This is a genomic window from Rhizobium grahamii CCGE 502 (genome assembly GCF_000298315.2).
GTDB classification, from domain to species: domain Bacteria; phylum Pseudomonadota; class Alphaproteobacteria; order Rhizobiales; family Rhizobiaceae; genus Rhizobium; species Rhizobium grahamii.
Window position 1 is genome coordinate 276,226 of sequence record NZ_AEYE02000011.1, and the last position, 54,784, is coordinate 331,009.

Consider the following 54,784-nt stretch of genomic DNA (forward strand, 5'->3'; position numbering starts at 1 on the left):
GCTTCAGCGCATCAACGAGACGCCCCGCAACCGGGCTGCTTCCAACGATTCCAACAATACCGCACATAATAGTCCCCAAAGGCCTTCCGTTTGGAGGCCACTCGTAACGATTCTGTCTTTTTTCTCAATGGCCTCGGCGGTCACTTTCGATTTCCGCACGTTACGCGCAAACCTACGGCTTGGCCTTTTTTGCAGCCTTGATTGCCAATGCCCGTTCGCGCAGCACGGTAGCCCTGCCCGGTTTCAGTTCCTGACGCGCCCGGCCTAAAGCGAGCGCATCGGCCGGAACATCCGCGGTGATCACGCTGCCGGAGGCCACGTAGGCGTTGTCGCCGATACTGACCGGCGCCACGAGAGAGGAGTTCGATCCGATGAACGTATTTGCCCCGATCAGCGTCTCGTACTTGTTGACGCCGTCATAGTTGCAGGTGATCGTGCCGGCACCGATGTTCGCCGCGGCTCCGATCTTCGCGTCGCCGATATAGGTCAGGTGATTGACCTTGGCCCCCTCGCCGATCTTCCCGTTCTTCACCTCGCAGAAATTGCCGACCTTCGAGCCAGCAGCAAGATCGGCTCCCGGCCGAAGCCTAGCAAACGGACCGACGGTTGCGCCGGCGCTGACATGCGCGCCTTCGATGTGCGAGAAAGCGTGAATGACTGCACCGCCGTCGATTGTCGTGCCAGGCCCGAACACGACGTTCGGCTCGATCAGCGCGTCCTGCCCGATTACGGTGTCGTACGAAAGGGACACGGTTTCCGGTGCGATCATCGTCACGCCCGAAATCATCATCTCGTGGCGCCGGCGCTCTTGCCAGAATCGTTCGATCACCGCGAGTTCAGCGCGATTGTTGCAGCCCATCATTTCGACTTCAGGCGCGTCGACAGCGGTGACGCGACCGCCAATAGAACGGGCGATCTCTACCAGGTCGGTCAAGTAGTATTCACCCTTGGCATTGCCGTTGCCGATACGAGACAAGAGATCAAGCGCCTTGCGACCGTTGATCGCCATCAAGCCGCTGTTGCACCATTTCACAGCACGCTCCGCGTCTGTGGCATCCCGCTCCTCGCGGATGGCGATCAGTTCGCCGTCCTTGACGAGCAGTCGGCCATAGCCAGTCGGCTTGTCGGTGTGAAAGCCGATCACGACCACATCGCTACCTTCGGCCAGGAGCTGGCGTGCGGCTGTGAGCGGTCCTTCTGTCTGCAATGGCACGTCGCCGCATGTTACGATGATGTCGTCGTATCCGCGCGCGATCGCCTCGCGCGCTGCCAGCACCGCATGGCCTGTGCCGAGCCGCTCCCTCTGGAGGAACGCCTCAATCTTAACGCTTCCGACCTGGGCGGCACTCGCCACTTCGTCGGCATCGCGGCCCACGACGAGCGCGACCGATGAAATATCACTCTTGGCCACGGCATCCACGACATGAGCGATCATCGGGCGGTTTGCGATGGGATGCAGCACCTTCGATTTCGACGACTTCATTCGCGTGCTGTCACCTGCAGCGAGAATGACGGCGAGGCAAGTGCGTTCCATGATCTGCTCCGAGAATCCGGTGTGTGCGGTCTTTGTTGCGTCTTAACAGCAAGACATCGGCGGGACAAAGATGAAAATCGATCAGGCCGTTACCTTGCTCATGGCCGCGTAGGCCTCGCGCACGTGATCGCGGCCGTCGATGATGACGACCTCCATGGCCCGTCGGGCCGCATCGACATTGCCTGCAACAATTGCATCGACGATCCGCATGTGCGTGTCGGCAATATCCGAGAAACCGTTCTGTGAGGGGGGCGTACTGATGCGGAACATCCCCACCAATGCGGCTTCGATCAGACTTCCCAGCGTTCGCATGAAGGGATTATGAGAGGCTTCGGCTATCGCCAGGTGAAAGTGAAGATCCGCCAGAGCCAGACTTTCGCTGGTATGACCCAAGGCCGCCATCTCGGTAGCGAGCGTCCGCAGGTTTTCGACATCTTGCTTGCTTGCCCTTTCGGCGACGAGACCGGCAGCAAACGGCTCGAAAGCTAGCCGGATATCGTAAAGCTGGAGCAGGAATTCCTCCGTCACGCCGCTGTCGAAATGCCAGGCTATGATCTCGCTATCGAACATGTTCCAGAGGTTTTTCTCTGTGACGCGCGTTCCGACACGGGCCTTGGCGACGATCATGCCTTTTGCGGCGAGCGTCTTCATCGTTTCCCGAAGGACGGTGCGTGAGACCTTGAAGCGCTGAGCAAGTTCGGCGTCTCCCGGCAGAATACTTCCAACGGGAAAGTTTCCCGCAACAATCGCCCTACCGAGCTCATCCACGACTTGGGCATGGCTCGTCCGCGATTTCCGTGCTGTCTTTCCGGTCTCAAGCAATCTGCTACGCAACGAATACCTCCCCGCTCAGGCATACCTCTTATTCATACTGGAAAGGAAGAGAATAACCTTCTGCATTAGAATGAATGCAAAAAGCAACAGGCCGATCAAGATCTTCGTCCACCAACTCGAGAGCGTCCCGTCGAAGGTGATGTAGGTCTGAATGAGGCCCTGGATCAGGATGCCGATGAAGGTACCTGCCACAAATCCCGCCCCCCCGGTCAACAGCGTCCCCCCAATGACCACTGCTGCGATCGCATCGAGCTCGACGCCGACTGCTGCCAGAGAATAACCGGCCGACGTATAGAGCGAAAAAACGATTCCCGATAGACCGGCAAGAAAGCCGGATAATGCATAGATCTGGATTGTCGTGCGGCCCACCGGAACGCCCATCAAAGGCGCCGTCTGAGCGCCGCCGCCTAGGGCGTACACATTGGTCCCGAACCGCGTACGGTGGGCGAGGAATATGCCGGATGCAAAAACCAGAAGCATGATGCCGCCGATTAGCGTCAGTCGCCCGCCGCCCGGCAGCTTGTAATAGATGCTGGTCAAGGTGCCGTAATAATCGTGATTGATCGGAATGCTGTCGATCGAAAGTACAAAAGCCATGCCGCGCGCAAGGAACATACCCGCGAGGGTCACGATGAAAGCTGGCATTTCCAGGTAGTGGATGATAGCGCCCATTGCCGCGCCGAAGATCGTCGTGATGATCAGGACCAGCGCAAACGCAACGAGCGGATGGATTGGCGTGTCCTGCAGAACGACGGCCAAGAACACGCCAGTGAAAGCGATGACAGAGCCGATCGACAGGTCAATGCCGCCCGAGATGATGACAAACGTCATACCGACCGCTGCGATGCCGAGAAAGGCATTATCGGTCAATAGGTTGCCGATGACGCGGGTGGACAAGATGTTTGGATACTGCAGTGTGCAGACAGCATAGGACAGGACGAAAATTACGACGGTCGCAAGCAACGGCAGATATTTTGAGTTCATTGGATCTGGCCTTCCCTGACGCCGCTCGATCGCCGGCTTAAGATGATCGCGGCCGATTGGACCGCCGGCGACTGAATGACGAGGATCACGATCACGATCACCGCCTTGATGATCAGGTTGAACTCCGGCGGAAACCCGGAGAGCAAAATACCGGTGTTTACAGCCTGAATGATCATCGCCCCGATCAATGACCCCACAATACTGAAGCGTCCGCCAAGCAGCGAGTTGCCCCCGACGACGACGGCCAGGATCGCGTCGAGCTCCAGCCAAAGACCCGCGTTGTTGGCATCCGCACCCTTGATGTCAGCGGCGATGATGATCCCGGCGATCGACGCACAAAGGCTGCTCAACATATAGACGGCCATTAGCAGTACAGGCGTCCGCACGCCGGAAAGCGTGCTCGCACGTCGATTGATGCCGGTGGCTTCGATCAGCATGCCAAGCGCCGTGCGCCTTACCAGCAGGATCACCAGGGCGCTCATGATCAGCCATATGATGACAGGCATCGGAAGGAAGGCGAACGAACCGCTGCCAAGAGCGATCAGCCCTTCATCGTTGAAGGTCATGATGACCCCCTCGGTGATGAGTTGCGCGATCCCACGCCCCGCCACCATCAGTACGAGTGTCGCGATGATCGGTTGAATATTGAGCACGGCAACCAGAAATCCGTTCCAGACGCCGCAAAGTAGCCCGACCCCTATCGTCACCAGCAGCGTCATTGCAAGCGATTGACCGGCTACGATGGATGACGCAGCAACCGCCCCGCAGATCGCGATCACCGCGCCGACCGAAAGGTCGATCCCCTTGGTCGCGATCACAAGCGTCATGCCGATTGCGAGCAACGCAACCGGTGCTCCACGGTTCAGCACATCTATCAAGCTGCCGTATAGGCGGTCATTCTGAACTACCACATTAAAAAATTGCGGAAACATAATGAAATTTAAAAGAAGAATGAGCGCGAGCGCAATGAGCTGCGGCGCCAAGCGGATCAGCAATGCATTGAGCGACGACTTCATGCGTACTCCGTCTTCATTTGGGCCGCGGCGATGGCGTCGACGATGCGCGCGGTGCTGATATCGTCGCCCGTCAGCTCTGCGACATGCTCGCGATCGCGAAGTACCAAAATACGTGAGCTATAGGCGATAAGCTCTTCTAGTTCCGATGAAATAACGATCAGAGACATGCCTTTCGCGCAAAGGTCCTCAATCAGGCGGATGATCTCGGCGTGGGCGCCGACGTCGATACCACGGGTTGGCTCGTCGAGGATCAGAAAGTCGGGGTTGGTGGCCAGCCAGCGGGCAAGGATTGCCTTCTGTTGGTTGCCGCCGGACAGGAGACGGATCGGCTTTTCCCTGTCCGTCGTGCGGATGTCGAGCGCCTTGATATAGCGATCGGCCAGTGCGTTTTGATCGGCGCGCGAAATCGGTCGCGCCCAGCCCCTGCGGGCCTGTAGCGCCAAGGCGATATTCTCGCGAATGGAAAGGTCACCGATAATCCCATCCGTCTTGCGATCTTCCGGACAGAAGCCGAAGCCGTGGCGGATTGCCGCCCGCGGATTCGAGAGCGTCACTTCCTTGCCGTCGACTTTTGCCGTTCCGTTGTCTGCCTGCTCGATCCCGAAGAGTAGCTCGGCAGTCTCTGTACGCCCTGAACCGAGCAGCCCCGCAACGCCCACCACCTCGCCAACACGAACCTCGAGATCGAACGGTTTGATTTTGCCGCGTTTGCCGTAGCCTTCGAACCTGTATTTGACCGGGCCAGCCGCGACGGTATGTGCGCGAGCAGTTGCCTCGGCATTTGCCAATTCGTGCCCGAGCATCATTGAGATGAGGCTCTGGCGAGACAGTTCGGACGTTTCGCGCGTGCCAACTAGCCTGCCATTGCGAAGCACCGTGATACGATCACTGACTTCGTAGACCTGCTCCAGAAAATGGGTAATAAAGACAATGCCAAGGGCGCGCTCTTTCAAGTTTCTCATGATGCGAAAGAGCATCGCGACTTCTTGCGTATCGAGGCTTGCCGTGGGCTCATCGAGGATGAGAACTTTGCCGGACAAATCAACAGCCCGGGCGATTGCGACGACCTGCTGGACAGCGACCGAAAACCGATCGAGCTGCGCGGTGACGTCAACTTCTATACCGTATTGGCCAAGCAGCGCCCGTGCTTGCTGGTTCATTGCCCTTACGTCGATCATACCAAACCGTTTTGGTTGGCGGCCGAGATAGAGGTTCTCGGCGACGCTCAGGTTGGGCAGAAGGTTGACCTCTTGATACACCGTGCCAATGCCAAGCCTTTGCGCGGCCAACGTATCGGACGGATTAATTTCCGTGCCGTCGAGAGCAAGGCGCCCTTGGTCGCGGTGATAGGCTCCGGTGATGCATTTGATCAGTGTCGATTTTCCAGCGCCGTTTTCGCCCAAAAGCGCATGCACTTCGCCCTTGCGCAGCGAGAAATCGACGTTGTCGAGCGCTACGGCGCCGGGGAAGAACTTCGATATCCCGGTCGCGGTCAGAACGTTCTCGAAATCGTGAATCATGAAGGCGGCTTTTCCTGATATGGACCGACATGCCACGCTATCAACGGACATGCAGTCCCGACCGGCATCTGGCACGGCCGCACCGGCCCATGATGGGCCGGTGCGGTTCTAGCCTTAAGGATTAGTAGCCAAGGTTCTTCTTGGACTCATAGACCTTCATCGGATCGTCGGATGGCGTATAGAGCTTCGATTCCGTCTGAATCCATTTTGCCGGCGCCTTCTTGTCCTTCAGGTAGGCATCGAGCACGTCGAATGCGGGACCTGCCATGTTCGGCGTCAGTTCCACAGTGGCGTTTGCTTCGCCGGCTGCCATGGCCTTGAAGATATCAGGCACGGCGTCGATCGAGACGACGAGAATATCCTTGCCCGGCTTCAGGCCTGCTTCCTTGATCGCCTGGATGCCGCCAACGGCCATGTCGTCGTTGTGGGCGTAGAGGGCGCAGATATCCTTGCCGCCGTTTTCAGCCTTCAGGAAGCTTTCCATGACTTCCTTGCCCTTGGTGCGGGTGAAGTCGCCGGTCTGGCTGCGCACGATCTTGAAGTTGGCCTTACCAGCAATGGCTTCCTCGAAACCCTTCTTGCGGGCGATGGCCGGTGAGGAACCCGTCGTGCCCTGAAGCTCGACGATGTTGCAGGGCTTGTCGCCAACGGTCTTTGCCAGCCAGTCGCCGGCAACCTTGCCTTCGTGAACCTGGTCCGAGGTAACGGCGGTCAGGTACAGGTCCTCCGGCGCCTTGATCGTACGATCAAGCAGGATAACCGGGATTTCCGACTCCTTTGCTTCCTTCAGTACGGCGTCCCAACCGGTTTCGACAACCGGAGCGAGGAAGATGGCATTGACACCCTGAGCGATGAACGAGCGGATCGCCTTGATCTGATTTTCCTGCTTCTGTTGCGCGTCAGCAAACTTCAGGTCCACGCCGCGCTTCTTGGCTTCTTCCTTGGTGACCGTCGTCTCGGCGGCACGCCAACCGGATTCAGAGCCGATCTGCGAAAAGCCCACGACCAGCTCTGCGGCTGATGCCGAGCCGAACATGCAGGCAGCCAGAATCGTGGCACTCAAGAGTGCAGTCTTCAATTTCATGATTTCCTCCCAAAGCCGCCTCCACGCGGCACAGCTGGAAAAAATCATATAGTATTACTTTTGTAAATGCACTTTCTGGTTTGCAGCGCAGAAAAAAAGGCGCTCGAAGTGAGCGCCCTTTCGCAAGTGCTAATTGTTAGCCGAAAATCACTTCGGCAACTTGTCGTCCACGCCTTCGACGTAGAAGTTCATGCCGAGCAGCGTGCCATCGTCGGCCTTTTCGCCGGCCTTCAGCCAGGGCGTGCCGTCCTGCTTGTTGATCGGACCGGTGAAGGGATGCAGTTCGCCGGACTTGATCTTGGCTTCGGTTTCCTGGGCCATCTTCTTCACGTCGTCGGGCATGTTGGTGTAGTCGGCCATCTTGAGGATGCCGTCCTTCAAGCCGTCCCAGCTCTGCTCGGACTTCCAGGTGCCGTCAAGAAGGGCGTGAACGCGCTTGGAGTAGTAGTTACCCCAGGTGTCGACAATTGCCGTCAGCTGAGCCTTCGGACCGGCTGCGATCATGTCGGAGGCCTGGCCGAATGCGTGTATGCCGCGCTCCTCGGCAACCTGCATCGGCGCGGTGGTGTCCGTATGCTGCGTCAGGACGTCAACGCCCTGGTCGACCATGGCTTTTGCTGCATCGGCTTCCTTGCCGGGATCAAACCAGGTGTTCACCCAGATGACCTTGAGCTTGAAGTCGGGATCGATCGAGCGTGCACCCTGCTCGAAGGCGTTGATGCCCATCACGACTTCCGGGATCGGGAAGGACGCGATGTAGGCAGCACCGTGGTTCTTCGAGGTCTTCGCCGCGATCTGGCCGAGGATGTAGCGGCCTTCATAGAAGCGCGAGTTGTAGGTCGCAAGATTCGGACCGGACTTGTAGCCCGTGCCGTGTTCGAACTTCACGTTCGGGAATTTCGCAGCAACCTTCACGGTGGCATCCATGAAGCCGAAGGACGTCGTGAAGATCAGCTTGCAGCCCGAACGCGCCAAACGCTCGATAGCACGCTCGGCATCGGGGCCTTCCGGCACGTTTTCGAGGTATGGCGTATCGATCTTGTCGCCGAATTCCTTCTGGATCTGCTGACGGCCAAGATCGTGCGCCTGCGAGTAGCCGCCGTCAGTGTGCGATCCGACGTAGACGAAGCAGACCTTCGTTTTGTCGGCAGCCTGCGCGGTAGAGCCGACGCTCAGGACCGCGGCAGCCGATGCGGCAAATGCAAGTGCTAGTTTTTTCATAATAACCCCTGTTGGTTTGGAATTTCCGGAAGCGCTTTTCATTCTTTTGTTTAGCGCTCCGGGACGAATGCTTTTCCCAGCGACGCGGGCGTGTTGATCAACGTCGTGCGCCGATTATGAGAAATGATGACAAGAACCACAATAGTTGCAGCATAGGGGAGCATCGACAGGAACTGGGCCGGAATTCCAACCCCGAAAGCCTGCGCGTGAAGCTGCAGGATCGTCACTGCGCCGAACAGATAGCCGCCGGCAAAAACCCGCCACGGCCGCCAAGAGGCGAAGACGACAAGCGCGAGCGTGATCCAGCCGCGGCCGGAAGACATGTTCTCCACCCATTGCGGCGTATAGACGAGAGAAAGCTGTGCTCCCGCAAGGCCTGCGCAGGCACCGCCGAACATGACAGCAAGGTAGCGCGTACGGATGACGCCGATGCCGAGGGCGTGCGCCGAGCCGTGACTGTCGCCGATTGCTCGCAGTTTCAAGCCGGCGCGGCTGCGGAACAGGAACCAGCTCACGCCGAACAGCAGAGCGAGCGACAGGTAAAACGTCAGGTCCTGACGGAAGAGCACCGAGCCGATCAGCGGGATGTCGGAAAGATAAGGGACGACGATCGGCGCGAGGCGAACGCCGGGCACGCTGACATAGCCCTCCCCAAGCATGCCCGAGACCCCAAGCCCGAGGATCGTCAACGCCAGGCCGGTCGCTACCTGGTTGGCGACCAGCGTGAGGGTGAGAAAGCCGAAAAGCAGCGAAAACAGAGCGCCGGCGACAATCCCGCCCAACAGTCCGATATAGGGAGAACCTGACATTTGCGCTGTTGCGAAGGCCGCAACAGCGCCCATGATCATCATGCCTTCGACACCCAGGTTCAAAACACCGGATCGTTCGGTAACGAGTTCGCCTAGGGCGGCAATGACCAGCGGCGTGGACGCAGTGATGACGGTCAGCAAAATTGCTTCGAAGATGCTCATGCCACACCTCCCCGGACCCGCGACCAGAGGATACGGATCTTGTAATAGATGAGGGTGTCACACGAGAGCACGAAGAACAGTATCAGGCCCTGGAAGACGCGGGTCACCTTGTCGGATACGCCGAGCGACAGCTGTGCAGCCTCGCCGCCGAGATAGGTCAGGGCCAGCACCAGGCCCGACGCGATGATGCCGAGCGGGTTGAGACGTCCGAGAAACGCGACAATGATCGCCGTGAAGCCGTAGCCGGGAGAAATCGCCGGCTGCAGATGCCCGATCGATCCCGATACTTCCGAGATACCGGCAAGCCCGGCAAGCGCGCCCGAAAACAGAAAGCTGAACCAGATCATCTTCCTGGAGGAAAAGCCGGCGAAACGCCCTGCCCGCTCAGACTGCCCGAGCACGACGATCTCGAAGCCCCTCAGCGTATATTTCAGCATGAACCAGACAAGAAACGCGGCGACAATCGCGAACACGAAGGCCCAATGCGCGCGGCCGGATTCCTCCCATATTGCTGGCAGCGTGGCTTCCGGGGGAAACGGCACGCTTTCCGGAAAGTTGAAGCCCTGCGGATTGCGCCAGGCACCGCGGATCAGCCAATCGAGGAAAAGCTGAGCGATATAGACGAGCATCAGGCTCGTCAGGATTTCGTTGGTATTGAAATGTGCCTTCAGCAGCGCTGGAATGGCCGCAAACAAAGCGCCGCCGATGGCTCCCATGACGAGCATGAGAGGCAACACAAATAGCGAATGCCATTCCGTGAACAGGATCGGCAGAATGGAGCCGGTGATCGCGCCGATCGTGAACTGTCCTTCGGCGCCGATATTCCAGTTGTTGGAGCGATAACAGACGGCCAGTCCGACGCCGATCATGATCAGCGGTGCCGCCTTCACGGCAAGTTCGTGTAGTGACCAGACCTCAAGCAAGGGTTCGAGGAAAAAGGCGTCGAGCGCTTCGACCGGGTCCTTGCCGAGGATGGCAAACATGATTGCACCGGCGATCAATGTCAGCAGCAAAGCCAACACCGGCGACACGAAGCCGTAAAGCTTCGACGCTTGCGGTCGCTTTTCCAGCTCAATGCGCATCTTGCGCCTCCGAGGTGGCCTTGCTCTCGTGCAGGCCGCCCATCAAAAGGCCAATCTTTTCCCGAGACAGTTCTCCTGCCGGGAACGGTTGCGAAAGCCGCCCTTCAGAAATCACGGCAATCTCCGTTGCGACTTCGAATATTTCGTCAAGGTCCTGGCTGATGACGACGACGGCGGAGCCATTCCGCGCCAGATCCACAAGCGCCTGACGAATGCGGCTGGCCGCCCCTGCATCGACGCCCCAGGTCGGCTGGTTGACGACGAGAACAGCAGGTTGGCGATCCAGTTCGCGGCCGACGATGAACTTCTGCAGATTGCCGCCGGAGAGCGAACCCGCAGCCGGATCCTCGCCGCTTTTGCGGACGTCCATCGCCTCGGCGATCCGCTTGGTCGCGGTCTTTACGGCGCCCCGGCGGATGACCTTGAGAAAGCCGCCACCGAGGAAGGCCCTACGGTCGGATTGGCTGCGCGCCAGCACCAGATTGTCGGAGAGTTTCATGGCCGAGACGGCAGCATGGCCATGACGCTCTTCCGGCACAAAACCGGCGCCGAGCAAACGACGCGCAGTGATGCCCTGGGTGCCCATGGCCTTCTTCCGGATCGTGATCGCCTCCGGCGAACTGACCGGATACTCGCCGGAGAGCGCATCGAAGAGTTCTCCCTGGCCGTTGCCGGCAACGCCTGCGATCGCCAGAATCTCGCCGGAGCGGACCGTCAAGGAGACGTCCTTAAGCGGCATGGCGAAGGGTGTGCGCGCGGCAACCGAAAGATTTGCGACCGCAAGCTGCACCTCGCCTTTGTTGCCGCGATCCGGATGCGTGACCGTTGCAACGTCGCTGCCGACCATCATCCGGGCGAGAGAAGCCGGCGTCTCCCGGCGCGGATCGCAGGCGCCTGTGACCCTGCCGCTGCGCAGCACCGTCGCGCGGTCGCAGATGCGCTGCACTTCTTCAAGCCGATGGCTGATGTAGAGCACCGATTTGCCCTCCGCCTTCAGCTTGAAGAGTGTTTCGAAAAGCTTGTCGGCCTCCTGCGGCGTCAGCACGGACGTCGGCTCATCAAGGATAATCAGCTTGGGGTTCTGCAGCAGCGCGCGCACGATCTCGATGCGCTGGCGTTCACCGACGGAGAGGTCCGCCACATGGGCGTGCGGGTCGAGCGGCAGCCCGTAGGCGCGCGAAAGCGCCCTTGCCTCCTCCGCAATCCTGCCGATCGGAATGCTGTCTTCGAGCGAAAGCGCGATATTCTCGGCGACAGTCAGCGCCTCGAAAAGCGAAAAGTGCTGAAAAACCATGCCGATGCCGAGCCTGCGGGCGTCGCCCGGCGAGCCGATCGAAACCGGTTGGCCCTCCCACACGATGCGGCCTTCGCTTGGTTCCAGCACCCCAAACAGCATCTTGACCAGCGTCGATTTACCGGCGCCGTTTTCGCCAAGGAGAGCATGGATTTCGCCGGGGGCGATATCTAGATCGATATGGTTGCAGGCGGCAAAGCTGCCGAAGAATTTCGTCAGTTGCTGGACCGACAGTAACGCACCGGAGCCCGGCACATCAGATAATGACACGTTCCCCTCATTTCCCTCTGCCGACCCTGCCCGTTCGGGTCATTATGGGATCAGCAGCGTAGTTCCGGTAGTTCTTCTGGATTCCAGATCCATGTGGGCCCGCCCGACCTCACGCAATGGATAGGTTTGGTTGATATTGATACGCACTTTGTTGCTCAAAACAACATCAAATAACGCGTTTGCACAATTGGTTAGCTCCTCGCGCGTCGCGATGTAAGTGAAAAGCGTCGGCCTCGTTGCAAAGAGCGATCCTTTCTGGGCGAGCATGGCGAGTGTGAAGTTCTCGATCGGCCCCGAAGACTGGCCAAAAGAGACAAACATGCCGAGCCGTCTCAGACAGTCGAGCGACTGGGGAAATGTGTCGCGGCCGATTGAGTCATAGACCACGTGAACGCCCGCGCCACCGGTGATTTCGCGCACACGCCCAGCAAAGTTATCGGTATTGTAATTGATGGCGTGATCGTATCCGTGCTGGAGAGCCAACTGCACCTTGCTGTCCGACCCAGCGGTGCCGATCACCGTTGCGCCGAGCGCCCTTGCCCATTGTCCGGCTATTAGGCCAACACCGCCGGCCGCCGCATGAAACAGGATCGTGGTACCGGGGGCGACCCTGTAGGTTCGGTTGAGAAGATACTCGGCGGTCATGCCCTTCAGCATCATCGAAGCTGCCGTATCGAGCGGAATTCCATCCGGAACTTTGACGAGGTGCTTCGTTTCGATGTTTCGTTCGACGCTGTAGGCGCCGTCAGATCCTGCATAGGCGACGCGATCGCCGACCTTAAACTCCTCCACACCAGGGCCGATAGCTGTAACGGTGCCTGCCGCTTCCTTGCCTGTCACGAACGGCATATGCGGCGCCTTATAAAGCCCGGTGCGGAAATAGACGTCGATGAAGTTCAAGCCAATGGCCGCGTGCTTGATCTGGACTTGCCCCGCACCGGGAGGCGGCAGGTCGATATCGATATATTCGAGAACTTCAGGTCCGCCGGTCTTGCTGAAAGAAACCGCCTGCGTTCTTGCCATTGCCTTCTCCTAATCGCGCCTTCCAAGCGCCGGGAAGAACTGCAACACGGCGCCAATGCAGTAGAGGTAGATACCGCTGAGAATAAAGAGGACAAGCGCCCATTGTGGGATCACGAAATGCATCAGCAGCGCATACATTCCGAGCCCCGACCACAAGAAGAAGACGCCGAGGTTGAGCGGCCGGAGCCGCTGGACGCGGACGGGGTGGAGGAAATTGATCGGCAGGAAGGTGAGGATGACGGAGACGAGGACGACCGTTAGCGCCGTGATCGCACTGGCATCGATGACGAACAATGTGAAGACGATCATGTTCCAGACCACCGGAAAGCCCGAGAAGAAGTACTCGTCGGTCTTCATGCCGGTATCGGCGTAGTAGATTGCGCTGGATACCACGATCATCCCTGCAGCCACGAAGGACCACGGCTCGCCGATCATGCCGCTCTGGTAAAGCGCAAACGCAGGCAGCAGGACGTAGGTCACATAGTCGATGATATTGTCGAGCGTATCGCCCGACCAGTTCGGCAGCACTTCCTTGACACTGACCTTGCGGGCGATCGGTCCATCGATGCCATCAACGAGAAGTGCCAGCCCCAGCCACCAGAACATGTCGATGAACCGATGCTCGGCAGCAGCAACGACGCCGAGAAAGGCAAGAAAGGACCCGGACGCCGTCAGAATATGGACGGAGAATGCGCGCATTTCCGCGTAAGGTACGCGCTTGTAATTGAAAATCTTCATGTTTCCCCGAGCAGCCTATGGCGTCCGCGCCCGGCAGACGCGGTTTTTGCCTAATATGCATCCTTTGTCCCGCTTCGCCAGCGCAAAAGCAACGAAGCCCCTTAAGGCCCTGGAATCATGACAGCGACACGCATATTTCGTACAAGTCGCTCGAGAAAGAATGGAATACCTTTAATCGGGACACTATTTGTAATATCTCGCTGGCATCGAAAACATTGTGCGACCAATACGGGATCCGATACCGAAATGAACGCCCCTGCAAAGACCGAAGACTTCGCCTCACCGATTCCGGCTGGAGTCTATGCCGAAACCGTGCTCAGCGTGACCCATTACACGGATCGCCTGTTCCGGTTTACGATGACGCGTCCGCAGGGCTTCCGCTTCCGGTCGGGCGAGTTCGCAATGATCGGATTGATGGTCGACGGCAAGCCGATCTTCCGTGCCTATTCGATCGCAAGCCCCGCCTGGGCAGAAGAGCTTGAATTCTTCTCGATCAAGGTTCCGGACGGCCCTCTGACCTCACACCTCCAGGCGATCAAGCCGGGCGACCAGGTTCTGATGCGCAAGAAGCCGACAGGCACGCTGGTGCTTGACGCGCTGACGCCCGGCCGTCGCCTCTATATGTTTTCGACCGGGACCGGCATTGCGCCTTTCGCCAGCCTGATCCGCGATCCGGAAACCTACGAGAAGTACGAGGAAGTCATCCTCACCCACACGACCCGCGACGTGGCGGAGCTGAAATATGGCTTCGACCTGGTCGACGAGATCAAGAATGACGAACTCCTTCAGGAAGTCGTCGGCGACAAGCTGCGCCATTATGCGACCGTCACCCGCGAAGACTTCGAGTACCGCGGCCGTATCACCGACCTGATTTCCTCAGGCAAGCTCTTTACCGACCTCGGTGTCCCGCCGCTCGATCCGGTAATCGATCGCGGCATGATCTGCGGCTCCTCCGCGATGCTGAAGGATACGAAGGAATTGCTGGAAGGTGCCGGCCTCAACGAAGGCGCAAACAGCAAGCCGGCGGAGTTTGTGATCGAACGCGCATTCGTCGGGTAAATTTGCAGTGACGGACTTATTTGCGGCCCCGGCAACGGGGCCGTTTTCAATTGTGGTTGCTGAGATATTCGATCAGTGCGCTCATCGCGTGGCCGGCGTCCTTCGACCTGCCCTGCTCAATGGCTCGCATGACTGCAACATGCAGTGCGATAGATTGATCCATCCGGCTGGGGCTCGTGGACGCAGACCAGAGCCGACGCGAATGGGTTTGAACCGGTCCAAGCGCCGACGTGATAAAAGCGTTGGGGCAAGCCTCTTCCAGAATTTCGTCAAACGCCTTGTCCGCGGCGAAAAATGCTGCCACATCGCCGGTTGTGGCGCACATTTGCATTGCCTGCGCGCATTCCATCAGTTCTCGACGCTGCTCTGATGTGGCGGATTCGGCAGCCAGCGCCGCTGCGATCGGCTCAAGCTCGCGGCGAACCTGCATGACATTGTCATGGTCGGTCGGCTTGATCTCCGCCACCTGCAGCCCGACACGCGGCTTCACCACGATCAACGCTTGCCAAGCAAGCTTCTGAATCGCCTCGCGCACCGGCGTACGCCCGTGGCCGGCCAAGTCGATCAGGTGTTTCTCAGTGACCAACGCACCCGGCCGCAAAGCCAAGGTTACGATCGCATGCTCCAGGCTAAGGTAGGCAAGGTGGCTGAGTGAATTCTGCATTCGCGTATCCATGGCTTCAAAAAATGCGCGTCGCGAGGGCGACCTAAAACCGATGATATATCAGCGTGCTCTCGAGCGGCAAGTTGGCGCCGACCTGGATGGCGGTGCGGAAGTCGTGCGATGTTTCCTCAATCCTGCCCTACGGTTCTCTCGTGGAATAGATGTCGGAAACTCTCTCCACCGGAATCAGCGCCGCGTGGCTGGCTATTCGTGTCGCAGAGCCTCGATTGGATTGAGTTGTGCTGCTCGCCGTGCCGGGAAGTATCCGAACACCATTCCGATTGCGGCGGAGAACGCGAAAGCAACCCCAATCATCGTGGGGCTGACAACGAAGGGAACCTTCAGGACTGTTACGGCCCCGTAGCCGAGCCCAACCCCCAGCAGGATCCCGGCGACGCCGCCAAAGACAGACAATGCCACCGCTTCGACCAGGAACTGCAGCAGCACCTGCTTTTCCAGCGCACCAATCGCCAGGCGTATGCCGATTTCCCGAGTACGCTCGGTCACCGACACCAGCATGATGTTCATGATTCCGATTCCGCCAACGAGCAGGCTGATCGCGGCGACCGCACCGAGCAAGCTGGTCAGCAGCGTCGTGGTGCCGGTCATCGCGTCGGCAATCTGCGTCATGTCATTAACACTGAAGTCATCCTCGCGGCTAGGGATAATCTTTCGCCGCTCGCGAAGCAGGTTTTCGGTTTCATCCTGAATTTTCGTTGTCGAGACACCGTCACGCGCGGAAATTACGATCATCTGGACATTGGCATTTGCCTTGCCGCCGACCCGGCGCTGATAGACTTTGACAGGCATTATAACAACGTCATCCTGGTCGTTGCCCATGCCGGATTGGCCGCGTTTGGCAAGGACGCCGATGACACTGCAGGACACCTTGCCGACGCGAATCTGCTGCCCGTTGGGATTGGCAGCGCCAAAGAGCTGGGAGCGTACGGTCTCACCGAGAATGCAGCGCGGGCGCCCACGCTCCTCTGCGGCGTCGAAGGTGCGGCCAATCGCCATGTCCCAATCCTGGGCTATGAAGTAGTCATTGGTGGTGCCCATGACCGTCGTCGAATGGCTCTGCCCGCCGTAAATGACTGTCGCGGTCGTCTGATTGAGCGGCGCCGCGGCACGAAGACCATTGACCTGGTCGCGGATGGCGTCGACATCCTTCACGGTAAAACGACGTGCCTCCGAACTTGCGCGGCCAGGGCCGAACTGACCCGGACGCGCAAACAGCATGTTGGTGCCCAGCCGCGAAAGCTCGGCCGAGACCTGAGCGGTGGTGCCGTTGCCGATCGTCACCAACGCGATGACTGCCGCCACGCCGATGACGACACCGAGCACGGTGAGAAACGAACGGAGCATATTGCGACTGATTGCGCGGAGCGCGAGTTTCAGCGTTTCAAAGAACATGATCCGCCCTCCCGCGATGCTCGGCCTCAGTCTCCAGCTTGCCGTCAATGAAGCGCAGCAACCGCTGGGCATAGGCGGCGATGTCGGGTTCGTGCGTAACCATGACGATCGTGATGCCCTGCTCCCGGTTCAACCGCGTCATCAAGTCCATGATCTCAACGCTGGTCTTGGTGTCGAGATTGCCGGTCGGCTCGTCCGCAAGAAGCAGCGAGGGTTCTGCTACAATCGCCCGGGCGATGGCCACACGTTGCTGCTGGCCGCCGGAAAGTTCCTGCGTCTTGTGATGCTCGCGCCCGGAGAGCCCCACAAGCCCGAGCGCCTCCTTCGCCTTGCGGTGGCGCTCACTCGCCTGCGTGCCGCGATAGATCAGCGGCAGTTCGACATTCTCCAAAGCTGAAGTGCGCGGCAGCAGGTTGAACCCTTGGAATACGAAGCCGAGCATATGACGGCGCAACAACGTCAGTTGGCTGCGGTCGAAGCCCTGTGTCGATACGCCCTGGAAAATGTAGTCGCCGGCGCTCGGGACATCGAGGCAGCCAAGGATGTTCATGGCCGTCGATTTGCCCGAGCCCGAGGGGCCCATGATGGCGACGAACTCGTGTTCGCGGATCGACAGATCCACCCGGTCAAGGGCGCGAATGGCCGCCTCTCCGTGACCGTAGATCTTCGAGACCTGCTTGAATTCGATGAGTGGCGGGCTCGTCATGCTGAGCCTCACCTATTTCGCTTGCGCGGTGGCGTCGGTGATCACGGCATCATTTTCTTTGATGTCACCGGATACAATCTGGGTGAGTTGTCCGTCGGACGAACCCACTTGGATGACCGCGGCTGCCGGCTTGCCCGATTTCAGCACCCAAACGCGCCGCTTTGCTCCGGTCAGCGCTTCTCCGCCCTGGTTGCCGGTCCGCGGTCCCATGCGCGGCGGTCTGAGCAAGCTGAAGATACCTCTGCCACGGGGTGACTCTGCCGCCGGGGGCGCATAGCGAAGCGCCGAGTTGGGAATCATAAGAGTATCCTTGACTGCCTCAACGGTGACGTCGGCCGTGGCTGTCATGCCCGGCCGCAGCAACAGATCGGCATTATCGACCGACAGAATCGCCTTGTAGGTCACGACATTGTTTGTCGTCTCGGATGCAAATCGGATCTGTTTGATTTCCGCCGGAAAAGTCCGGTTGGGATAAGCGTCGACCGTGAACGTCGCCTTCTGGCCGACGGCAATCTGACCGACATCGGCCTCGTCGACATCGACCTGCAACTCCATCTTCCTCAGATCGCCGGCGATCACGAAAAGCACGGGCGCCGACAGCGATGCGGCGACTGTCGCGCCCGGATCGACGGATCGTGTCAGAACCACACCATTGATGGGCGAGATGATCTTCGCTTTGGCTAGGTTGACCTCGGCCAGGCGCAAATCCGCCTCCGCGGAGGCTACCGTGGCGACATTGATGTCCTTGGCAGCGACCGCAGAATCGAACTTGTAGCGTGCATCCTCGAGGCTTTGTTGTGTCGAAACATTGCTTTGGACGAGGTTGCGAAAGCGCTGAAATGAGCTTTGGGCCGACTCCAGATCAGCCGTAGCCTTCACAACGTTGGCCTTAGCAGAATCGAGTTTTGCCCGCGAACTCTTCACATCGGCCTCAAGCTTGTTCGTATCGAGCGCGGCTAGAACTTCGCCGGCCTTGACCTCGCTGTTGTAGTCGACGTTCACGTCACGAACCGTCCCGGAGAGCTCACTTGATATATCTACCTGCTCGGTCGGCTGCACGGATCCTGTTGCTGTCACCAGCACGGTCAGGTCACCACGTTTAACGGGCTGAGTTGTGTAGTTGTATTGGTTGCCCTCCTGTCGCGAATAGAAATAGCCCGCGCCGCCGGCGGCCAGAATCAGCAGAAGCAATAGCGATAGTCGACCACGCCAACGGCCCTTCGACTGTTTGCGTGAGGCCGCAAGAACGGTCGCCAGCTCGGCGCTCGCCTTTTTCGGCTTGGTTTCATGCATATCCTTGACGTCGTTCATTCCGGCCTCGATCAACATGCTGCCAATGCAGCTGTCAGCAAGATAACTATGTCGAAGCTGAACGGCAGATTAGCATCGGCCCGGATTGGCACGAAACGGTGTTGGAATGAAATGAAATCTTGGTAATGAGAGTTCAGTTTTCCGTTGGAACCTTGGCATCGAAGGCGTCCGTTTCGTATTGCCAAGCGGCCGCCACTGGATGCAGCCAGGTTTCACGTCGCTTGATCCAAAGCTCCTGAACCGGCCGGAGGCCATTCGGAGCATCGTCCAGCGATCCAATCCGGATTTCTGCAAACTCATCAGTCAAGCAGAAGAGACGTCCACCACATCGGGGACAGAAGCTGCGACCGGCGTAAGTGGACACCTCACCCGATTGATCGAATGAGGATCTCGGCCACATCGCAAAGGCTACAAAGATCGATCCACTGGACTTGCGGCAATCGGCGCAATGACACAGTCCCACGCGGATGGGCTCGCCTCTGACCGTGTAGCGCACTGCACCGCAGAGGCAGCCTCCATTCCGGGTACCCGTCGACGAAGCCATCAGTGAGCCGGCAATCGGCGCTTGGCGGCCATCAGTAGGTCGAGTTCTGTCGCAGATGGCCCGAACTTTTCAAAGAGCCGCTTTGCCTCGGTTTCCTCCAGGCGATATTTCCTTGCGAACTCACCAAGACTATAGGGTCGGCCACGCAACACTTTTCGGGTTGTCGGTGCTGGTGTAGTCATGCTCGTCATGCACATTCTCCTTGGTTGCACAAGGGGCTAGCTAGAGCATCGCGTGATTTTGTGAAGGTGTTGATCAGTCCTCGGAAGGGTTTGATTCGATTAAATTTTTTTTGGGAACCTTCTGACCATTTGTGCATTTATAAGGCGAGATTGTGAGCCGCGCCAAGCGGACACGGCGATGCGAAAGAATGCCCGGATTTTTCCGCTTTCCCCGGGTGGCCAACGAAACGGCACTCGAGCTTTCGCCCGCCCGGTTCATGATCTCGTTTCCCCCAACTTTTATAAAGCGCCCTCGGGCGCTTTTCTTTTTTGGACCGGCTGCCCGGTCGGCCTTTCAGGCTAGGGCGCAAGAAATGTGCCTAATGCACAGGGAACGATGATTTTTTGGTTGACCACAATGGGGCACCTGCATATGTTCCGCGCACTTCCAGCCGGGCGAACCGCCGGGCACCTGGGAGAGCGTAGCTCAGCCGGTAGAGCAACTGACTTTTAATCAGTAGGTCTCGGGTTCGAACCCCGACGCTCTCACCATGAAAATCAAAGACTTGGTGGAGAAACGTGCCGCGCTGGTGAGTTGAGTCATTTCGCTTGTCGACTCCAGCGCCTAATAGCTGCACGGACGATTGTCGCTCGGTCTAAATCCACCTGCGCAGGCTGGGTTTAGCGAGTAATCGCGTTGATAGGACGTCGAAGGTCCGATTGACGAGGTATAGTCGGGGTTGGTGGTGCAAGCCGAAACGATCGTGGAAAGACTGATCAGCGTTCCGGTCGCTACGAATGCGAGAAATCGGCTCATCTGAACTTCTCCCTAGGTGAGTGCTCACCCCGCGCAATCTCAGCGCCATTCGCTGAAAAAGCGGCTTCAGGTCCAGTAGTCTTCTCTGCGGGCAGAGACCAGTTTCCCGGTGGCCACCTGTCCGCAGATCATTTCGTGTCCTCTGCCCCCAGTCTGACACGTATCAATGTGACGTCGTCTTCCGGCTTGCCAACAGCAGAATGTAGTCGTCTGCCGCATCCGCTATTGCCATCGCTACCTCCGCGGGCGCCCATCCCTTTTGCTGCGCGTCGCGGATGATCTGATGGAGGGCGGGTTCAACATCAGCGCGGCAATCGAGCAGACGTTGATCATGCGTAGTGTCATTGCGAACCGACTGAAGATTGATCATAGCGGAACCCCTCTCATATGAAGGAAGTTACCATGACATAGATTGCAGGTTGAGCAAGCAAATGCTTAAGGAAAGAAGCGATTTCGTTGAGAATGCGCTTTTTTGATTACACAACCGGCGTCGGCAAAACGTTTCACGGCATAATCAGCCGTTAAATCCATCACCAGAGTACCGCCAATTTCCGCCGGCCCTACGCTACAACGGGCCTAAAACCTCACTGCATGGAACAAAACCAATAGATATTGGTATTGTTTGTACCCCGCTGATATGGCGAAACGTATAAGAATTGGTATGCATCGCGGTACGGTGGATTGTGCGCAACTGGAGTTGGACAATGCATGTCGTGCAGAATGGCGATTTAGGACAATCTCGGCTTGGTCTTACCGGAACACTAAGCACTTCTCCAAACGCACTCGACATAGCGTCGAGTATTTTTAATGACACGTCCAGTAGTTGTGCTTTGTAATGGGGCCAGGTGGACCGTGCTTGGTCGAGTACTGCCGGTGGGGGCGAAATGTAAAATAGACTTCCTCTAGACCACCTGAGCCCTTTGCGCCGCACCTATTTTCGGGAGAATAGATTTGCGTTGCGCAACGAAGCGGATGGCTTATCTTTTTTGTTGTGGGGGAATTGAGTCTCGGTGGCGTGCATTGACGTTTTACTCTGCCAATTGCGTTGCGAAACAGTCTCGTGTTGCTAATCACATATTTCTGCCTCTCCTATAGAGGACGCCTCAATTTCCACCTTGGGCGCTGACTTCGTTGTTTCTCTGAAAGGAAATCATATGGAAGACGCAGGTGTGGGTTGGGTAGCGGCCATCATCATCGGTGGCATTGCCGGATGGCTCGCGGAAAAATTCATGAACAGCAACATGGGGCTGTTGATGAACATCATTTTGGGCATTGTCGGCGCAATCGTCGCAAATGCCATCCTCGCAGGACTGGGCATCACGCTCGCCGGCTGGCTAGGCTATCTGATTGCGGGATTTGTCGGCGCCTGCCTGCTGATTGCCGTGGGGCGGGTTATTCGTCGTTAGATACCCATGCAAAATTAAAAGCCGGGCGTCCGCACGCCCGGCCCTCGCCTTGTCAACTGCCAATCGACCTTTATCGACGGCTCATCAATCCGAAAAGATAGGCGACGCCGGCTGTCACTGCGAGCGCGAAGATAGGCTCCTCCCTTACCTTGTCGCGCAGCCGTTCCGTCATGACCGAGGCTTCGTCGGCTACGGCGGTCTTGGCGCCCTGGCCGAGTGCAACAACGCTCTCGGATAGACGTGCAAGGTCTTCGCGCAATGCTGTGACCTGTGCGGAAAGATCGTCTGCCGCGATTTCCGCCTTCACGCGCGCGGTTGCGGACTGGGCGGAGGCGGTTTTCATATCGGCCATGGTCTGCTCCTCTTTTTCCGGATGCTCTTCAACGAATTAGCCCTCAGAAAGGTTCCGATATCGGGCGTCTTTTGCCGCGCCAAGCGCTTCGACGTGGTTGCAGATATAGCGCAGATGTTTTCGTGCGATAACCCTTCATTTCCTGCTGGCTTTGTTCTAAGGAACGTCCAATGCTTTGCCCGCGAACGGGCGAATATAATGCGAGGTTTGCGTTTCGATGTTCGATCTTCTGAGAAGAGCTGCTCATACCTGGGTTGCCAAGCTCCTCATGCTGCTGCTGGTTGCCTCTTTTGGTATCTGGGGCGTGTCGCGCTCGTTGATAACGGGCGGCAGCAGCACGACGGTTGTCAGCGTCGGAGACCAGCACGTCGACGTCAACGAATTTCGCTTGGCCTACCAGCGACAGGTCGCAAATCTCAGCCAGCAGTTCGGCATGCGCCTGACGCCCGACCAGGCCCGCGCTTTTGGCGTTGAACAGCAGGTGCTGGCGCAGCTCGTCGCCGGCGCATCACTCGACCAGTTGGCGGACGAGATGAACCTTGGCCTGTCCCAGGATCGGCTTGCACAGTTGATCGGCGATGACCCAGCCTTTAAGGCGGTCAACGGCCAGTTCGACCGCACCCTCTTTACATCGCGGCTGCGCAATGCCGGCATCCGCGAGGATGATTATATCAAGGAACGCAGCAAGGTTGCCGTCCGCAGCCAGATCGTGGACGCTGTCTCGAACGGCTTCACAGCGCCGAAGACGCTGGTCGACGCCCTCAAGCTTCATGGACAGGAAAGCCGCGGTATCGATTACCTGTTGCTGACCAATGCCAACATCGAGCCGATCAAGGCGCCTGCCGAGGATGTGCTTGCCAAGTGGTTCGAGGGCACCAAGACACGCTACCGTGCTCCGGAATACCGCAAGGTGGCTTTCCTCAAGCTTCAGCCGGAGGACATAGCCGACGCCGCCTCCGTTACCGATGACCAGATCCGCGAGGATTTCGAAAAGCGCAAGGATAGTTTCCGCACGCCTGAAACCCGCACGATCGAGCAATTGACGTTCCAGAACAGGGATCTCGCCAACGCCGCCGAAGCCGCGCTGAAGACCGGCACGACATTCGATCAGCTGGTAACCGATCAGGGCAAGACCGCTACCGACGTGTTCCTAGGCGAATTCTCCAAGGACAAGGTTCCGGATCAGGCCATTGCAGAGGCTGCCTTCGCAGTCTCGAAAGACGGCGGCACGACGCCGGTCGTCGATGGCACGTTCGGTCCGGTCGTCCTCCGCGTGAGCAACATCAAGCCCGAAAGCGTCAAGAGCCTTGATGAGGTCAAGGACGAGATCCGCAAGCAGCTCGCCGTCTCCAACGCATCGCAGGAACTCATCAACGTACACGATCAGATCGAGGACCTGCGCGGCTCCGGCTCGACCCTGGAGCAGATTGCAGAACAGCTCAAGTTGAAGGCCGTTGTCGTCGACGCCGTCGACGCTACGGGTCTCGGCAAGGACGGCAATGAGGTCAAGGACATTCCGGCCAAGCAGCAGGTTCTCGGCGCGGCCTTTAAGACCGACGCCGGTGCCGATGCTCCTTCCCTTTCGATTGGTACTGACGGCTATCTTTGGTTCGAAGTCCGCGATGTCATGCCGGAACGCGACCGCCCACTGAGCGAAGTGCATGATAAAGCGGTCGCCGATTGGACTGCGGAACAGCAGAAGCTTGAACTAGCCAAAAAGGCCGAAGACCTAAAGCAGCAGGCCAAGAAGGGAACATCGCTGGCGGACATTGCGGCGCCGCTTGGCATTACCGTCGAAAGCAAGAGCGGCATTACTCGCGGGACCGACGATCCCGTCCTCGGTCGCGCCGGCGCCAACGCTGCCTTCTCCGGGCCGATGGATACGGTCGCCATTGCCGTCGGCGGCGATCCGACGACGCAGATCCTTCTCAAGGTCACGGAAGTGAACACGGAACCCACGGGTGACGTGCTCAACAATCAGGACCAGCAGATCACGGCAATGGCAAATGCTGCCGGCGACGACATTCTCGATCAGATGGTCAACCTGCTGCAGACGCAGTATGGCGCATCGATCAATCAGCCTCTCGCCGATCAGGCGGCAGTCCGCTAAGGGGGAATACACGCGCATGACCGATCTGAAGCCGCTTCTGGCGAAGGCTGCGAGCCGTGAGCCGCTGACACGCGACGAGGCCCGCGAGGCCTTCGACATTCTGATGTCCGGTCAGGCGACCCCTTCGCAGATCGGCGGCTTCCTGATGGCATTGCGCGTTCGAGGCGAAACGGTCGACGAGATTGTCGGCGCCGTGACGACGATGCGCTCCAAGATGCTCACCGTCGAGGCGCCGGCCGATGCGATCGACATCGTGGGAACCGGCGGCGATGCAAGCGGGACCTATAATATCTCGACGCTCGCTGCTCTTATCGTGGCTGGTGCTGGTGTACCTGTTGCAAAGCATGGCAACAGGGCACTGAGCTCGAAATCAGGTGCGGCCGACAGCCTTGCCGCGCTCGGGGTCAAGCTAGATGTGACCCCCGAAGTGATCTCGCGGTGCATTCGCGAGGCTGGTGTCGGCTTCATGTTCGCCCAGCAGCACCATTCGGCGATGCGCCACGTCGGCCCGACGCGCGTCGAACTCGGCACGCGGACGATCTTCAATTTGCTGGGGCCCCTCTCCAATCCGGCTGGCGTCCGCCGTCAGTTGCTTGGTGTCTACGCGCCGCAGTGGGTTGTTCCTATTGCCGAGGTCATGCGTGATCTTGGTTCCGAAAGCGTATGGGTCGTCCACGGCAGCGGCCTTGACGAGATAACGACAACGGGAAAAACGAACGTCGCCGCCCTCGAACACGGCAAGATTCGGACGTTCGAGCTGTCGCCTGCGGATTTCGGTGTCGAGCCTTGCCGTCTGGAGGCTATCAAGGGCGGTGATGGCGTGGTCAACGCCGCGGCGTTGCGCGATGTTTTGAGTGGTGCAAAGAATGCCTACCGTGACATCGCGCTCGCCAATGCGGCCGCCTCGCTGGTGATATCCGGCAAGGCTGAGCTACTCGAAGACGGCATGCGGCTTGCGACGCAGTCTCTGGACAGCGGAGCGACGGCTGCGGCCCTGGACAAACTCGTCGCCGTGTCGAACGACATCGACTAGGATAGAGCCATGACCGACATCCTGAAGAAGATCGAACTTTACAAGCGGGAAGAGATCGCCGCCGCAAAGGCAAAAGTGTCGCTGGCCGATCTAAAAGCGATGCAGGCGGACCAATCGGCGCCTCGCGGCTTTCACCGTGCGCTGATTGCAAAGCGCGAAGCCGGCCAATACGGCCTGATCGCGGAGATCAAGAAAGCCAGTCCCTCCAAAGGGTTGATAAGGCCCGATTTCGATCCGCCGTCGCTGGCCAGGGCCTATGAACTCGGAGGCGCGGCTTGCCTTTCGGTATTGACCGACACGCCGAGTTTCCAAGGCGCCCCGGAGTTTCTAATGGCGGCGCGTGCCGCGTGTTCGCTGCCGGCGCTGCGCAAGGACTTCATGTTCGAAACCTATCAGGTACAGGAAGCGCGCGCATGGGGTGCCGATTGCATTCTGCTAATCATGGCGTCGCTCTCGGACGACGACGCAAAGCGCCTTGAGGATGAGGCCTTCGGGCTCGGCATGGATGTGCTGGTGGAAGTCCACGATGCCGAAGAGATGGAGCGTGCGCTGAAACTCTCCTCCCCGCTCGTTGGCATCAACAACCGCAATCTCCGGACATTCGAAGTCAGCCTCGAGGTGAGCGAAAAGCTCGCACCGATGGTTCCCAAGGATCGTCTGCTCGTCGGTGAAAGCGGCATCTTCACGAATGCCGATTGCAAGCGTCTTGAGTTGGTTGGCATCAATACCTTCCTGGTCGGCGAGAGCCTGATGCGCAAGGACGACGTTGCAGCGGCCACCCGCGCACTACTCTTCGCCGAAGCCGCTCAGGCGGCCGAGTGAAATGAGCGGCGGCCCGTCCGGTCTCACCCACATTGATGCCTCCGGAGAGGCACACATGGTCGATGTCGGCGACAAGGTCGAGACCACAAGGGTTGCCACCGCCGAGGGCCACGTGAAGATGGCGGCCGCAACGCTTGATCTCATTCGGGCGGGCAATGCGAAGAAGGGCGACGTGATCGGGACGGCGCGCCTTGCTGGCATCATGGCCGCCAAGCAGACGAGCAATCTCATCCCCCTCTGCCATCCGCTGATGCTCACGAAGGTTTCGGTTGATATTACGGAGGACGCCGATCTTCCCGGCTTGCGCGTGACTGCGACGGTGAAGCTGACCGGCAAGACGGGTGTCGAAATGGAGGCACTGACAGCCGTTTCCGTGGCCTGCCTGACGATATACGACATGGCCAAGGCCGCCGATAAGGCCATGGTAATCGGGAGCATACGGCTGGTCGAAAAATCGGGTGGCAAGTCTGGAGACTTTCGCCATCCGGAGTATGGCAAATGAGCATGTTGCCCGTTGCTGAGGCTCAGGATCGTTTGCTGTCACGGGCAAAACCAATCCAGGTGAGCGAAACTGTTTCCTTGCCGGAGACCGACGGTCGTGTGCTGGCATCTGATGTGGCGGCGAGGCTGACCCAGCCGCCTTTCGATGCGTCGGCGATGGATGGATATGCCTTGCGCGGTGATGACGCTCCGGAACCGGGCGCCGAACTGAGGCTCATCGGGACATCCTCTGCCGGCCACGGGTTCGAGGGTGTTGTCAGCAAAGGCGAGACTGTTCGGATCTTTACTGGCGCACCGGTTCCGTCTGGCGCCGATAGCGTGTTGCTGCAGGAGGATGCGGACCAAATCGAGGGCGGCGTACGCACGACCTTTCCTGTTCGTCCTGGCCAGCACGTCCGGCCTCGCGGCCAGGATTTCCTTGAAGGCGAAACAGTGCTCAAGGCAGGGACTGCGCTGGACTTTTCTCGCCTGACGGTGGCGGCTGGAATGAATCACGCGACCCTCGAGGTTTTCCGCAAGCCCGTGGTGGCGCTGCTCGCAACCGGTGACGAGTTGTTGCCGCCAGGAAGCTCGCCGGCTCCCGCGCAGATCATTGCGTCCAGCACCTTCGGCATTGCTGCCCTGGTTCGCAAGGCTGGCGCCGAGGTCCTGGATCTCGGGATCGTTCCCGACGACAAAGCCGCGATTTCCGCTGCTGTCGAGCGCGCCCGGCGTGCCGACGTCGATGTCATCGTGACGCTCGGTGGGGCATCGGTGGGCGACCATGATTTGGTGCAGGCTACGCTCGTCGCATTGGGCATGAAGCTCGATTTCTGGCGGATCGCCATGCGTCCGGGCAAGCCGTTGATGGTGGGCAGCCTCGACGAAACGCATGTCATTGGCCTACCCGGCAATCCGGTTTCGAGCTTGGTCTGCGGACTGCTGTTTTTGGAACCGCTGGTTCGCAAGCTGGCGTCACTGCCGCCAGTCAGACGTGAGGCAATGGCGGAAGCGGCTGTAGCGCTTCGTGCCAATGACCAGCGACAGGACTACGTGAGAGCGAGGCTGTCGCGATCACCGTCGGACGGTTGGTCGGCAGTGCCGTTCGGCAAACAGGACTCGTCGATGATGAAGATATTCGCCGAAGCTGACTGCTTGATCGTTCGACCGCCACATGCACCGGAGTTGCAGGCGGGAGACCCCTGCTCGGTGATGCTGCTGCGGCCGGATCTCCTCGGCTGAAGTTTTTTCATCCGCAGAAAGTGTCACAGACGAACCCTGGGCCGGCTTGAGATGACGAAGCAGATCATACGAGAAACCGCCGCGATGCTGTCCGGAATGACGCCGGTGCTTACGGAGGACGAGTTCGTCTTTTGTACAACCGCGGACGAGGACATCATTCGGCGCGCGGCAATCGATGCGCTGGCGTCGTTTCGCGAGCACGAGGGAGTTTCCTTCATCCTTTCGAAAAGCAGGGCCTCAGAATTGGGCTTCAACTGCGATACGCCGATGCGGCGGATCGTTCTCGAAGTTTTTTCATCGCTGGAAGGTGTCGGACTGACAGCTGCTGTTGCCACTACCCTCGCAGCACACTCAATCCCCTGCAACATGGTCGCAGCCTACCATCACGATCATGTCTTCGTTCCGACCGCCGTTGCGGAGGTGGCGCTGGAGATTTTGCAAAGGCTACAGGAAGAATCCTCCCGCTGAGAGGGCGCGTTTGGGGTCATGCTTCCAGGGCGAACACCCCACCAATGGTTGCATCACCTCCTGAGCCAACGCCGAAATCGGGGACGGCATACTCGGCGACGAGACGCAGAGCTGTCAACGGCAGTGCCGACCTGCGCGGATCGCCTATGAGGACAACGACGCCGGCCTGGCGACCCGAGGTCAGGAACGGCAGAACTCTGCTGGCAAGTTCGGCATTGTAGAAAACGTCACCGGCAAGAATGACATCCACATCGGGTGCTGGGGCGCCGGAAAGAATATCTGCGTTCAACGCTTCGATCGCCACATCATTCGCCTCTGCATTGAGGCTGAGCGCCACGATCGCATTGGCGTCGATCTCTGCTGCGATTACGGCGGATGCTCCGCATTTTCGAGCCGCGATCCCGACAATCCCGGAGCCGGCACCAAGATCCAGGACGCGGCGGCCACGAACGATATTGGGATGATTTAGAACGTGCTTGGCAAGCAGGATCCCGCCCGCCCAATTGTAAGCCCAGTACGGCGGCGAATCGTCACGGCCACTAGCTCCAAGACGACCCAGCCCACTGCCCGGATGGGCCGCATATAGGCGTATCTCAGGCAAACCCGGCACCGGCTCGAGTCGGAGGTTTTCGATGATGAAGGCGCGGACATCCGCTGGAGAAAGGGCGCTGGCCACAGGGCCATTTTTACGGCGGTGCTGGCCACGCAAATGCTTTATATCCTCAAGCGATCAGTAGTTCTTCATCGCCAGGTGCGGCATCGCGCGATCCGATGAAGACCGCGCGCCGGAGCTTGAAGGTCTCATTAAAAAGAGTGCTGAAAACAGGAGCTGTCAAAAACGATCGTGTCTGCCATTGTCCACTCCGAGAACTTTTATCGGCGCCGCAAAGGCTGCAGCGCCGACCGGATGGCTTCAGCCCTTCTTTTTCGAGAACTTGGGCTTCGGCCCACCGCCAGTCTTGCCCTCAAACTTCGGCTTGCCCGGCTTTTTGCTCCAAGGCTTCGCGTCGCGCTCACCGTCGTTACGGGCTTCCTTCCGAAACTTGTCTTTCGGCCGCTCGTCGCTGAACTCTCGGCGCTCGCCAAAGGCCTTCTTGCCGGCATAAGGCTTGGAGGCTGCTGGCTTGCTGAAATCGGGCGTGCCGTTCAGGGCTGTGACGCGGATGCCCCGTTCCATCGTTTTGTTCGGCCCGATCGACTGCAGGAAGCTGTCGGCGCTTGCCGTGGAAATCTCGACGTAAGTTTCGTCGGGCTGCATCTTGATGGCACCGATGTCACGCTTCGTCAGATTGCCGTTGCGGCAGAGCATCGGTATCAACCAGCGGGGCTCTGCATTCTGTTTGCGGCCAACCGAAAGGGAAAACCACACGCTCGCGCCGAAGTCGTCGCGCGGACCTTTCTGATAAGGTTCGCGTGGTCCCTCGGCGCTTTCGCGGCGCTTGCGGCCGCGGTCATCCTGGACCGCGACTTCGATCAGATCCTCCGGCGCTGACTGGTTCGAGCGATAGAGATTGACGAACGCCGCAGCGAGCTTTTCCGCGCCGTGGGTATCGAGAAGCCGTCTGACCAGGTCCCGAGCTTCTTCGCTCGGGCCTTCCTCGAAGATGGGATCGGCAAGCAGACGCGTTTCGTCACGTGCGGTGACCTCTTCCGCCGACGGCGGACGAGCCCAGGCAGCGGAGATACCGGCATTGTCGAGAAGGCGCTCCGCTTTTCGGCGTACATTCAGCGGCACGATCAGTGCGCTGACGCCCTTGCGACCCGCGCGACCGGTGCGACCGCTTCTATGAAGCAGAGTTTCCGGATTGGTCGGCAGGTCGGCATGAATGACAAGGTCGAGACCCGGCAGATCGATGCCGCGGGCGGCGACGTCGGTTGCTATACAGACGCGGGCGCGTCCATCGCGCATCGCCTGCAGCGCGTGGCTGCGCTCATTCTGCGTCAGTTCGCCGGACAAGGCGACGACATTGAAGTTGCGATTGTGAAAGCGGGCAGTCAGATGATTGACCGCGGCCCGCGTCGAACAGAACACAATGGCATTCGTCGCTTCATAGTAGCGCAAGACATTGATGATGGCGTTTTCACGGTCGCTCGGCGACACGACAAGCGCCCGATACTCGATGTCGCCGTGCTGCTTTTCCTCGGTAGCCGTCGCGATCCGCACCGCGTTCTTCTGATAGCTCTTCGCGAGCTTTGCGATGGCAGCCGGAACCGTCGCCGAGAACATCAGCGTCCGACGGTCGTCTGGTGAGGAATCCAGAATGAACTCGAGATCCTCGCGGAATCCGAGATCGAGCATTTCATCCGCTTCATCAAGTACGACTGCTTTGAGCGCAGAAATATCGAGCGCATTGCGCCTGATATGATCACAGAGACGCCCCGGCGTGCCGACAACGATATGCGCGCCACGCTCCAATGCGCGACGCTCGCTGCGGATGTCCATGCCACCGACGCAGCTCACGATCAGCGCGCCTGTCGCTTCGTAGAGCCATTCGAGTTCGCGCTTGACTTGAAGCGCGAGCTCTCTCGTCGGCGCGATCACCAGTGCCAGCGGCTCTGCCGCGGGCCTGAAACTGTCATCGTTTTCGAGCAACGTCGGTGCCAGCGCGAGGCCGAAGGCGACGGTCTTGCCCGACCCTGTCTGGGCCGAAACGAGAGCGTCCGACGCGGCAAGCGTCGGGTCGAGCATGGACTTTTGCACCGGCGTCAGCTCGGTATAGCCGCGCTTCACCAACGCCTTGGCGATCGCCGGAACGACGCCGTTAAAATTTGTCATGTTGTTTATCTTTCGGAAGTCTCACGCGCATGCTGCGCCCTGGCCGGCAGTTGCCGGCAGAGAAGTTGGCCGTTCCTACTTTGTCAGACGGCAAATGTCAAAGCAGATGTCCCTGCCATAACCACACATCGATTCCTTCGCTTCGACCGCGAATGCGCGCTTTCATAGGACCTTCGAGCCGGCCGGAGCGTCGCGGAGCGCTATCCACTGCGGCGGCCTTCATCAACGCCGTGCTCAGGGCGAGTTCGACACCACGCGATGCGGCCACCTCCATCAGCCGGCTGGCGACATTCACGGTGTCGCCGGTCGCCGTGATTTGTTGGCGATTGCCGCTCCCGAGTCGCGATGCGACGACAGGCCCGCAATGCGCACCGACTTTGAAACCGGCCTTCCGACCGCTCAGCGCGGGATGGGCCGCCAGCCATGGCCGCATTCGATCACACAGGCTGACTGCGCAGGCAGCCGCCCTCGTGGCGTCGTCGGAGGCTGGTTGCGGCAAGCCGAACAGAATCATCGCGCCATCGCCCATGAAGCTGGTGACTGCACCGCCATGCGAACGCGCCTCCCCGTCGACCATCTCGAAGAAATCGCTGAGGACTTCACGGACATTCGTCACGCCGATTGCTTCGCTCAGTCCCGTGAAGCCGGAGAGATCGACAAAGACGACCGCGGCGTCCTGCCGTACCGGTTCGGCGAGAAAATTGGGATCGCGCGCAAGCCATTCTCCTAGCCCGGGCGCTTCGATGCGCTGCAGGAGATCGCTTTGCGCTGCGAAGTGCGCAGCCTGGCGACGGTCGATCCAGATTTCGGCGGCACCGAAGAGCAGCACAGGCGGCAACGCTGCGGCGATCGGCAATGCTGCGCTAAACCAGTAGCCATGTGCGAAGGCGGTGATGTTCAGGGCCGCCCACGCGAAGGCCACGCAGGCAATGATGGCGTAACCGATGGCGCTCCGTCGCCACGCAAGCAAGCTGATCAGAAGCAGTGGCAGGGCAACGGCTATGAGCGAATCGAGCAAGCGCACATTGCGGTCTCTGATGATACTGTCGCCGGCAATCAGATGTGTTGCTGCCGTCGCCATGACCTCGACGCCCGGCAAGACCGGGTCGAATGGCGTCGGGAAGACGTCGCCGCCGCCAGTCACCGTTGCGCCGATCACGACGATCCTGTCCTCAATGGCTTTAGTCGGAAGCTTGCCTGCCAGTGCATCGGCAGCACTGAAGGTCGGAAGAGTGCCGCGCGGGCCATAGAAGGTAATGGGAAGCCGCTGCCCGTTGTCGGTCGGCAAATGCCGGTCACCGAGTGCTAACGCACCTGGCGCGAATGCCGGATTGATACCCAGCGCCAGCGACGCCACTCGCAGCGGAAACGAGGCATCGACCCGCTCGCCGCCTCGAGAAATCAGCGGAATGAAGCGGGGTGTCCCTGATTCATCGGTCGCGACATTGACGACGCCGATAGCAGCGACGTCGGAAAAGCGGGCAAGTGGCAACAGCATCTTATTGGCCGTCGGGATCGCCGCCAGCGGATCGTTGGCGTCGTGGCCGACCACCTGCGTGTCTTTCGGGAAAACGCCTGCTGCAGCGATCACACTGGGCGTCTGCTGAAGCGCCAAGGCAAGCGCCGCGTCGCCTTCCTCAGGGCCGGGATCAACGAGTAGGAGATCGAGTGCTATGACCTTCGGTTTTAGGGCGCTGACGGCGGATACCACGCGGGCGAGTGTCGCTCGATTGAGCGGATAGCCGTTGTCGGCAGCGGTCAGATCGTCGATCGCTACAATGCTGGTGATCGGCGGGGGCTCCCGCGCGCCGATGAGGGTACTGCGCAGATCCGTGAGAGACGCTTCGAGACGGTCGAGAAAGCTCATGCTGCCTGAGAGATGCATGTAGCCGAGCAGTCCGCCCCAAAAGGCGGCTAGTAGCAGCGCGATCGTGATCAGGAGCCGTCTGCCCTGCATCGGCGCTATTGGCCTAGACGGGCAAGCAGGGCCGCAGCGCGGGCGGGCGGCCAGCGGCGGACGGTCAATGGTCCGCTGCCGCGCGTGACGTCAACGCCCTCGCCGACATTCAACACGACAGGCGCTCCACCTGTCGGGCGACCAACCGCGACGCGGCCGCGTACGACGAAGACCGACGTCGTGCCGCTTTTGACATCGACTGCCCACCGCGTGCCGCGGACGGCTGCAATCGCTTGCGGCGTGATCACCTCGAATCCTCCAGGGCGGCGGGCGCGATCGACATCCACGAGTACCGCTTTGTTGCGCAAGGATACTGCATCCGGTCGCCCGTCGCGGTTGCGGTCAATGACATTGAAACGAGCGCCGCCTTCGGCAGTGATTGTGACGCCATCGGCGCAGTGCATGATTTGCCGCGAGCTTCCCGCCACACGCTCCATGGTGCATCCGCCGGCTTGTGCAAGGGCCACGCCCGAGGTGAAAAGGCAGGTACCGCTAGCCCACACGACCAGCGCTAAAAGCGTCCTGGAGTTTACAAGCATATCCGTCCCCTAATGAATGCGCGACCGGATGCCCTGCGTGCGGCAGCCGTCCTATGTGATTGCTGCAGCACGCATGCCGAAACGTCAACGACTATCCAACTTGGTCTATGATTTGGCGGCTGTGATTGCCGGTCCAGTGTAGCGCGCCCTTGGGCGAATGAGATGACCGCTCTCGACCTGTTCCATGGCATGTGCGAGCCACCCGACTGATCGCGCGAGCGCGAAGATCACAAGCGGGGCGTCCCTGGGAAGATCAAGAACGGCCGTCATGGCAGTCAGGGCAAAGTCGATGTTGACGCTTTCTCCGACAAGTTCCTGGCCCGCGGCTGCCAGTTCCGCGTACGTCTGTGGGAGAGAAAACTGGGACAGCAGCGCTTTTGCCCGGATGTCTCCGACCGGATAGAGAGGGTGACCGAACGCGCTGAGCGGCCTTCCCTCAGTCAGCGCCTGCCGGATGGCTGGGCTCGCTCCAAGTGCGTTGACGTCTTCGATTAACGAGGCGACGCCCTGCCATGCACCACCATGAAGTGGTCCGGTTAAGGTCGAGAGACCCGAGAGCACTGCGGCCGACAACGTTGCGCCCGAAGAGGCCGCCACCCGCGTGGCGAAGGTCGATGCGTTAAGCTCGTGATCTGCGAGGAGTACAAGCGCGCGCCTGATGCAATTGGCCGCTTCCGGCCTGCCCCAGCTCGCCGCGAGGCGGAGATGCAACGGCAGGTCGGTCGCGTCTGGCGCCAGCGCCATCCCGATGGTCGACAGGATGGTCTGAGCTTCAGCCTTTAGTGCCGCCGGTGACCGCCCTAGGCTCGGCAAGTCGCGGGTAACGCGCTGCGCGAGCAGGACGAACGCCCGTTCCAGCGAGGGCGTCGTTGCCGCGGCGTCGCCGGGCATCGCTGCGACGGGGCGAGACTCCCACAGAAGTGCAGCAGTCTCCTCCAGCGTCGCATGCTCGGCCCATGCCGCCACTTCGCGCCCGCGATAGTAGAGCCGGCCCTCCGCGACAGTCGAAACGGCGGACGGCAATACGGGGTCGCCCCATTGGATGGCATCTGCCGCTACGGTCTCGGTCTTTCGCCGACCCGCATGTCGCTTGGCCAGCCGCATGACATCGGCTGCGTTGTAGAGACTACGCCGTGGGTCGGTCGTATCGGCCTTAGCCCGGATCCGTCCGCGACTCACATTGGCGTAAAGCGTCTGCGGTTTGGTGCCGAGTCTCTCGAGCGCTTGCTCCGCGGTCAGCCAGGACATGAGGCCTCTTATATTGATCTATTACATCAAGATTGACGTCAATTAATCTAGGTTCGATCCTGTTGCTCGTAAAGGAGAAACACCATGAAGAACGGTTTGGAAGATGTCATCGCTGCTGAGACGCAGCTATCCGACGTGGACGGCGAAGCCGGTCGCCTGATCATCCGGGGCGTGTCGCTCGATCAGATCGTGTCGACGGCAACCTATGAAAGCATAGCCGCATTGCTGCTCGACGGACCAACGGAACGACATTTCAGCCTCGCAGAATTTGGCCCGCGGCTGGGCGAAATGCGAGAACACCTGTTCGTCCATCTCACGGCCCTCGATTCCGCAGCGCTGGGCCTGCCGCCTGTGGATGCGATGCGGGCTCTTATCGCTCGCCTGCCCGATGGCGACGACTTCGAGGCTGCTCTTCGATTGCTCGCAGCGCCCGCTGTCTTCCTGCCGGCGATAATCCGTCTGCAGGCCGGCCAGGAACCGCTAGCGCCGGACGGTTCCCTGTCGCAGGCCGCTGACATCCTGCGTATGCTTACCGGCCAGTTGCCGAGTAAAGAGCAGACCGCGGCACTCGATGCCTACCTTGTCACGATCTCGGATCACGGTCTGAACGCCTCGACCTTCGCCGCGCGCGTTGTCACCTCGACGCACGCCGGCCTCACCTCGTCGGTGCTCGCGGCCATCAGCGCCCTCAAGGGACCGCTGCATGGCGGCGCACCAGGCCCGGTGCTCGATATGTTCGACGCGATCGGAACGAGCGCGAACGCACATGACTGGCTCAGCCGGGCGCTGGATCGCGGTGAGCGGCTGATGGGCTTCGGTCATCGGATCTACCGAGTGCGTGATCCACGCGCCGACGCTTTGAAGGAAGCCCTTCGACCGCTAGTCTCCGCTGCACAAGTTGATCGCGACCGGATCGTCCTGGCGGAAGCCGTTGAACATGCGGCGCTCGCAATCCTCAAGGAACGCAAGCCGGGTCGACCACTCGATGTCAACGTCGAGTTCTACACGGCCCTTCTGCTCGATGCCCTGGGCTTTCCGCGCGGGTCATTTACCGGCGTGTTCGCAATCGGCCGGACCGTTGGGTGGATCGCGCATGCGCGCGAGCAGGCCCTCGAAGGTCGGCTTATCCGCCCGCGTTCAGTCTATATCGGGCCGGTGCCGCAAGCCGCCTGAGCGGGGGAATAGCGCGGCGGTCGCCGAGCTATCTGCACCCTTACTGAAAAGGCCGCCTAGCTGACGTTGCCGGGCGGCCCCTTCTTAATCAGACCAGGCGGCTCTGTTCGGTTGCGGCCTCGATGAAGCTTGCGAACAGCGGATGCGGGTCGAGCGGCCGGCTCTTCAATTCGGGATGGTACTGAACGCCGATGAACCACGGATGATCCGGATATTCAATCGTCTCCGGCAGTACGCCGTCCGGTGACATTCCGGAGAAAACGAGACCGCAGTTTTCCAGACGATCCTTGTAATCGACGTTGACTTCGTAGCGATGGCGGTGGCGCTCGGAAATATCCGTCGAGCCGTAGATTTCGGAGATCTTCGTCCCCTTCTTCAGCGCCGCCTTGTAAGCGCCGAGGCGCATGGTGCCGCCGAGATCGCCGGATGCCGTGCGCTTCTGCAGTTCGTTGCCCTTAACCCATTCGGTCATCAGACCGACGACAGGTTCCTTCGTCGGACCGAATTCGGTCGAGGAAGCGCTCTCCACACCGGCGAGATTGCGTGCCGCTTCAATGACCGCCATCTGCATACCAAAGCAGATGCCGAAATACGGCACTTTGCGCTCGCGTGCGAAGCGGGCTGCATGGATCTTGCCTTCTGAACCACGTTCACCAAAGCCGCCGGGAACGAGGATCCCATGGACCTTTTCGAGGTACGGTGCCGGATCTTCCTTTTCGAAGACCTCGGATTCGATCCATTCCAGCTTGACCTTGACGCGGTTGGCAATACCGCCGTGATGAAGCGCTTCGATCAGCGACTTATAGGCATCCTTCAGGCCGGTGTACTTGCCAACGATCGCGATCGTGACCTCGCCCTCAGGCGTACGGATGCGGTTGCAAACCTCTTCCCAAGGATTGAGGCGTGGCTTCGGGGCCGGTTCGATGCCGAAAGCTGCGAGCACTTCGTTGTCGAGGCCTTCCTTATGATAGGCGATCGGCACATCATAGATGTTGGCGACATCAAGCGCCTGGATGACCGCGGAGGGGCGGACGTTGCAGAACAGCGAGAGCTTGCGGCGTTCCGCTTCCGGAATTTCGCGGTCCGCGCGAACGAGCAGGATGTCGGGATGAATACCGAGTGCCTGCAGTTCCTTTACGGAGTGCTGAGTCGGCTTGGTCTTCAGTTCGCCTGCCGCCGGAATGTAGGGCATCAGCGTCAGGTGAACATAGATCGCAGTGCCGCGCGGCAGATCGTTGCCGAGCTGGCGGATCGCTTCCATGAACGGCATCGCCTCGATATCGCCGACCGTGCCGCCGATCTCGCAGATGACGAAGTCGTAGTCGTCATTGCCCTCGGTGACGAAATCCTTGATCTCGTTGGTGACGTGCGGAATGACCTGAACGGTCGCGCCGAGATAATCGCCACGGCGTTCCTTGTCGATGATGTTCTTGTAAATGCGTCCGGTGGTGATGTTGTCGGTCTTGGTCGCCGAGCGTCCGGTGAAGCGCTCGTAGTGGCCAAGATCAAGGTCGGTTTCCGCGCCGTCGTCGGTGACGAAAACCTCGCCGTGCTGGGTCGGGCTCATAGTGCCCGGGTCCACGTTCAGATAGGGGTCGAGTTTGCGAAGCCGCACCCGATAACCACGGGCCTGCAGCAACGCTCCGAGAGCCGCGGCCGCAATTCCTTTACCGAGAGAGGAAACCACGCCGCCAGTGATGAATACGTATCGCGCCATGGGAGTCACCGGATACCTTTTCAAAAACGATTCCACCAGCCCAAAAATTCATTTCCAGAATTTTTGGCGCCAGCGCGGAATCTAAACAAAAGAAAACCGGCAGGCCCGAGGGCCTGCCGGCGGTTTATGCTGTATGCCGCTTACTGCCCGCTTGGGACGGTGGCGGGTGCCGGAGCAGCAGGTGTGGTGGCCTGCGGTGCCGCCGGAGCAGTCTGAGTAGATGCGGGTGCCGATGTCGTCGGCGCTGCCGGTGCCGTTGCCGCCGGAGCGGTTGCGGCGGGCGCTGCAGGAGCCGGAGCGGATTCGCCGCCGGTCGGAACGCCGTTGTTGCTTTGCGGGGCTGGTGCTGCCGGAGCGGCGTTACCGTTCTGGCCGCCGAGCGAGTCGAGAATACCCTTGCCCTGCCCGCTCGTCGCCGGAATGCGGTTCAGAATATCCGTCGGACGGCTCTCGTAGCGATTAAGCACACCGAGACCGAGCGAGGTGATGAAGAACAGCGCCGCGAGGATCGCGGTGGTGCGCGTCAGCGCATTGGCTGTGCCACGGGCGGACATGAAGCCCGAGCCACCGCCGATACCGAGGCCGCCGCCTTCCGAGCGCTGGATGAGCACGACGCCGACAAGCGCCAGCACGATCATGAGATGGATGACAATCAAAACGGTCTGCATGGGTCCAGTCCTGCCCACACGCGCGGCGGGCATAAAGTAAAATTCTGGCGCTCTTTACATGAGGTCATCAGCTATTCCAAGCCCTTCGGCTCGGAATATACACGGCTCTAGTCAAGCAGCGCTTCGTATGCGCCGTAGATGGCAAGGAAGTCCGCCACTTTCAAGCTCGCGCCGCCAATCAGAGCGCCATCGACATTCGCGACGCCCATCAATTCCTTGGCGTTGCTAGGCTTGACCGAGCCACCGTAGAGAATCCGAACTTTTTTGCCGGCGTCGCCGAAACGGGCGACGAGCTCGGAACGCATGAAGGCATGCGCCTTCTCGACGTCTTCCACCGTCGGCGTCACGCCGGTACCGATCGCCCATACGGGCTCGTAGGCAATGACCGTATTCTCTGCCGTTGCGCTCTCCGGTACAGAGGCGGAAAGCTGGCGCTTGATGATGTCGAGGGTCTGACCCGCCTTGCGCTCGTCAGCCGTTTCGCCAATGCACACGATCGCCGTCAATTCTGCTGCAAAGGCAGCCTCGGCCTTGGCGCGAACAAGATGGTCTGTCTCGGCATGGTCCGTGCGACGTTCAGAATGGCCGACAATGACATAGGTACCGAAGCAGTCGGCAATCATCTCGGCCGAGATATCGCCAGTGTGGGCACCCGAAGGTTTCTGGTGGCAATCCTGCGCGCCGATCGCAAGTGGGCTGTCGGTTGAGAGCGCCGTAGCGACATAAAGCAAGGTTGCCGGTGGGCAGATCAGCGCCTCCACCTTGGCGGAAAGTGGTCCCTGAACGCCTTCCGCGATCGCCTTGATCTGGTCCAGGGAGGCACGCGTGCCATTCATCTTCCAGTTTCCCGCCACGAGCGGACGCACGTCAGGTGTCATGCCAGCCTTCCAATCTTCCATGTATGCCCGGGGGCTTAGCAAAAGCACCGGTCAATGAAAAGGTTTTGCACCTTTCCTAAGGGAAATAAGCGGGGCTTTGTTCGCAAACACTTAAAATTTCCACCGGATGTTGCTGAAAATCATAGGCCAGAGCGACAGATAGGCATGCCTTTCTCGTGAGCCGAGCAAGCTTCAGGAACCCAATATCCAGTTCAGCGTCCGACGCCAATCGATCATCCGGATCGGCGTTCCGTGGTTGCCGGTCTCGTAGAGCGCGAAATGCGTTGGGTATCCGGCTTTCAGAAGCTTTTCGAAGAGCGCCTGCTGGGCGGTGGCCGCATAGACCGGATCGCGGCTGCCATGCGCGAACCAAAGCGGCAGCTTGGCCTTGGCGAAGGAACTCTTGGCAAAATCCGGATCGGCAACGCCGCTCAGGATCACCATCCCTTTGAGGTGCTTTACGCTATCGGCGTCGCGGCTGAGACCCCAACAGATCTGGCTCCCCATCGACGCACACGCCAGGATAACCGGCTTGCCGGGTGACTGTGCGGCGGCGTAGCGGATCAGTTCCTCGATTGTTGCCACGCCGTCGCTGCCGAAACTCTTGACCGACGGTGAGTAGTAAACGCCGCCATTGCCAGCCACGAGATTTTTGAGGCGATTGAAATTGCCGCCGAAACTGTAGTCGTTTGCGCCAAGGCGCCGGTCGCCGTTTCTCCCGTGAATGAAGATCACGGTGAATGCAGCTCCGGCGCCTTGTCCTACCCTGGTGACATCGAGCTTTTGGGCACCCAATTGCAACGTCTCGTCCGATTGGAGCTTTCGAACGCCGAGGGACACGTATTTCTGTTGGGCCCGTTTCTCCGGTACTCGGTCACGACCGTTGATGTCGCGCATCTCGTCGTACTCGATCAGGTCGAACGCGCCGTCCTTGCTCGTCTGCAGCACATTTTGTGTGGAAAAGAGATCGTCCTTGTAAGGGGGGAGACGCTCAGCCGTCTGGCTACTTGCTCCCGTCGCCAGAAAAAAGGCCGCAATTGCGGCGATAATGCTGTAATGACTTGTGGACATTCGCATGCGCATGGTTCCCTGAGCCTTCTGGCCGCTTGCCATTCCACGCCCGCCAACGCAAACCATTTCCTGAGAAAGTCCGCCTGATCGGGCGGCGTCGCGTAAGAAGGCGGTTTCTGGCAGAATTCGCCTGATTCGCAAACGTGACATCAAATGCGGTGATTTTGGGTCAGGCATGGCATAAGCCGCCTGCCCCCGAACAGGATGAAGATCTGAACGGCCCCATGGACGATAGCAACGACCTCTTTTCCGGAATGCCACTGACACAGAAGCAGGAGGAGACCCCAAAGTCTGCTGAGTTGCCGAAGGCGGCGGCTGCGGCCCCCGTGGAGGCACCCGCTGCAACGTCGCGTCCGGCACCCGTGACGTCGACATCGGATGACTATGGCGCATCCTCGATCCGCGTTCTTGAGGGGCTTGAGCCCGTTCGCATGCGCCCGGGCATGTACATCGGCGGCACCGACGAGAAGGCACTGCACCATCTGTTCGCCGAAGTCATTGACAACTCAATGGACGAAGCCGTAGCCGGCCACGCCAATTTTATCGAAGTTTACCTCGATCTCCAAGGCTATCTAACGGTCACCGACAACGGTCGCGGCATTCCGGTCGAAAACCATCCGCAGGTTCCCGGCAAGTCGACCCTTGAGGTCATCATGACCAAGCTGCATGCGGGCGGCAAATTCGACGGTAAGGCGTATGAGACGTCAGGCGGTCTACATGGGGTCGGTGTATCGGTCGTCAACGCCCTCTCCGATTTCATGGAAGTGGAGGTCGCGCGCAACCGCAAGCTCTATCGCCAGCGTTTCTCGCGCGGCCTGCCGCAGGGCGGCTTGGAAGAGCTTGGCGATGTCCACAACCGCCGCGGAACGCGGGTGCGTTTCCATCCCGACCCTCAGATTTTTGGTGAGCATGCCAAGTTCGATCCCGGCCGCGTTTTCCGCATGGCCCGTTCCAAGGCCTACCTGTTCGGTGGCGTGGAAATCCGGTGGAGCTGCGAAGAAGGTGTTCTGCCGCAGGGCTCCGAGGTACCAGACAAGGCGGTTTTTCACTTCCCCGGCGGCCTGAAGGACTATCTCCAGGCGACGATGGGCAAGGAGTTCACGGTCACCCGCGAAATCTTTGCCGGCAAGACGGAAAAAACAAGCGGTCACGGCTCGCTGGAATGGGCGATCACTTGGTATGGCGGCGACCCGCAGGTCCATTCCTATTGCAATACCATTCCAACGCCCGAAGGTGGCACGCATGAAGCCGGCCTGCGCATAGCGCTCACCAAGGGCCTGAAGAACTACGCAGAACTGACTCAGAACAAGCGTGCAGCCCAGATCACCACAGACGACGTGATGATTTCCGCCGTCGGCATGCTTTCGGTCTTCATCCGCGAGCCGGAGTTCGTTGGACAGACGAAAGACAAGCTGGCGACTGTTGAGGCTCAACGCATCGTCGAGAACGCGCTTCGCGACCCCTTCGACCACTACCTTGCCGACAATCCCAACGAAGCGGCCAAGCTGCTCGACTGGGTAATAGAGCGCGCGGAAGAACGGCTGCGTCGCCGTAAGGAAAAGGAAGTCAACCGCAAGACGGCCGTGCGCAAGCTGCGGCTGCCCGGAAAGCTCGCCGACTGCGCTCAGAACACCGCGGAGGGCGCCGAGCTTTTCATCGTCGAAGGTGACTCGGCAGGCGGCTCCGCCAAACAGGCGCGCAACCGCGCCAACCAAGCCATTCTTCCGCTGCGCGGCAAGATTCTAAACGTTGCCAGCGCCGGTCGCGAAAAGCTTGGAGCAAACCAACAGCTCGCGGATCTAAGCCAGGCGCTCGGCTGCGGAACACGTTCGAAGTACCGCGAGGAAGACCTTCGCTACGAGCGCATTATCGTCATGACCGATGCCGACGTCGACGGTGCTCACATCGCCTCGCTGCTGATCACATTCTTCTATCAGGAGATGCCGGAACTGGTTCGCGGCGGTCACCTGTTCCTCGCTGTGCCGCCGCTCTACAAGATCACTCAGGGCGCTAAATCCGCCTACGCCCGCGATGACGCACACCGGGCCGAGTTGATGGAGACCGAGTTCAAGGGCAAGGCGAAGGTCGAAATCAGCCGCTTCAAAGGCCTCGGGGAAATGCTGCCGGCACAGCTCAAGGAAACCACCATGGATCCCAGCAAGCGCACGCTGTTGCGGGTGGTGATTGACGAGGTGGATTTCGAGGGAACGCGCACCGCAGTAGACGACCTGATGGGAACGAAGCCGGAGGCCCGCTTCCGTTTCATTCAGGATCGTGCCGCCTTTGCGGAAAACCTCGATATCTAACGCCGCTTAGTCGAGACGCACGGCAATTTCCGTCTTCACCGAGTTGGCGAGGAAGCATAGCTCGTGAGCCTCGTGGTGAAGCTTCTCTTCGATCTCGCGGCTCGGCCTGTCGCTGGCATAGATGACCCGCGGGCGAAGCTCGACGCGGCTCACCATTGTCTTGCCTTGCACGATTTCCATGATGCCCGTTGCGGCGTCGGCATAGCTGTCGACCATGATGCGTTTCTTTGATGCGAGCCACAGGTAGAACAGCATGTGGCAGCTTGACAGCGCCGCAACATAGGCCTCTTCCGGATCCACGTTTTCGGCCACGGCATAAGGCAGCGGCACATTATGCGGCGAGGCGGAAGCAGCGACAACAGCCCCACCATCGAAGGACCATTTATGTCCGCGGCTGTAGCGTCCGTCGATGAAGCTTGCCTCACCCCGCTCCCACGCGACTTCTGCGGAAAACCTCGTCATTGTTATTCTCCCTCGCGCGTCAGGCGCGCTGTTGTCATCTGCAAATGATCCGATAGGGCTTGCAAGGCGGCGGTTTCGTCGCGACGTCCACAGGCCTTGACGATGGCACTGTGCTCGGCGTGGAGGACGACGCGCTCGTCGGAGCCTTTCGGCTGCCTCGAATAGGCTCGGCGCGACTCCCTCCGCAGGTTGTCGATCATGGAAACAAGGCGTGCATTTCTGCAGTGCCCATAGAGCGTCCGATGAAATGCGACATCCAGCTCCTCGAGGACAGCAGGGTCCTCCTCTTCCACCAGATCCTCGTTGAGGCGCCGCGCTTTGCGTAGGTCGGCCTCGCTGAGCACTGGCAGTGACGCGCTTAGCGCCATGCTCTCCAACGCAGCACGGATCTCGGCAAGTTCACGCGCCTGTTCTTCGGTGAAACCGGCTACAGCAAGACTTCTGTCCGGTCGACGATCGAGCAGGCCGGATGCCAGCAGCCGATCAAGCGCCCGGCGGATCGGCTGGCGACTCACACCGAATCGTTCGGCCAGAAGCTCTTGCTTCAAGACGGTTCCGGGAGAGAGGCTGCCACTCTCAATTTCTCGACGGAGCGCTGTCGCAATTTTGTTTGGATCCATGGATCCAAAGTAACGTATCAAACGAATTTTGACAACATCCCTACGGGATTCTGTCATACTGATTGCGGACAACGGGGTTAAGGAGCGTAGTGAAGATCGTCGGGATTTCTAACGCGGTGTCGACGGCATAAATCGGTCATTGCGCTTGCGCCCGAGGGATGCATAGCCCATATCCATAGTCAAAATAGGGGGAAAAGAACGACGTGAGCCTTCCGAACAACAATATCCAGCGAGAGTCGCGATGGCTCGGCCCTTCAGGCCCTGCCCGCACGCCTCTAATTCCCTCGATCTCTGCAGCTCGCTGGCTGCTGGTTCTCGTTGTCGCGGCTGGCGTCTACTTCTTCTACGGCTTTGCTGTTCCAGTGCTGGCCGCGCTTGTCATTGGTTTTGCAAGCTGGCCGCTTTATCGCCGGTTGCTCGAGCGTGTCAGCGGAAACACGACAATCGCCGCCACTATCGCGATTGTCCTGATCGTCACATTCCTCGTCTTGCCGATCGTTTTCGCCGTGACCTACACGACAGGAGAGGTGCGGGAATGGGTCGCCTGGGCGGTGCATGCAAACAGATCGGGCGCTCCAACGCCACAGTGGATCATCGCCCTGCCCTTCGCCGGTCCTTACCTCGATGAGCTATGGACCAAATATATTGGCAGCCCCGGTTCAATGGGTGAGGTCATCCAGGCCGTCAGCGGAGCCAATATTGGCAACATCTATCGGGCGATTCTGGCGGCAGGCGGCGGCGCCTTTCATCTGCTGCTAACGCTGCTTTTCATGCTGATCGCGTTGTTCTTCGTCTATCGTGACGGCTCCGCGTTCTCACGGCAGATCGACATGCTGGGCGAGCGCATCCTCCCGAACCGGTGGGAACGGATTTCCCGCGTCGTCCCGGCAACCATCAGCTCGACCGTCATGGGCATGACGCTGATTGCGATCGGTGAAGGCATCGTGCTTGGCGTCGCGTACTGGATCGCAGGCGTCCCCTCGCCCGTGACGCTGGGTGTCCTGACCGGCATCATGGCCTTGATACCTGGCGGCGCGCCGCTCTCGTTTACCCTGGTGTCAGTCTATCTACTGGCCAGCGGCTCTCACATTGCAGGTGTCGGTCTCTTCGTTTGGGGAACGGTCGAACTCTTCATTGTCGACAAGACGCTGCGTCCGAAGCTCGTCGGCGGTCCGATCAAGCTACCATTCCTGCCGACGTTCTTCGGCCTCGTCGGTGGTGTGAAGACCATGGGCTTTCTCGGCCTTTTCATCGGGCCGGTGCTGATGGCGCTCATCGTCGCGATCTGGCGTGAGTGGATGCACGAGGTGCGCAACGCCGAAAGCGGTCCACAAGTCATGATCGACGAACAGGCGCCGCCCACATCCCGCGCGGCTGAATGATCAGGCCAGTTGTTTTTCCATGAACAGGCTAAGCGGATCTGGAAGATAGCTGCCGAACGGCTCGATTTGGACATAGCCGTATTTGCTGTAAAGAGCGATTGCTTCCGGCTGGTAGATGCCGGTTTCGAGCCTGACGGCCCGGAGCCTCTTTTCTACCGCTATCGCTTCGAGCGCGCTCATGAGTTTGCTCGCCACCTTCAAGCCGCGCGCCTTGGGGTCGACGAACATGCGCTTGATTTCCGCGGTCCCGTCACCCGCCTCCGCCAGCGCGCAACAGCCAACGATCTCTCCGTCGTGGCGGGCGACGAAGAAGCTGACCGTCGGCTTCTCCAACGATGAGACATCGACGAGGTGATTGCTTTCCGGCGGATAAAGCGACTGCGCGTAGGAATCGGACATGTCGAGCAGGCGAAGTACGCCTTCCTGACGAGGTGGTTCCAGGGCGATTGAAAGGGACACGGGATTTCCTATGTTAGGCGCGCCCTGCATGACGAAAAGTTAATGCGGCACGCCTTCATTCTGTTGGAATTTCAGCATCTAACAGGCAGAGTTTCAATATTCAAAAGGCAATATTATGCAAGCGATTCTAGTTGCAATGACGATCTTGGGCTGCAATGACGCAGTCACGCAATGCAACTACATCGCGACTGTCGGGGAGCAGTGGCAGACGGTGGCCAAGTGCGACGCCGACTCCGAAAGGCAACTTAAGCACTATACGAATGTCAGCTACCCGACCGTCATTGCCGTCTGCGAGCCATCGAAGCTCCCGACGTCACCGGAAGTGCCGAAGACACTGGTGGAGAACACCCCAACACCGTCCACTCGGGTCGAAACGCACGGCCGGCTGTCGGTCCTCGCTGATCGGGTCGCAGATAAAGTGCGTGCGCATCTGCCGTCGGGCGGTGATATGAAAGCAGCGCTGGCTTCGCCCGTCCATTTCGTTTCGGGAAGTTATTCGTGGGTCGCGAAGCGGCTTAGTTACTAGGCTGCGGCGAGAGCCGTCACCTGTGCGTAGGCGCGCGCATGCTGCCGTTGCTCGGCGATATGCAGCCTCTCTACCATCTCGAGCAGCTCTTGGACGGCACCCTGCGCTGTATGCTTGCGGAATCTCCGGAGCAGGCTGCCGCAGACGTCGCCGAGCATCGTCGCCGAGAGGTTTTTCGATGCTTCCCGCCACAGGAGCGTTGCTTCGACGAAGATCACGCTGATCTCGCGGGCAAGCCCGGCCGATTCGTAGAGGGCGCGGACTGCATGCATGCGTCCGGTGGCAAGGATGGAACGAACGCGACGTTCTTCACATCCGGTAAGATTGACGATTGCTCCGGCGAAGAACTCCACCTTGCCGGAGCAGAGGGCGTGCATGAGGAACGATGGCGTCAAGTGCCCGCTCACTCGCAAGTGTTCGACCAGGTCCGAAATTTCGCGCGGCGTGATCTCGCCTGCAATCGACACAATGGCGGCTTCATTGGCTTCCCTGCTGATTCGGTGCAGCCGGCTCGGTTCGATCGTCGCCTGCGCCAATGGCAGATTGACGAGAGCGATGCTGACATGCTGGGCCAGCAACTGGCGTGCGTCGGCGGGCAGATCTCCGCGATCCAGGAGCAGGTTGCGGACTTCGCAGTGGTGGCCGAGGCGATCAGCAATCCTTTTCAGGGAGCAAGGTGCGATTACTGCTCCTTCGTTTTCCAAAAGGCACAGGATGGCTTCTTCTTCGCTGATCTCGCAAAGCGCAGCGGCAACCGGCCGTGAGATCATGCCGCGGGCCGCGATCAGCATACGCGTGATCTCGCTGCCGCCGGCTGCGAGATCAACAAGATCCGCATCCGACAACAAGGGAGAGCATGTGACGGCGTGCGAGGCAATCTCCGGCTGGTCTGCTGCCAGCGAAAGAATAACGGCGCGTGGCGCGTCCGGAGACCATGAGATCGCCTCGGCCAGCGCCAGCCTCACCTTGGGGGACGGGTCGTCAAGCAGGAAAGTCATCGCCATCTCGGCCGCGGCGCGCTCTTCGGCGGCCATCTCGGACTGCAAATAGGCTCTGCCCAGGGCATTTGCCGCGCGGGCTCTGTCTCCGGCCTTGGCGGTTTCCACCCAACGAAGAAATGCTTCTACGATCACCCGTGTGCCCCATGCCCGAATGCGATTCGATCGCACTCCAATCAGTAGGATTACGGTATGCTCAAAAAGTTTATGATTGGTTCACTATGTTCGTTAAGGTCTGGGCGCGGGCATCAACGCTGTGGCCGGAGCATTTCGAACACATCGCTGCCTTCGCTGTAGTCCATATAGCCCATGCGCGCGACCGGCCTAGCGAGCGCCATGTCGAGGCGGCCGTCGCGGATGATCGTTTCGTCGACGTGTATACCCAGGACTTGACCAAAGACCATGACGTTTTCTGATTCTTCGCCGGAGAGTGATTTCGGCACGAGGATTTCGGTAACCTTGCATTCCAGCACGGCAAAGGCTTCCGCGACGTAGGGTGCGTCGACAAGCTCGCCCTTCCTCGCCGTCAGGCCGGCCAGCGCAAACTCGTCGACTTCGTACTCCACGGCCGCGGATGAAACATTCATCTTCTCGAGCAGGCTTCGGCTGACAAAATTGCAGGTGAACTCGCCGGTTTCGGCAGCATTGCGCTGGCTGTGCTTGCGACCGGCAGAGGAGAACATCACAAGCTTCGGGCGGTCGGAAACCGCGTTGAAAAAGGAATACGGCGCGAGGTTGATCGAGCCGTCCCTTCCCTTGCTGCCGATCCAGCCGATGGGGCGAGGTGCGACGATCGCCTTGAACGGGTCGTGCGCCAAGCCGTGCCGGTTGGTATCGGTGGTATAGAACATCAGGCCTCTCCGCCGACCCAGGTGACCGTCTCTGCTAGTTCCGGGCGCGGACGCTCGACGGCGGGAAATGTCGTCGATCCCATGTGAATGAAGCCGGCGATCTTTTCGCCGGAGTTTACGCCAAGCAATCCATAGGCGCGCTCGTCGTAGGCGAACCACTCGGTCAGCCAGTTGGCGACCCATCCATGGGCGTTCGCGGCGAAGATGATGTTGAGGCACACTGCGCCGGCGGACATCAGCTGCTCCCACTCCGGAATCTTGATATGCGGCCCGGCCTTGCTGACGACAGCGACGACCACGGGCGCACGGGTGAAACGGGTACGCTCCACCTGAATCATTTCCTCTGAAAGGTCAGGTTTGGCTGCAAGCGCGAGCTTCAGCAGTTCCTCGCCGATCCGGGCACGCTCTTCGCCGCGATAGACGATGAAACGCCAAGGTGCCAGCTTGCCGTGATCGGGCACGCGCGAGGCCAGACGCAGAATCTCCTCTATCTCGGTCTTGTCAGGCCCGGGCTCGGACATCTGGAACGCAGGGATAGAACGGCGCACGCCGAGATAGTCGATCAGCTTAATATCGGATTTCATGCGGGAGAGACTTCCATTTTCATGACAGCATTGGGGATGGGTCTTGAATTTGCCATCGCGTTGGTCTTGAAGTGGCCTCTGTGATTTCAGATGTCAATTGGTTCGCACGACACATGGTTGGCATTTCGCCATTTGCACGCACAAGCCTCGCCTTCGTTTTCGCTGCCCTGCTGCCGTTGAGCGGCCAGGCGCAGGAGGCCTTCCAGACCTTCAAGCAACTCGACACGACGGCAAAGATGCCGAAGCTGAACGCCTTCATTGCTCCGGGCGCGGCGCCACAGGGCTCGAAGTTGCGGGAGGTCGCCCTTGAGGCAAAGCTGACGGCCAATGGTGATGCGGTCCAGGACGGTCTGTCCTGGTACGTGTTCAGCCCCATGGCCGGCTCCGACGGCAAACTCCCCCTGATCGCATCGTCGCAGGGCGGCTCCGCGGACTTCCAACTCGCGCCGGGAGACTATTTCGTCAACGTCTCCTTCGGCCGCGCCGGCGTCACCCGCAAACTCACGGTTCCCGAAGACGGCACGGTCGGCAAGCAGACGATGGTGCTGGAGGCCGGCGGATTGCTTCTGAACGCGGTCTCGGGCTCCGACGTCCGCATCCGGCCGGATCAACTCAGTTTCTCGATCTATTCTGCCGAAGTGCGCGAAGACGGCGAGCGGGGCCTCGTCATGGCCGACGTGCCCCCCAACACGGTGGTTCGCCTGAATGCGGGCACGTACCACATTATTTCTGAATACGGTGAAACGAACGCCTCGATCCGAGCCGACATTCAGGTGGAGGCGGGCAAGCTCACCGAAGCAACGATCCAGCACAAGGCGGCGCAGATCACCTTCAAGCTGGTGTCGGAAGCGGGAGGAGAGGCGATTGCCGATACCGCCTGGTCGATCCTGACGGCCGCCGGCGACAGCGTCGGTGAAAGCGTCAGCGCCTTCCCGACCATGGTGCTTGCCGAAGGCGAATACTCCGCCGTCGCCCGAAATAAGGACAAGATCTACCAGCGCGATTTCAAGGTCGAGGCCGGCAAGAATACGGACGTCGAAGTGCTGATGAAGGATGTCCAGCCTGAAGCGCCCACCGCAGCCGCCAAGACGGTCCAACTTCAGGCTGACCCGCAGCCCGGACAAGCCTCTTCCGGGCCCCAGCCCCTTCCCTCCTACGACCAGTTGCAGGGCGCAACCGGCGGCGCCGATGCGGACTGATTGCGCGTCTGATGACCGGGTCAGGTGATCTTTCGCATCTTCGCGGACGCCATCGAAAAGACGGCATCGGATAGTTGTTCAAAGCGCAAATCTGCGTCGGGAATACCCCTCCTCATCAATGCGACGGCTATATATTGCGGATACGTCACATATTTCTGACGGCGCCTGTGGGCGCCGTCAGACGCGTATCAACTAGGCCGCCTTCGCCTTTTTGGCTTCGGCCTTGCGACGGATATCCGGCGGTGTCGCTTCGAGCCCCAGGCTTGCGATCGCTTCGTCAAGCGACATCGAGGTTTGCTCCTGGCTGCCGAGGCGACGAATGTTGACCGTGCGCTCTTCGGCTTCCTTCTTGCCGCAGACGATGATGACGGGAACTTTCGTAACAGAATGCTCGCGGATCTTGTAGTTGATCTTCTCGTTACGGAAGTCGGTCTCAACGGTCAGTCCGGCTTCGCGCAGGGCTTCCGCAACTTCGGCGCCATAGCCGTCGGCCTCCGAGGTGATCGTCGCGACGACAACCTGCTGCGGCGATACCCATAGCGGCAGATGTCCCGCGAAATTCTCGATCAGGATGCCGAGAAAGCGTTCCATCGAGCCGCAGATGGCGCGGTGGATCATCACCGGCTGCGTCTTTTCGGAGTTGCTGTCGATGTAGAAGGCGCCGAAGCGTTCGGGCAGGTTGAAGTCGACCTGCGTCGTGCCGCACTGCCATTCACGACCGATCGCGTCCTTCAGCGTATATTCGAACTTCGGACCGTAGAACGCGCCCTCACCCGGCAGGATGCCGGTCTTGATGTTGTTCGACTGCTGCTGGATCGTTTCCAGCACCTCGGTCATCACGCTTTCGGCGCGGTCCCAAAGGTCGTCTGAGCCGACGCGCTTTTCCGGGCGCGTTGAAAGCTTGATGGTGATCTCGTCGAAGCCGAAGTCCTTGTAGACCGAGAGGATCAGGTCGTTGATCTTCAGGCATTCGGCGGCCATCTGCTCGTCGGTGCAGAAGATGTGTGCATCGTCCTGCGTGAAGCCGCGCACGCGCATCAACCCGTGCAGCGCGCCGGACGGCTCGTAGCGATGCACGGTGCCGAATTCCGCAAGGCGGATCGGCAGTTCGCGGTAAGATTTCAGGCCATGCTTGAAGATCTGCACGTGGCCGGGGCAGTTCATCGGCTTCAGCGCGAAGACACGGTCATCATCAGTGTCGTCGCCGGCAACCGTGACCTTGAACATGTTGTCGCGGTACCAACCCCAGTGGCCGGAGGTTTCCCACAGCGACTTGTCGAGCACCTGCGGCGCGTTGACCTCCTGGTAGTCTTCGGCGAGGCGGCGGCGCATATAGGCAACCAGCGTCTGGAACATGCGCCAGCCCTTGCCGTGCCAGAAGACGACGCCGGGACCTTCTTCCTGGAAATGGAAGAGATCCATTTCGCGGCCGAGGCGGCGGTGATCGCGCATCTCGGCTTCGGCGAGCACGTGCAGGTAATTGTCGAGGTCGGCCTGCTCGGCGAATGCCGTGCCGTAGATGCGGGTCAACATCGGATTGTTGCTGTCGCCACGCCAATAGGCGCCGGCGACCTTCATCAGCTTGAACGCCGTGCCGATCTGACCGGTGGACGCCATATGCGGTCCGCGGCAAAGGTCAAACCAGTCGCCCTGATAATAGATTTTCAGATCCTGGCCTGCCGGAATCGCGTCTACGAGTTCGACCTTGTAGCTTTCACCCTTCGCGGCGAAAACTTCCTTGGCCTTCTCGCGCGACCAGACTTGCTTGGTGAACGGTGCGTTGCGCGCGATGATTTCCTTCATCTTCTTTTCGATCTTGGGCAGATCGTCCGGCGTGAAGGGCTCGTTCTTCGCGAAGTCGTAGTAGAAACCGTTCTCGATGACAGGACCGATCGTGACCTGCGTGCCGGGCCAGAGTTCCTGCACGGCTTCCGCCATCACGTGAGCTGCGTCATGCCGGATTAATTCTAGCGCGCGGCCATCGGTGCGGGTAATGATTTCAATTGCGCCTGCCGTCACCGGGTCGGAAAGGTCACGGACCTGACCGTCGATGGCGATCGCGACTGCCTTCTTGGCAAGCGACTTGGAAATGGATTCTGCGACATCCTTGCCGGTTGCGCCAGCATCGTAGCTGCGCACGGAACCGTCGGGAAATGTCAGGGAAACGGATTGGGACATTTAGAATTCTCCTTGTCCAGTCCCGCCAACGAATGCGGGTGGTTGCAATGAAGCGCTTCGTCCGCACGAATACGCCGCCGCCTGATACCGAGATTTGCCGCTTGAGTAAAGAAAAAGCCGGCTTAGCCGATCATTTCAGCGAGGCCACGAACCGTATTCCAGTTTCGCAGCGTGCCGACGCCCATGCGCTTGGTTGTCAGCGCCGAAAGCAACTTCCATTGGCTCGGCCTGTCGGCAAAATCGATCCAAAGGTCGCCGTCGTTGAGCGCCATGCGCTGTTTCGGATCGGCATAAGGGCGAAGCGCTTCGATGGCAGCCGCTGGCAGTGGCTTGCGCATCACGCGCACGATGACCTGACTTCCCTCGCCGTCCGGGAACGGATTGGACTTGGCGAGCTTCAGCCAGTCGGTGCCTTTGCGCACGATGATGTCGACCGGCTTGCCGAACCGTGCTTTGAAGGCTGCTTCAAGCTTCGCCTCCATATCGGCGAGCGCCGTCACGTCCGCCTCGAACACGATGTTGCCTGTCGAAACCAGCGTTCTCGGATTTCGGTATCCGATGTCCGTTGCCATGTCGCGAAGGTCGGACATCGCGACGCGTCGTCCAGGCGCAAGCACGATGCTGTGCAATAGCGCCACGTAAATCATGCCTTCCGGAACTCCGTGCCGTCCTTGCGAAGATCGTCAAGAATATCCGTGAGGGTGACATCGTGGCCATGACGAAAGGCCCGAAATACGCATTGCCTCATCCCTCGGCCGCCTTGCGGCCAAGCGCGAGATAGCGCCAGGGCGTCCACCAATGGAAGCGCTCGCCGAGCTGCTCGGGAACCGGGTCGAGCCCGCTCGTGCCACCCGGCCCGCAACGGGCGACACGAAACAGCGTCATCCAGCCGCCACTCCACAGTCCGTGGCGCGCTACCGCCTCATAGCCGTATTCAGAGCAGGTCGGGATATGGCGGCATGAATTGCCGATGAAACCGGACAGCGTCAGTTGATAAGCGCGAATGAAACCCATCCCGAGCACCCTGCCTGGGGTCTTGCGAAACGGGCCGGCGTAATTGCGGGAAAAGGAGCGCGAGGATCTACGGGGACCAGCAGCGCCCCCCTCGTCTTCATCATCGCGATTGATCGAGCAGAATTCACACATCGACGGGGTTGCTCACGCTTCTATGGTTTCAGCGCGCTTGGCCTCAATCTGGCCGATCGCATCAACGACGGCGTCGAAGGTCAGCATCGTCGAGGCATGTCGCGCCTTGTAATCCTTCACCGGGCGGAGATAGCGCATGTCCTCGAACCGGCCTTCCGGCCCCTCGCCGTCAGCCTTCAGCATCGCCAGCATGTCCTCGCGCGCCTTGCGTAATTCCGTCGTATTGGCGCCGATGACATGGCGGGCCATGATCGAGGAGGACGCTTGGCCGAGTGCGCAGGCTTTGACGTCGTGGGCAAATCCGCTGACGGTATCGCCATCCATTTTCAGCCAAATCTTGACCTTGGAACCGCAAAGCTTGGAGTGCGCCTGGGCGCTGGCGTCCGCATCCTGTAGATTGCCGATCAGCGGAATATTGCCCGCAAATTCGAGAATTTTGCTGTTGTAAATGTCGTCCATCGTGGATTCCGCTCCAGAATTCATGCGGATCGGCGCTTCAAAGCTCATTGTAGCACAAAAGAAAAACACAGCGTGTCGTGCCGGGAGACTTACATAGAGATGCCGTTTTCCTATATGTATGTCGTTCGAAGGCCAGAAAAATGCAATGGCCTCGGCTAAGTTTGATTGGGAAACCGTGCCGGAAGGGCCGCAAACCAAGCCCTGAAAGCCCCGGAGCCTGCCAAAGGTGCATGAATTCCCTTGAGTGGAATTGCCAGTGGCTAGTCCGAAAGACGATCCGTAAAGCGGATCAGGAGACTGTTACATATGGACGCCATCATCAAGAATTTTCCGCAGACCCCCGCCGATCTCGATGCCGATCGGCCCAGCCAGAAAGAGGCTGAGGACGCCGTTCGCACGCTCCTGCGTTGGGCAGGTGACGATCCGTCGCGTGAAGGCTTGCTCGATACACCGTCGCGTGTGGCCAAAGCCTATCGTGAGCTGTTTGCCGGCTATGATATGGACCCCGAAGATGTGCTTGGCCGCACGTTCGAAGAAGTTGCCGGCTACGACGACATGGTCCTAGTGAAGGACATTCCGTTCTTCTCGCACTGCGAACACCATATGGTGCCCATCATTGGCAAGGCGCATGTCGCCTACATGCCGGACGGCAAGGTGCTCGGCCTTTCGAAGATCGCCCGTGTCGTTGAGATCTACGGCCGTCGCCTGCAAACGCAGGAAACCATGACCGCCCAAATCGCAAGAGCGATCGATGAAACGCTCGCTCCACGCGGTGTTGCCGTGATGATCGAAGCCGAACATATGTGCATGGCCATGCGCGGTGTGCAAAAGCAGGGCTCCACCACATTGACGACAACATTTACCGGAACGTTTAAAACTGAGCCGGCTGATCAAGCCCGATTCATGTCTATGGTCCGGAGCCGCTGAATACGGCTTCATCTAAGAAAGCCGCGATGATGCCCTTTGCGTTCAATGCACCGTCCGACGATAAATCAGAACTCGAGGACGCCGGCGACTTCACGCCGCGGTTCGACGATCGCGGTCTGATCACCGCGATTGTTACCGACGTCACCGATGGCGAGTTGCTGATGGTGGCACACATGAACGCGCAGGCCCTCGCCCTGACGATCCAGACCGGAAAAGCGCACTACTTCAGCCGCTCGCGTGGCAAGCTCTGGATCAAGGGCGAGACATCTGGAAACACCCAGATGGTCAGGGAAATCCGCACGGATTGCGATCAGGATGCCATCTGGTTGAAGGTCGAGGTCGCCGGCCATGATGCGACCTGTCATACCGGCCGCCGCTCCTGCTTCTATAGGACCGTCAACCTGGAGGACGGCAAGCCGATGCTCGAGATTGTCGATGACGAACTGCAGTTTGATCCAAAGGAAGTTTACGGCAAAGAGCCCTAAAAGCTGGCAGCTGCCT

At 59.6% G+C, this 54,784-nt stretch carries 56 protein-coding genes and 1 tRNA gene (1 of these 57 cut by a window edge); 16 read left to right on the top strand and 41 right to left on the bottom strand.

What is annotated here, in order from left to right:
* From glmS to pcsA, 13 genes are all read right to left on the bottom strand, one after another.
* On the bottom strand, positions 1 to 67 hold the start of the coding sequence (gene glmS, locus RGCCGE502_RS09655; protein WP_016553973.1) for a glutamine--fructose-6-phosphate transaminase (isomerizing). The gene continues 1,760 nt to the left of window position 1, outside the view; only the first 67 of its 1,827 coding nucleotides appear in the window; its start codon is at positions 65 to 67; its stop codon lies off the left edge, out of view.
* 105 nt (positions 68 to 172) lie between these two features.
* On the bottom strand, positions 173 to 1,534 hold the full coding sequence (gene glmU, locus RGCCGE502_RS09660) for a bifunctional UDP-N-acetylglucosamine diphosphorylase/glucosamine-1-phosphate N-acetyltransferase GlmU (RefSeq protein ID WP_016553974.1): 1,362 nt from the start codon (positions 1,532 to 1,534) through the stop codon (positions 173 to 175).
* A gap of 81 nt (positions 1,535 to 1,615) precedes the next feature.
* The gene (locus RGCCGE502_RS09665) at positions 1,616 to 2,368 is read right to left on the bottom strand and encodes a FadR/GntR family transcriptional regulator (RefSeq protein WP_040674286.1); all 753 of its coding nucleotides are present in this window, start codon (positions 2,366 to 2,368) and stop codon (positions 1,616 to 1,618) included.
* A 15-nt stretch (positions 2,369 to 2,383) separates the two neighbouring features.
* Positions 2,384 to 3,352 (bottom strand): galactofuranose ABC transporter, permease protein YjfF, encoded by a 969-nt coding sequence (gene yjfF, locus RGCCGE502_RS09670; protein WP_016553976.1) that lies wholly within the window; start codon positions 3,350 to 3,352, stop codon positions 2,384 to 2,386.
* Positions 3,349 to 4,368, bottom strand: coding sequence for an ABC transporter permease (locus RGCCGE502_RS09675; RefSeq protein ID WP_016553977.1), 1,020 nt, complete (start codon positions 4,366 to 4,368; stop codon positions 3,349 to 3,351). The genes yjfF and RGCCGE502_RS09675 overlap by 4 nt, the downstream gene beginning before the upstream one ends.
* Positions 4,365 to 5,888, bottom strand: coding sequence for a galactofuranose ABC transporter, ATP-binding protein YtfR (gene ytfR, locus RGCCGE502_RS09680; RefSeq protein ID WP_016553978.1), 1,524 nt, complete (start codon positions 5,886 to 5,888; stop codon positions 4,365 to 4,367). Before ytfR ends, RGCCGE502_RS09675 begins: the two co-directional genes overlap by 4 nt.
* Before the next feature lie 121 nt (positions 5,889 to 6,009).
* Positions 6,010 to 6,972, bottom strand: a complete 963-nt coding sequence (gene ytfQ, locus RGCCGE502_RS09685) for a galactofuranose ABC transporter, galactofuranose-binding protein YtfQ (protein ID WP_016553979.1) — start codon at positions 6,970 to 6,972, stop codon at positions 6,010 to 6,012.
* Between the two features lie 147 nt (positions 6,973 to 7,119).
* Positions 7,120 to 8,193 carry a BMP family ABC transporter substrate-binding protein gene (locus RGCCGE502_RS09690; RefSeq protein WP_016553980.1) on the bottom strand — a complete coding sequence of 358 codons (1,074 nt, stop codon included), beginning with the start codon at positions 8,191 to 8,193 and terminating at the stop codon, positions 7,120 to 7,122.
* Positions 8,194 to 8,243: 50 nt separating this feature from the next.
* A complete protein-coding gene (locus tag RGCCGE502_RS09695; RefSeq protein ID WP_016553981.1) occupies positions 8,244 to 9,164 on the bottom strand; it encodes an ABC transporter permease in 921 nt (306 codons plus the stop codon).
* A complete protein-coding gene (locus RGCCGE502_RS09700) occupies positions 9,161 to 10,246 on the bottom strand; it encodes an ABC transporter permease (RefSeq protein ID WP_016553982.1) in 1,086 nt (361 codons plus the stop codon). The genes RGCCGE502_RS09695 and RGCCGE502_RS09700 overlap by 4 nt, the downstream gene beginning before the upstream one ends.
* Positions 10,236 to 11,810, bottom strand: coding sequence for an ABC transporter ATP-binding protein (locus RGCCGE502_RS09705; protein ID WP_016553983.1), 1,575 nt, complete (start codon positions 11,808 to 11,810; stop codon positions 10,236 to 10,238). The genes RGCCGE502_RS09700 and RGCCGE502_RS09705 overlap by 11 nt, the downstream gene beginning before the upstream one ends.
* Positions 11,811 to 11,852: 42 nt before the next feature.
* Entirely contained in the window at positions 11,853 to 12,833 is a 981-nt protein-coding gene (locus tag RGCCGE502_RS09710) for a quinone oxidoreductase family protein (protein WP_016553984.1), read from the bottom strand.
* Between the two features lie 9 nt (positions 12,834 to 12,842).
* The gene (pcsA, locus tag RGCCGE502_RS09715) at positions 12,843 to 13,571 is read right to left on the bottom strand and encodes a phosphatidylcholine synthase (RefSeq protein WP_016553985.1); all 729 of its coding nucleotides are present in this window, start codon (positions 13,569 to 13,571) and stop codon (positions 12,843 to 12,845) included.
* 246 nt (positions 13,572 to 13,817) lie between these two features.
* Between pcsA and RGCCGE502_RS09720 the strand changes: the two genes are divergently transcribed.
* The gene (locus tag RGCCGE502_RS09720; protein WP_016553986.1) at positions 13,818 to 14,630 is read left to right on the top strand and encodes a ferredoxin--NADP reductase; all 813 of its coding nucleotides are present in this window, start codon (positions 13,818 to 13,820) and stop codon (positions 14,628 to 14,630) included.
* Between the two features lie 46 nt (positions 14,631 to 14,676).
* Here RGCCGE502_RS09720 and RGCCGE502_RS09725 read toward each other — a convergent pair whose 3' ends face one another.
* The 6 genes from RGCCGE502_RS09725 to RGCCGE502_RS09750 form a co-directional block, all read right to left on the bottom strand.
* Entirely contained in the window at positions 14,677 to 15,294 is a 618-nt protein-coding gene (locus tag RGCCGE502_RS09725; RefSeq protein WP_016553987.1) for a GntR family transcriptional regulator, read from the bottom strand.
* Between the two features lie 204 nt (positions 15,295 to 15,498).
* Entirely contained in the window at positions 15,499 to 16,707 is a 1,209-nt protein-coding gene (locus RGCCGE502_RS09730; protein ID WP_016553988.1) for an ABC transporter permease, read from the bottom strand.
* Positions 16,697 to 17,413 carry an ABC transporter ATP-binding protein gene (locus RGCCGE502_RS09735; RefSeq protein WP_016553989.1) on the bottom strand — a complete coding sequence of 239 codons (717 nt, stop codon included), beginning with the start codon at positions 17,411 to 17,413 and terminating at the stop codon, positions 16,697 to 16,699. Before RGCCGE502_RS09735 ends, RGCCGE502_RS09730 begins: the two co-directional genes overlap by 11 nt.
* Before the next feature lie 12 nt (positions 17,414 to 17,425).
* Positions 17,426 to 18,724 carry an efflux RND transporter periplasmic adaptor subunit gene (locus RGCCGE502_RS09740; RefSeq protein WP_040674368.1) on the bottom strand — a complete coding sequence of 433 codons (1,299 nt, stop codon included), beginning with the start codon at positions 18,722 to 18,724 and terminating at the stop codon, positions 17,426 to 17,428.
* Positions 18,725 to 18,857: 133 nt separating this feature from the next.
* Positions 18,858 to 19,268 (bottom strand): GFA family protein, encoded by a 411-nt coding sequence (locus tag RGCCGE502_RS09745; RefSeq protein WP_040674290.1) that lies wholly within the window; start codon positions 19,266 to 19,268, stop codon positions 18,858 to 18,860.
* A complete protein-coding gene (locus tag RGCCGE502_RS09750) occupies positions 19,268 to 19,459 on the bottom strand; it encodes a hypothetical protein (RefSeq protein ID WP_016553992.1) in 192 nt (63 codons plus the stop codon). Before RGCCGE502_RS09750 ends, RGCCGE502_RS09745 begins: the two co-directional genes overlap by 1 nt.
* Positions 19,460 to 19,905: 446 nt before the next feature.
* Here RGCCGE502_RS09750 and RGCCGE502_RS09755 point away from each other — a divergent pair.
* Positions 19,906 to 19,981 (top strand) — tRNA-Lys (locus RGCCGE502_RS09755).
* 73 nt (positions 19,982 to 20,054) lie between these two features.
* Here RGCCGE502_RS09755 and RGCCGE502_RS37895 read toward each other — a convergent pair.
* Positions 20,055 to 20,246: a hypothetical protein gene (locus RGCCGE502_RS37895; protein WP_081647241.1), complete on the bottom strand. Its 192-nt coding sequence runs from the start codon at positions 20,244 to 20,246 to the stop codon at positions 20,055 to 20,057.
* A 163-nt stretch (positions 20,247 to 20,409) separates the two neighbouring features.
* The gene (locus RGCCGE502_RS09760; protein ID WP_016553993.1) at positions 20,410 to 20,616 is read right to left on the bottom strand and encodes a hypothetical protein; all 207 of its coding nucleotides are present in this window, start codon (positions 20,614 to 20,616) and stop codon (positions 20,410 to 20,412) included.
* Positions 20,617 to 21,400: 784 nt separating this feature from the next.
* On the opposite strand from RGCCGE502_RS09760, the gene RGCCGE502_RS09765 reads away from it, so the two are divergent.
* The gene (locus RGCCGE502_RS09765; protein WP_016553994.1) at positions 21,401 to 21,652 is read left to right on the top strand and encodes a GlsB/YeaQ/YmgE family stress response membrane protein; all 252 of its coding nucleotides are present in this window, start codon (positions 21,401 to 21,403) and stop codon (positions 21,650 to 21,652) included.
* A 70-nt stretch (positions 21,653 to 21,722) separates the two neighbouring features.
* Here the strand turns inward: RGCCGE502_RS09765 and RGCCGE502_RS09770 are convergent, their stop codons facing one another.
* Positions 21,723 to 22,004, bottom strand: coding sequence for a hypothetical protein (locus tag RGCCGE502_RS09770; RefSeq protein ID WP_016553995.1), 282 nt, complete (start codon positions 22,002 to 22,004; stop codon positions 21,723 to 21,725).
* 217 nt (positions 22,005 to 22,221) lie between these two features.
* Here RGCCGE502_RS09770 and RGCCGE502_RS09775 point away from each other — a divergent pair, with 217 nt between their 5' ends.
* The 6 genes from RGCCGE502_RS09775 to RGCCGE502_RS09800 are packed head-to-tail and all read left to right on the top strand — an operon-like array spanning position 22,222 to position 28,159.
* Complete coding sequence (locus tag RGCCGE502_RS09775; RefSeq protein WP_016553996.1) at positions 22,222 to 24,114, top strand: peptidylprolyl isomerase; 1,893 nt, start codon at positions 22,222 to 22,224, stop codon at positions 24,112 to 24,114.
* A 16-nt stretch (positions 24,115 to 24,130) separates the two neighbouring features.
* The gene (gene trpD / locus RGCCGE502_RS09780; RefSeq protein ID WP_016553997.1) at positions 24,131 to 25,147 is read left to right on the top strand and encodes an anthranilate phosphoribosyltransferase; all 1,017 of its coding nucleotides are present in this window, start codon (positions 24,131 to 24,133) and stop codon (positions 25,145 to 25,147) included.
* 9 nt (positions 25,148 to 25,156) lie between these two features.
* Positions 25,157 to 25,969 (top strand): indole-3-glycerol phosphate synthase TrpC, encoded by an 813-nt coding sequence (gene trpC / locus RGCCGE502_RS09785; protein ID WP_016553998.1) that lies wholly within the window; start codon positions 25,157 to 25,159, stop codon positions 25,967 to 25,969.
* A 1-nt stretch (position 25,970) separates the two neighbouring features.
* A complete protein-coding gene (moaC, locus tag RGCCGE502_RS09790) occupies positions 25,971 to 26,471 on the top strand; it encodes a cyclic pyranopterin monophosphate synthase MoaC (protein ID WP_040674293.1) in 501 nt (166 codons plus the stop codon).
* Positions 26,468 to 27,691: a molybdopterin molybdotransferase MoeA gene (locus RGCCGE502_RS09795; RefSeq protein ID WP_016554000.1), complete on the top strand. Its 1,224-nt coding sequence runs from the start codon at positions 26,468 to 26,470 to the stop codon at positions 27,689 to 27,691. Before moaC ends, RGCCGE502_RS09795 begins: the two co-directional genes overlap by 4 nt.
* A 51-nt stretch (positions 27,692 to 27,742) precedes the next feature.
* Positions 27,743 to 28,159 (top strand): ACT domain-containing protein, encoded by a 417-nt coding sequence (locus RGCCGE502_RS09800; RefSeq protein ID WP_016554001.1) that lies wholly within the window; start codon positions 27,743 to 27,745, stop codon positions 28,157 to 28,159.
* Between the two features lie 16 nt (positions 28,160 to 28,175).
* Here the strand turns inward: RGCCGE502_RS09800 and RGCCGE502_RS09805 are convergent, their stop codons facing one another.
* The 5 genes from RGCCGE502_RS09805 to RGCCGE502_RS09825 all read right to left on the bottom strand — a co-directional run bounded on the left by RGCCGE502_RS09805 (position 28,176) and on the right by RGCCGE502_RS09825 (position 34,679).
* On the bottom strand, positions 28,176 to 28,868 hold the full coding sequence (locus RGCCGE502_RS09805) for a class I SAM-dependent methyltransferase (protein WP_016554002.1): 693 nt from the start codon (positions 28,866 to 28,868) through the stop codon (positions 28,176 to 28,178).
* A gap of 204 nt (positions 28,869 to 29,072) precedes the next feature.
* Positions 29,073 to 30,935 carry a DEAD/DEAH box helicase gene (locus RGCCGE502_RS09810; protein ID WP_016554003.1) on the bottom strand — a complete coding sequence of 621 codons (1,863 nt, stop codon included), beginning with the start codon at positions 30,933 to 30,935 and terminating at the stop codon, positions 29,073 to 29,075.
* 97 nt (positions 30,936 to 31,032) lie between these two features.
* A complete protein-coding gene (locus RGCCGE502_RS09815; RefSeq protein ID WP_016554004.1) occupies positions 31,033 to 32,892 on the bottom strand; it encodes a CHASE2 domain-containing protein in 1,860 nt (619 codons plus the stop codon).
* Between the two features lie 5 nt (positions 32,893 to 32,897).
* A complete protein-coding gene (locus tag RGCCGE502_RS09820) occupies positions 32,898 to 33,431 on the bottom strand; it encodes a FecR domain-containing protein (RefSeq protein ID WP_016554005.1) in 534 nt (177 codons plus the stop codon).
* 105 nt (positions 33,432 to 33,536) lie between these two features.
* Positions 33,537 to 34,679, bottom strand: coding sequence for a citrate synthase (locus RGCCGE502_RS09825; RefSeq protein WP_016554006.1), 1,143 nt, complete (start codon positions 34,677 to 34,679; stop codon positions 33,537 to 33,539).
* A gap of 84 nt (positions 34,680 to 34,763) precedes the next feature.
* On the opposite strand from RGCCGE502_RS09825, the gene RGCCGE502_RS09830 reads away from it, so the two are divergent.
* Entirely contained in the window at positions 34,764 to 35,852 is a 1,089-nt protein-coding gene (locus tag RGCCGE502_RS09830) for a citrate synthase/methylcitrate synthase (protein WP_016554007.1), read from the top strand.
* Between the two features lie 88 nt (positions 35,853 to 35,940).
* On the opposite strand, the gene pyrG is transcribed toward RGCCGE502_RS09830, so the two are convergent.
* From pyrG to RGCCGE502_RS09850, 4 genes are all read right to left on the bottom strand, one after another.
* The gene (pyrG, locus tag RGCCGE502_RS09835) at positions 35,941 to 37,569 is read right to left on the bottom strand and encodes a CTP synthase (RefSeq protein ID WP_016554008.1); all 1,629 of its coding nucleotides are present in this window, start codon (positions 37,567 to 37,569) and stop codon (positions 35,941 to 35,943) included.
* Between the two features lie 140 nt (positions 37,570 to 37,709).
* Positions 37,710 to 38,237 carry a preprotein translocase subunit SecG gene (gene secG / locus RGCCGE502_RS09840; protein WP_016554009.1) on the bottom strand — a complete coding sequence of 176 codons (528 nt, stop codon included), beginning with the start codon at positions 38,235 to 38,237 and terminating at the stop codon, positions 37,710 to 37,712.
* 107 nt (positions 38,238 to 38,344) lie between these two features.
* A complete protein-coding gene (gene tpiA, locus RGCCGE502_RS09845; RefSeq protein ID WP_016554010.1) occupies positions 38,345 to 39,115 on the bottom strand; it encodes a triose-phosphate isomerase in 771 nt (256 codons plus the stop codon).
* A 192-nt stretch (positions 39,116 to 39,307) separates the two neighbouring features.
* Positions 39,308 to 40,192 (bottom strand): dienelactone hydrolase family protein, encoded by an 885-nt coding sequence (locus RGCCGE502_RS09850; RefSeq protein WP_016554011.1) that lies wholly within the window; start codon positions 40,190 to 40,192, stop codon positions 39,308 to 39,310.
* 218 nt (positions 40,193 to 40,410) lie between these two features.
* Here RGCCGE502_RS09850 and parE point away from each other — a divergent pair, with 218 nt between their 5' ends.
* The gene (gene parE, locus RGCCGE502_RS09855; protein WP_016554012.1) at positions 40,411 to 42,492 is read left to right on the top strand and encodes a DNA topoisomerase IV subunit B; all 2,082 of its coding nucleotides are present in this window, start codon (positions 40,411 to 40,413) and stop codon (positions 42,490 to 42,492) included.
* Positions 42,493 to 42,498: 6 nt separating this feature from the next.
* On the opposite strand, the gene RGCCGE502_RS09860 is transcribed toward parE, so the two are convergent.
* Both RGCCGE502_RS09860 and RGCCGE502_RS09865 read right to left on the bottom strand, forming a co-directional pair.
* Positions 42,499 to 42,954, bottom strand: coding sequence for an OsmC family protein (locus tag RGCCGE502_RS09860; RefSeq protein ID WP_016554013.1), 456 nt, complete (start codon positions 42,952 to 42,954; stop codon positions 42,499 to 42,501).
* A gap of 2 nt (positions 42,955 to 42,956) precedes the next feature.
* A complete protein-coding gene (locus RGCCGE502_RS09865) occupies positions 42,957 to 43,631 on the bottom strand; it encodes a GntR family transcriptional regulator (protein WP_341875028.1) in 675 nt (224 codons plus the stop codon).
* A 146-nt stretch (positions 43,632 to 43,777) separates the two neighbouring features.
* Here RGCCGE502_RS09865 and RGCCGE502_RS09870 point away from each other — a divergent pair, with 146 nt between their 5' ends.
* Positions 43,778 to 44,956 carry an AI-2E family transporter gene (locus tag RGCCGE502_RS09870; protein WP_016554015.1) on the top strand — a complete coding sequence of 393 codons (1,179 nt, stop codon included), beginning with the start codon at positions 43,778 to 43,780 and terminating at the stop codon, positions 44,954 to 44,956.
* On the opposite strand, the gene RGCCGE502_RS09875 is transcribed toward RGCCGE502_RS09870, so the two are convergent.
* On the bottom strand, positions 44,957 to 45,415 hold the full coding sequence (locus RGCCGE502_RS09875) for a GNAT family N-acetyltransferase (RefSeq protein ID WP_016554016.1): 459 nt from the start codon (positions 45,413 to 45,415) through the stop codon (positions 44,957 to 44,959).
* A gap of 115 nt (positions 45,416 to 45,530) precedes the next feature.
* Between RGCCGE502_RS09875 and RGCCGE502_RS09880 the strand changes: the two genes are divergently transcribed.
* Positions 45,531 to 45,941 (top strand): hypothetical protein, encoded by a 411-nt coding sequence (locus RGCCGE502_RS09880; RefSeq protein WP_016554017.1) that lies wholly within the window; start codon positions 45,531 to 45,533, stop codon positions 45,939 to 45,941.
* On the opposite strand, the gene RGCCGE502_RS09885 is transcribed toward RGCCGE502_RS09880, so the two are convergent.
* From RGCCGE502_RS09885 to RGCCGE502_RS09895, 3 genes are all read right to left on the bottom strand, one after another.
* Complete coding sequence (locus RGCCGE502_RS09885; RefSeq protein ID WP_016554018.1) at positions 45,938 to 47,074, bottom strand: DUF2336 domain-containing protein; 1,137 nt, start codon at positions 47,072 to 47,074, stop codon at positions 45,938 to 45,940. The two genes, RGCCGE502_RS09880 and RGCCGE502_RS09885, sit on opposite strands and share 4 nt — an antisense overlap.
* A gap of 113 nt (positions 47,075 to 47,187) precedes the next feature.
* Positions 47,188 to 47,790, bottom strand: a complete 603-nt coding sequence (locus tag RGCCGE502_RS09890) for a flavin reductase family protein (RefSeq protein ID WP_016554019.1) — start codon at positions 47,788 to 47,790, stop codon at positions 47,188 to 47,190.
* Positions 47,790 to 48,374: a nitroreductase family protein gene (locus RGCCGE502_RS09895; RefSeq protein ID WP_016554020.1), complete on the bottom strand. Its 585-nt coding sequence runs from the start codon at positions 48,372 to 48,374 to the stop codon at positions 47,790 to 47,792. Before RGCCGE502_RS09895 ends, RGCCGE502_RS09890 begins: the two co-directional genes overlap by 1 nt.
* 113 nt (positions 48,375 to 48,487) lie before the next feature.
* Here RGCCGE502_RS09895 and RGCCGE502_RS09900 point away from each other — a divergent pair, with 113 nt between their 5' ends.
* On the top strand, positions 48,488 to 49,573 hold the full coding sequence (locus tag RGCCGE502_RS09900) for an RgsD C-terminal domain-containing protein (protein ID WP_016554021.1): 1,086 nt from the start codon (positions 48,488 to 48,490) through the stop codon (positions 49,571 to 49,573).
* 192 nt (positions 49,574 to 49,765) lie between these two features.
* On the opposite strand, the gene thrS is transcribed toward RGCCGE502_RS09900, so the two are convergent.
* The 4 genes from thrS to RGCCGE502_RS09920 form a co-directional block, all read right to left on the bottom strand.
* On the bottom strand, positions 49,766 to 51,751 hold the full coding sequence (gene thrS, locus RGCCGE502_RS09905) for a threonine--tRNA ligase (protein WP_016554022.1): 1,986 nt from the start codon (positions 51,749 to 51,751) through the stop codon (positions 49,766 to 49,768).
* Positions 51,752 to 51,873: 122 nt separating this feature from the next.
* On the bottom strand, positions 51,874 to 52,398 hold the full coding sequence (locus RGCCGE502_RS09910; RefSeq protein ID WP_016554023.1) for a DUF1697 domain-containing protein: 525 nt from the start codon (positions 52,396 to 52,398) through the stop codon (positions 51,874 to 51,876).
* A gap of 97 nt (positions 52,399 to 52,495) precedes the next feature.
* Positions 52,496 to 52,897: a membrane protein insertion efficiency factor YidD gene (yidD, locus tag RGCCGE502_RS09915; RefSeq protein ID WP_016554024.1), complete on the bottom strand. Its 402-nt coding sequence runs from the start codon at positions 52,895 to 52,897 to the stop codon at positions 52,496 to 52,498.
* Between the two features lie 12 nt (positions 52,898 to 52,909).
* Positions 52,910 to 53,356: an iron-sulfur cluster assembly scaffold protein gene (locus tag RGCCGE502_RS09920; RefSeq protein ID WP_016554025.1), complete on the bottom strand. Its 447-nt coding sequence runs from the start codon at positions 53,354 to 53,356 to the stop codon at positions 52,910 to 52,912.
* 306 nt (positions 53,357 to 53,662) lie between these two features.
* Here RGCCGE502_RS09920 and folE point away from each other — a divergent pair, with 306 nt between their 5' ends.
* Together folE and hisI are read left to right on the top strand one after the other, a co-directional pair.
* Positions 53,663 to 54,283, top strand: coding sequence for a GTP cyclohydrolase I FolE (gene folE / locus RGCCGE502_RS09925; RefSeq protein WP_016554026.1), 621 nt, complete (start codon positions 53,663 to 53,665; stop codon positions 54,281 to 54,283).
* Positions 54,284 to 54,309: 26 nt separating this feature from the next.
* Positions 54,310 to 54,768: a phosphoribosyl-AMP cyclohydrolase gene (hisI, locus tag RGCCGE502_RS09930; RefSeq protein WP_019279838.1), complete on the top strand. Its 459-nt coding sequence runs from the start codon at positions 54,310 to 54,312 to the stop codon at positions 54,766 to 54,768.
* Positions 54,769 to 54,784: the final 16 nt, after the last annotated feature.

Excerpts from the sequence above, each read along its gene's own strand:
- glmU (WP_016553974.1), bottom strand. The coding sequence starts at position 1,534 with ATGGAACGCACTTGCCTCGCCGTCATTCTCGCTGCAGGTGACAGCACG.
- yjfF (WP_016553976.1), bottom strand. The coding sequence starts at position 3,352 with ATGAACTCAAAATATCTGCCGTTGCTTGCGACCGTCGTAATTTTCGTC.
- RGCCGE502_RS09675 (WP_016553977.1), bottom strand. The coding sequence starts at position 4,368 with ATGAAGTCGTCGCTCAATGCATTGCTGATCCGCTTGGCGCCGCAGCTC.
- ytfR (WP_016553978.1), bottom strand. The coding sequence starts at position 5,888 with ATGATTCACGATTTCGAGAACGTTCTGACCGCGACCGGGATATCGAAG.
- ytfQ (WP_016553979.1), bottom strand. The coding sequence starts at position 6,972 with ATGAAATTGAAGACTGCACTCTTGAGTGCCACGATTCTGGCTGCCTGC.
- RGCCGE502_RS09690 (WP_016553980.1), bottom strand. The coding sequence starts at position 8,193 with ATGAAAAAACTAGCACTTGCATTTGCCGCATCGGCTGCCGCGGTCCTG.
- RGCCGE502_RS09695 (WP_016553981.1), bottom strand. The coding sequence starts at position 9,164 with ATGAGCATCTTCGAAGCAATTTTGCTGACCGTCATCACTGCGTCCACG.
- RGCCGE502_RS09700 (WP_016553982.1), bottom strand. The coding sequence starts at position 10,246 with ATGCGCATTGAGCTGGAAAAGCGACCGCAAGCGTCGAAGCTTTACGGC.
- RGCCGE502_RS09710 (WP_016553984.1), bottom strand. The coding sequence starts at position 12,833 with ATGGCAAGAACGCAGGCGGTTTCTTTCAGCAAGACCGGCGGACCTGAA.
- pcsA (WP_016553985.1), bottom strand. The coding sequence starts at position 13,571 with ATGAAGATTTTCAATTACAAGCGCGTACCTTACGCGGAAATGCGCGCA.
- RGCCGE502_RS09720 (WP_016553986.1), top strand. The coding sequence starts at position 13,818 with ATGAACGCCCCTGCAAAGACCGAAGACTTCGCCTCACCGATTCCGGCT.
- RGCCGE502_RS09725 (WP_016553987.1), bottom strand. The coding sequence starts at position 15,294 with ATGCAGAATTCACTCAGCCACCTTGCCTACCTTAGCCTGGAGCATGCG.
- RGCCGE502_RS09730 (WP_016553988.1), bottom strand. The coding sequence starts at position 16,707 with ATGTTCTTTGAAACGCTGAAACTCGCGCTCCGCGCAATCAGTCGCAAT.
- RGCCGE502_RS09735 (WP_016553989.1), bottom strand. The coding sequence starts at position 17,413 with ATGACGAGCCCGCCACTCATCGAATTCAAGCAGGTCTCGAAGATCTAC.
- RGCCGE502_RS09740 (WP_040674368.1), bottom strand. The coding sequence starts at position 18,724 with ATGAACGACGTCAAGGATATGCATGAAACCAAGCCGAAAAAGGCGAGC.
- RGCCGE502_RS09745 (WP_040674290.1), bottom strand. The coding sequence starts at position 19,268 with ATGGCTTCGTCGACGGGTACCCGGAATGGAGGCTGCCTCTGCGGTGCA.
- RGCCGE502_RS09750 (WP_016553992.1), bottom strand. The coding sequence starts at position 19,459 with ATGACGAGCATGACTACACCAGCACCGACAACCCGAAAAGTGTTGCGT.
- RGCCGE502_RS37895 (WP_081647241.1), bottom strand. The coding sequence starts at position 20,246 with ATGAGCCGATTTCTCGCATTCGTAGCGACCGGAACGCTGATCAGTCTT.
- RGCCGE502_RS09760 (WP_016553993.1), bottom strand. The coding sequence starts at position 20,616 with ATGATCAATCTTCAGTCGGTTCGCAATGACACTACGCATGATCAACGT.
- RGCCGE502_RS09765 (WP_016553994.1), top strand. The coding sequence starts at position 21,401 with ATGGAAGACGCAGGTGTGGGTTGGGTAGCGGCCATCATCATCGGTGGC.
- RGCCGE502_RS09770 (WP_016553995.1), bottom strand. The coding sequence starts at position 22,004 with ATGGCCGATATGAAAACCGCCTCCGCCCAGTCCGCAACCGCGCGCGTG.
- RGCCGE502_RS09775 (WP_016553996.1), top strand. The coding sequence starts at position 22,222 with ATGTTCGATCTTCTGAGAAGAGCTGCTCATACCTGGGTTGCCAAGCTC.
- trpD (WP_016553997.1), top strand. The coding sequence starts at position 24,131 with ATGACCGATCTGAAGCCGCTTCTGGCGAAGGCTGCGAGCCGTGAGCCG.
- trpC (WP_016553998.1), top strand. The coding sequence starts at position 25,157 with ATGACCGACATCCTGAAGAAGATCGAACTTTACAAGCGGGAAGAGATC.
- moaC (WP_040674293.1), top strand. The coding sequence starts at position 25,971 with ATGAGCGGCGGCCCGTCCGGTCTCACCCACATTGATGCCTCCGGAGAG.
- RGCCGE502_RS09795 (WP_016554000.1), top strand. The coding sequence starts at position 26,468 with ATGAGCATGTTGCCCGTTGCTGAGGCTCAGGATCGTTTGCTGTCACGG.
- RGCCGE502_RS09800 (WP_016554001.1), top strand. The coding sequence starts at position 27,743 with ATGACGAAGCAGATCATACGAGAAACCGCCGCGATGCTGTCCGGAATG.
- RGCCGE502_RS09810 (WP_016554003.1), bottom strand. The coding sequence starts at position 30,935 with ATGACAAATTTTAACGGCGTCGTTCCGGCGATCGCCAAGGCGTTGGTG.
- RGCCGE502_RS09815 (WP_016554004.1), bottom strand. The coding sequence starts at position 32,892 with ATGCAGGGCAGACGGCTCCTGATCACGATCGCGCTGCTACTAGCCGCC.
- RGCCGE502_RS09820 (WP_016554005.1), bottom strand. The coding sequence starts at position 33,431 with ATGCTTGTAAACTCCAGGACGCTTTTAGCGCTGGTCGTGTGGGCTAGC.
- RGCCGE502_RS09825 (WP_016554006.1), bottom strand. The coding sequence starts at position 34,679 with ATGTCCTGGCTGACCGCGGAGCAAGCGCTCGAGAGACTCGGCACCAAA.
- RGCCGE502_RS09830 (WP_016554007.1), top strand. The coding sequence starts at position 34,764 with ATGAAGAACGGTTTGGAAGATGTCATCGCTGCTGAGACGCAGCTATCC.
- pyrG (WP_016554008.1), bottom strand. The coding sequence starts at position 37,569 with ATGGCGCGATACGTATTCATCACTGGCGGCGTGGTTTCCTCTCTCGGT.
- secG (WP_016554009.1), bottom strand. The coding sequence starts at position 38,237 with ATGCAGACCGTTTTGATTGTCATCCATCTCATGATCGTGCTGGCGCTT.
- tpiA (WP_016554010.1), bottom strand. The coding sequence starts at position 39,115 with ATGACACCTGACGTGCGTCCGCTCGTGGCGGGAAACTGGAAGATGAAT.
- RGCCGE502_RS09850 (WP_016554011.1), bottom strand. The coding sequence starts at position 40,192 with ATGCGAATGTCCACAAGTCATTACAGCATTATCGCCGCAATTGCGGCC.
- parE (WP_016554012.1), top strand. The coding sequence starts at position 40,411 with ATGGACGATAGCAACGACCTCTTTTCCGGAATGCCACTGACACAGAAG.
- RGCCGE502_RS09860 (WP_016554013.1), bottom strand. The coding sequence starts at position 42,954 with ATGACGAGGTTTTCCGCAGAAGTCGCGTGGGAGCGGGGTGAGGCAAGC.
- RGCCGE502_RS09865 (WP_341875028.1), bottom strand. The coding sequence starts at position 43,631 with ATGACAGAATCCCGTAGGGATGTTGTCAAAATTCGTTTGATACGTTAC.
- RGCCGE502_RS09880 (WP_016554017.1), top strand. The coding sequence starts at position 45,531 with ATGCAAGCGATTCTAGTTGCAATGACGATCTTGGGCTGCAATGACGCA.
- RGCCGE502_RS09890 (WP_016554019.1), bottom strand. The coding sequence starts at position 47,790 with ATGTTCTATACCACCGATACCAACCGGCACGGCTTGGCGCACGACCCG.
- RGCCGE502_RS09895 (WP_016554020.1), bottom strand. The coding sequence starts at position 48,374 with ATGAAATCCGATATTAAGCTGATCGACTATCTCGGCGTGCGCCGTTCT.
- RGCCGE502_RS09900 (WP_016554021.1), top strand. The coding sequence starts at position 48,488 with ATGGTTGGCATTTCGCCATTTGCACGCACAAGCCTCGCCTTCGTTTTC.
- thrS (WP_016554022.1), bottom strand. The coding sequence starts at position 51,751 with ATGTCCCAATCCGTTTCCCTGACATTTCCCGACGGTTCCGTGCGCAGC.
- RGCCGE502_RS09910 (WP_016554023.1), bottom strand. The coding sequence starts at position 52,398 with ATGATTTACGTGGCGCTATTGCACAGCATCGTGCTTGCGCCTGGACGA.
- yidD (WP_016554024.1), bottom strand. The coding sequence starts at position 52,897 with ATGTGTGAATTCTGCTCGATCAATCGCGATGATGAAGACGAGGGGGGC.
- RGCCGE502_RS09920 (WP_016554025.1), bottom strand. The coding sequence starts at position 53,356 with ATGGACGACATTTACAACAGCAAAATTCTCGAATTTGCGGGCAATATT.
- folE (WP_016554026.1), top strand. The coding sequence starts at position 53,663 with ATGGACGCCATCATCAAGAATTTTCCGCAGACCCCCGCCGATCTCGAT.
- hisI (WP_019279838.1), top strand. The coding sequence starts at position 54,310 with ATGATGCCCTTTGCGTTCAATGCACCGTCCGACGATAAATCAGAACTC.